Source organism: Actinomadura sp. NPDC000600 (assembly GCF_040492135.1).
In the GTDB taxonomy this organism is placed as follows: domain Bacteria; phylum Actinomycetota; class Actinomycetes; order Streptosporangiales; family Streptosporangiaceae; genus Spirillospora.
In genome coordinates this window covers 106,902-164,572 of record NZ_JBEUPD010000003.1, presented here as the reverse complement: position 1 = coordinate 164,572, position 57,671 = coordinate 106,902, and the positions used below count along the sequence as shown (strand labels likewise).

The 57,671-nt window shown below is 67.9% G+C and carries 49 protein-coding genes (2 of these 49 cut by a window edge); 20 read left to right on the top strand and 29 right to left on the bottom strand.

Annotation, left to right across the window (positions count from 1 at the left end):
- The 12 genes from dpdJ to ABWI07_RS05890 form a co-directional block, all read right to left on the bottom strand.
- A protein-coding gene (dpdJ, locus tag ABWI07_RS05945; RefSeq protein ID WP_353817862.1) for a protein DpdJ crosses the window boundary here: on the bottom strand, nucleotides 1–1,863 show its start. The gene continues 2,616 nt to the left of window position 1, outside the view; only the first 1,863 of its 4,479 coding nucleotides appear in the window; its start codon is at nucleotides 1,861–1,863; the stop codon falls past the left edge of the window.
- A 6-nt stretch (nucleotides 1,864–1,869) separates the two neighbouring features.
- Nucleotides 1,870–2,553 (bottom strand): hypothetical protein, encoded by a 684-nt coding sequence (locus tag ABWI07_RS05940; protein ID WP_353817860.1) that lies wholly within the window; start codon nucleotides 2,551–2,553, stop codon nucleotides 1,870–1,872.
- Nucleotides 2,550–5,609 carry a protein DpdH gene (gene dpdH / locus ABWI07_RS05935; protein WP_353817859.1) on the bottom strand — a complete coding sequence of 1,020 codons (3,060 nt, stop codon included), beginning with the start codon at nucleotides 5,607–5,609 and terminating at the stop codon, nucleotides 2,550–2,552. The genes ABWI07_RS05940 and dpdH overlap by 4 nt, the downstream gene beginning before the upstream one ends.
- A complete protein-coding gene (gene dpdG, locus ABWI07_RS05930; RefSeq protein ID WP_353817858.1) occupies nucleotides 5,602–6,468 on the bottom strand; it encodes a protein DpdG in 867 nt (288 codons plus the stop codon). Before dpdG ends, dpdH begins: the two co-directional genes overlap by 8 nt.
- Nucleotides 6,468–9,062 carry a protein DpdF gene (gene dpdF, locus ABWI07_RS05925; RefSeq protein ID WP_353817857.1) on the bottom strand — a complete coding sequence of 865 codons (2,595 nt, stop codon included), beginning with the start codon at nucleotides 9,060–9,062 and terminating at the stop codon, nucleotides 6,468–6,470. The genes dpdG and dpdF overlap by 1 nt, the downstream gene beginning before the upstream one ends.
- A complete protein-coding gene (gene dpdE, locus ABWI07_RS05920) occupies nucleotides 9,062–12,400 on the bottom strand; it encodes a protein DpdE (protein WP_353817856.1) in 3,339 nt (1,112 codons plus the stop codon). Before dpdE ends, dpdF begins: the two co-directional genes overlap by 1 nt.
- Before the next feature lie 395 nt (nucleotides 12,401–12,795).
- Entirely contained in the window at nucleotides 12,796–12,936 is a 141-nt protein-coding gene (locus ABWI07_RS05915) for a hypothetical protein (RefSeq protein ID WP_353817855.1), read from the bottom strand.
- A gap of 199 nt (nucleotides 12,937–13,135) precedes the next feature.
- On the bottom strand, nucleotides 13,136–13,342 hold the full coding sequence (locus tag ABWI07_RS05910) for a helix-turn-helix domain-containing protein (protein WP_353817854.1): 207 nt from the start codon (nucleotides 13,340–13,342) through the stop codon (nucleotides 13,136–13,138).
- Nucleotides 13,339–13,911: a hypothetical protein gene (locus tag ABWI07_RS05905; RefSeq protein ID WP_353817853.1), complete on the bottom strand. Its 573-nt coding sequence runs from the start codon at nucleotides 13,909–13,911 to the stop codon at nucleotides 13,339–13,341. The genes ABWI07_RS05910 and ABWI07_RS05905 overlap by 4 nt, the downstream gene beginning before the upstream one ends.
- A gap of 197 nt (nucleotides 13,912–14,108) precedes the next feature.
- On the bottom strand, nucleotides 14,109–15,680 hold the full coding sequence (locus tag ABWI07_RS05900) for a relaxase family protein (RefSeq protein WP_353817852.1): 1,572 nt from the start codon (nucleotides 15,678–15,680) through the stop codon (nucleotides 14,109–14,111).
- Complete coding sequence (locus tag ABWI07_RS05895) at nucleotides 15,677–16,057, bottom strand: MobC family plasmid mobilization relaxosome protein (RefSeq protein ID WP_422389409.1); 381 nt, start codon at nucleotides 16,055–16,057, stop codon at nucleotides 15,677–15,679. Before ABWI07_RS05895 ends, ABWI07_RS05900 begins: the two co-directional genes overlap by 4 nt.
- Nucleotides 16,058–16,918: 861 nt before the next feature.
- Nucleotides 16,919–17,305: an ATP-binding protein gene (locus ABWI07_RS05890; RefSeq protein ID WP_353817850.1), complete on the bottom strand. Its 387-nt coding sequence runs from the start codon at nucleotides 17,303–17,305 to the stop codon at nucleotides 16,919–16,921.
- Nucleotides 17,306–17,701: 396 nt separating this feature from the next.
- Between ABWI07_RS05890 and ABWI07_RS05885 the strand changes: the two genes are divergently transcribed.
- From ABWI07_RS05885 to ABWI07_RS05875, 3 genes are all read left to right on the top strand, one after another.
- A complete protein-coding gene (locus tag ABWI07_RS05885) occupies nucleotides 17,702–18,511 on the top strand; it encodes a helix-turn-helix domain-containing protein (RefSeq protein ID WP_353817849.1) in 810 nt (269 codons plus the stop codon).
- Nucleotides 18,508–18,714, top strand: coding sequence for a DUF397 domain-containing protein (locus tag ABWI07_RS05880; protein WP_353817848.1), 207 nt, complete (start codon nucleotides 18,508–18,510; stop codon nucleotides 18,712–18,714). The genes ABWI07_RS05885 and ABWI07_RS05880 overlap by 4 nt, the downstream gene beginning before the upstream one ends.
- A gap of 325 nt (nucleotides 18,715–19,039) precedes the next feature.
- Complete coding sequence (locus ABWI07_RS05875) at nucleotides 19,040–22,537, top strand: phosphotransferase (protein WP_353817847.1); 3,498 nt, start codon at nucleotides 19,040–19,042, stop codon at nucleotides 22,535–22,537.
- Here the strand turns inward: ABWI07_RS05875 and ABWI07_RS05870 are convergent.
- The 3 genes from ABWI07_RS05870 to ABWI07_RS05860 form a co-directional block, all read right to left on the bottom strand.
- Nucleotides 22,534–23,292 (bottom strand): FkbM family methyltransferase, encoded by a 759-nt coding sequence (locus ABWI07_RS05870; protein ID WP_353817846.1) that lies wholly within the window; start codon nucleotides 23,290–23,292, stop codon nucleotides 22,534–22,536. The genes ABWI07_RS05875 and ABWI07_RS05870 overlap by 4 nt on opposite strands.
- Before the next feature lie 190 nt (nucleotides 23,293–23,482).
- Entirely contained in the window at nucleotides 23,483–24,076 is a 594-nt protein-coding gene (locus ABWI07_RS05865) for a DUF6879 family protein (protein ID WP_353817845.1), read from the bottom strand.
- Nucleotides 24,076–24,534, bottom strand: coding sequence for an NUDIX domain-containing protein (locus tag ABWI07_RS05860; protein ID WP_353817844.1), 459 nt, complete (start codon nucleotides 24,532–24,534; stop codon nucleotides 24,076–24,078). The genes ABWI07_RS05865 and ABWI07_RS05860 overlap by 1 nt, the downstream gene beginning before the upstream one ends.
- Before the next feature lie 642 nt (nucleotides 24,535–25,176).
- Between ABWI07_RS05860 and ABWI07_RS05855 the strand changes: the two genes are divergently transcribed.
- Complete coding sequence (locus ABWI07_RS05855; protein ID WP_353817843.1) at nucleotides 25,177–25,758, top strand: hypothetical protein; 582 nt, start codon at nucleotides 25,177–25,179, stop codon at nucleotides 25,756–25,758.
- 554 nt (nucleotides 25,759–26,312) lie between these two features.
- On the opposite strand, the gene ABWI07_RS05850 is transcribed toward ABWI07_RS05855, so the two are convergent.
- On the bottom strand, nucleotides 26,313–27,614 hold the full coding sequence (locus tag ABWI07_RS05850) for a hypothetical protein (RefSeq protein WP_353817842.1): 1,302 nt from the start codon (nucleotides 27,612–27,614) through the stop codon (nucleotides 26,313–26,315).
- A gap of 513 nt (nucleotides 27,615–28,127) precedes the next feature.
- Complete coding sequence (locus ABWI07_RS05845) at nucleotides 28,128–29,471, bottom strand: tyrosine-type recombinase/integrase (protein ID WP_353817841.1); 1,344 nt, start codon at nucleotides 29,469–29,471, stop codon at nucleotides 28,128–28,130.
- Between the two features lie 1,353 nt (nucleotides 29,472–30,824).
- On the opposite strand from ABWI07_RS05845, the gene ABWI07_RS05840 reads away from it, so the two are divergent.
- Nucleotides 30,825–31,958, top strand: a complete 1,134-nt coding sequence (locus tag ABWI07_RS05840; RefSeq protein WP_353817840.1) for an FAD-dependent oxidoreductase — start codon at nucleotides 30,825–30,827, stop codon at nucleotides 31,956–31,958.
- Between the two features lie 85 nt (nucleotides 31,959–32,043).
- On the opposite strand, the gene ABWI07_RS05835 is transcribed toward ABWI07_RS05840, so the two are convergent.
- From ABWI07_RS05835 to ABWI07_RS05815, 5 genes are all read right to left on the bottom strand, one after another.
- On the bottom strand, nucleotides 32,044–32,862 hold the full coding sequence (locus tag ABWI07_RS05835) for a hypothetical protein (RefSeq protein WP_353817839.1): 819 nt from the start codon (nucleotides 32,860–32,862) through the stop codon (nucleotides 32,044–32,046).
- Nucleotides 32,855–33,349, bottom strand: a complete 495-nt coding sequence (locus tag ABWI07_RS05830; RefSeq protein WP_149265092.1) for an RNA polymerase sigma factor — start codon at nucleotides 33,347–33,349, stop codon at nucleotides 32,855–32,857. The genes ABWI07_RS05835 and ABWI07_RS05830 overlap by 8 nt, the downstream gene beginning before the upstream one ends.
- Before the next feature lie 356 nt (nucleotides 33,350–33,705).
- Nucleotides 33,706–34,284 carry a dienelactone hydrolase family protein gene (locus tag ABWI07_RS05825; protein ID WP_353817838.1) on the bottom strand — a complete coding sequence of 193 codons (579 nt, stop codon included), beginning with the start codon at nucleotides 34,282–34,284 and terminating at the stop codon, nucleotides 33,706–33,708.
- Nucleotides 34,277–34,534 (bottom strand): tyrosine-type recombinase/integrase, encoded by a 258-nt coding sequence (locus tag ABWI07_RS05820; RefSeq protein WP_235037212.1) that lies wholly within the window; start codon nucleotides 34,532–34,534, stop codon nucleotides 34,277–34,279. The genes ABWI07_RS05825 and ABWI07_RS05820 overlap by 8 nt, the downstream gene beginning before the upstream one ends.
- 255 nt (nucleotides 34,535–34,789) lie before the next feature.
- On the bottom strand, nucleotides 34,790–35,623 hold the full coding sequence (locus ABWI07_RS05815; RefSeq protein WP_353817837.1) for a leucine-rich repeat domain-containing protein: 834 nt from the start codon (nucleotides 35,621–35,623) through the stop codon (nucleotides 34,790–34,792).
- 135 nt (nucleotides 35,624–35,758) lie between these two features.
- Here ABWI07_RS05815 and ABWI07_RS05810 point away from each other — a divergent pair, with 135 nt between their 5' ends.
- A complete protein-coding gene (locus tag ABWI07_RS05810; RefSeq protein WP_353817836.1) occupies nucleotides 35,759–36,631 on the top strand; it encodes a phosphorothioated DNA-binding restriction endonuclease in 873 nt (290 codons plus the stop codon).
- A gap of 112 nt (nucleotides 36,632–36,743) precedes the next feature.
- Nucleotides 36,744–36,986, top strand: coding sequence for a DUF6411 family protein (locus ABWI07_RS05805; protein WP_149262908.1), 243 nt, complete (start codon nucleotides 36,744–36,746; stop codon nucleotides 36,984–36,986).
- 82 nt (nucleotides 36,987–37,068) lie between these two features.
- On the opposite strand, the gene ABWI07_RS05800 is transcribed toward ABWI07_RS05805, so the two are convergent.
- Nucleotides 37,069–37,824 carry an SDR family oxidoreductase gene (locus ABWI07_RS05800; RefSeq protein ID WP_353817835.1) on the bottom strand — a complete coding sequence of 252 codons (756 nt, stop codon included), beginning with the start codon at nucleotides 37,822–37,824 and terminating at the stop codon, nucleotides 37,069–37,071.
- Nucleotides 37,825–38,076: 252 nt separating this feature from the next.
- On the opposite strand from ABWI07_RS05800, the gene ABWI07_RS05795 reads away from it, so the two are divergent.
- From ABWI07_RS05795 to ABWI07_RS05775, 5 genes are all read left to right on the top strand, one after another.
- Nucleotides 38,077–40,827, top strand: a complete 2,751-nt coding sequence (locus tag ABWI07_RS05795; protein WP_353817834.1) for an ATP-binding protein — start codon at nucleotides 38,077–38,079, stop codon at nucleotides 40,825–40,827.
- Between the two features lie 119 nt (nucleotides 40,828–40,946).
- A complete protein-coding gene (locus ABWI07_RS05790; protein ID WP_353817833.1) occupies nucleotides 40,947–43,091 on the top strand; it encodes an MMPL family transporter in 2,145 nt (714 codons plus the stop codon).
- A gap of 117 nt (nucleotides 43,092–43,208) precedes the next feature.
- Nucleotides 43,209–43,880 carry an esterase/lipase family protein gene (locus ABWI07_RS05785; RefSeq protein WP_149262905.1) on the top strand — a complete coding sequence of 224 codons (672 nt, stop codon included), beginning with the start codon at nucleotides 43,209–43,211 and terminating at the stop codon, nucleotides 43,878–43,880.
- 114 nt (nucleotides 43,881–43,994) lie between these two features.
- A complete protein-coding gene (locus tag ABWI07_RS05780) occupies nucleotides 43,995–44,783 on the top strand; it encodes an N-acetylmuramoyl-L-alanine amidase (RefSeq protein WP_353817832.1) in 789 nt (262 codons plus the stop codon).
- Between the two features lie 82 nt (nucleotides 44,784–44,865).
- Nucleotides 44,866–44,997 (top strand): hypothetical protein, encoded by a 132-nt coding sequence (locus ABWI07_RS05775; RefSeq protein ID WP_353817831.1) that lies wholly within the window; start codon nucleotides 44,866–44,868, stop codon nucleotides 44,995–44,997.
- 75 nt (nucleotides 44,998–45,072) lie between these two features.
- Here ABWI07_RS05775 and ABWI07_RS05770 read toward each other — a convergent pair whose 3' ends face one another.
- The gene (locus tag ABWI07_RS05770) at nucleotides 45,073–45,936 is read right to left on the bottom strand and encodes an alpha/beta fold hydrolase (RefSeq protein ID WP_149262903.1); all 864 of its coding nucleotides are present in this window, start codon (nucleotides 45,934–45,936) and stop codon (nucleotides 45,073–45,075) included.
- 57 nt (nucleotides 45,937–45,993) lie between these two features.
- Between ABWI07_RS05770 and ABWI07_RS05765 the strand changes: the two genes are divergently transcribed.
- Together ABWI07_RS05765 and ABWI07_RS05760 are read left to right on the top strand one after the other, a co-directional pair.
- Complete coding sequence (locus ABWI07_RS05765) at nucleotides 45,994–47,943, top strand: AfsR/SARP family transcriptional regulator (RefSeq protein ID WP_353817830.1); 1,950 nt, start codon at nucleotides 45,994–45,996, stop codon at nucleotides 47,941–47,943.
- Between the two features lie 100 nt (nucleotides 47,944–48,043).
- Complete coding sequence (locus tag ABWI07_RS05760; protein WP_353817829.1) at nucleotides 48,044–49,702, top strand: catalase; 1,659 nt, start codon at nucleotides 48,044–48,046, stop codon at nucleotides 49,700–49,702.
- Here ABWI07_RS05760 and ABWI07_RS05755 read toward each other — a convergent pair whose 3' ends face one another.
- Nucleotides 49,703–50,665, bottom strand: a complete 963-nt coding sequence (locus ABWI07_RS05755; protein WP_149262901.1) for a quinone oxidoreductase family protein — start codon at nucleotides 50,663–50,665, stop codon at nucleotides 49,703–49,705. It abuts the gene before it with no gap.
- On the bottom strand, nucleotides 50,662–51,588 hold the full coding sequence (locus tag ABWI07_RS05750) for a Gfo/Idh/MocA family protein (protein ID WP_353817828.1): 927 nt from the start codon (nucleotides 51,586–51,588) through the stop codon (nucleotides 50,662–50,664). The genes ABWI07_RS05755 and ABWI07_RS05750 overlap by 4 nt, the downstream gene beginning before the upstream one ends.
- Before the next feature lie 83 nt (nucleotides 51,589–51,671).
- Here ABWI07_RS05750 and ABWI07_RS05745 point away from each other — a divergent pair, with 83 nt between their 5' ends.
- A complete protein-coding gene (locus tag ABWI07_RS05745; RefSeq protein WP_353817827.1) occupies nucleotides 51,672–52,622 on the top strand; it encodes a LysR family transcriptional regulator in 951 nt (316 codons plus the stop codon).
- Between the two features lie 71 nt (nucleotides 52,623–52,693).
- On the opposite strand, the gene ABWI07_RS05740 is transcribed toward ABWI07_RS05745, so the two are convergent.
- Both ABWI07_RS05740 and ABWI07_RS05735 read right to left on the bottom strand, forming a co-directional pair.
- Nucleotides 52,694–53,146: an RsbRD N-terminal domain-containing protein gene (locus ABWI07_RS05740; RefSeq protein ID WP_149262898.1), complete on the bottom strand. Its 453-nt coding sequence runs from the start codon at nucleotides 53,144–53,146 to the stop codon at nucleotides 52,694–52,696.
- 136 nt (nucleotides 53,147–53,282) lie between these two features.
- On the bottom strand, nucleotides 53,283–54,401 hold the full coding sequence (locus ABWI07_RS05735) for a pyridoxal-phosphate dependent enzyme (RefSeq protein WP_353817826.1): 1,119 nt from the start codon (nucleotides 54,399–54,401) through the stop codon (nucleotides 53,283–53,285).
- An 87-nt stretch (nucleotides 54,402–54,488) separates the two neighbouring features.
- On the opposite strand from ABWI07_RS05735, the gene ABWI07_RS05730 reads away from it, so the two are divergent.
- From ABWI07_RS05730 to ABWI07_RS05720, 3 genes are all read left to right on the top strand, one after another.
- Entirely contained in the window at nucleotides 54,489–55,379 is an 891-nt protein-coding gene (locus ABWI07_RS05730) for a LysR family transcriptional regulator (protein ID WP_149262896.1), read from the top strand.
- Nucleotides 55,380–55,537: 158 nt separating this feature from the next.
- A complete protein-coding gene (locus ABWI07_RS05725; protein WP_353817824.1) occupies nucleotides 55,538–55,810 on the top strand; it encodes a hypothetical protein in 273 nt (90 codons plus the stop codon).
- A gap of 14 nt (nucleotides 55,811–55,824) precedes the next feature.
- Complete coding sequence (locus ABWI07_RS05720) at nucleotides 55,825–55,968, top strand: hypothetical protein (RefSeq protein WP_160161104.1); 144 nt, start codon at nucleotides 55,825–55,827, stop codon at nucleotides 55,966–55,968.
- 15 nt (nucleotides 55,969–55,983) lie between these two features.
- On the opposite strand, the gene ABWI07_RS05715 is transcribed toward ABWI07_RS05720, so the two are convergent.
- A complete protein-coding gene (locus ABWI07_RS05715; protein ID WP_149262894.1) occupies nucleotides 55,984–56,226 on the bottom strand; it encodes a hypothetical protein in 243 nt (80 codons plus the stop codon).
- A 125-nt stretch (nucleotides 56,227–56,351) separates the two neighbouring features.
- Between ABWI07_RS05715 and ABWI07_RS05710 the strand changes: the two genes are divergently transcribed.
- Complete coding sequence (locus ABWI07_RS05710) at nucleotides 56,352–57,125, top strand: MerR family transcriptional regulator (protein WP_235037210.1); 774 nt, start codon at nucleotides 56,352–56,354, stop codon at nucleotides 57,123–57,125.
- 68 nt (nucleotides 57,126–57,193) lie between these two features.
- A protein-coding gene (locus tag ABWI07_RS05705) for a serine hydrolase (RefSeq protein WP_353817823.1) crosses the window boundary here: on the top strand, nucleotides 57,194–57,671 show its 5' portion. Its footprint extends 404 nt past the window's final position; only the first 478 of its 882 coding nucleotides appear in the window; its start codon is at nucleotides 57,194–57,196; its stop codon lies beyond the right edge, outside the window.

Sequence of the window (57,671 nt, the reverse complement as noted above, 5' to 3'; positions counted from 1 at the left end):
GGAAGCTGGATCGCGAGGTGCCTTGTGCTGGACTATCAGCCCGACGTCGGGATCGTTAAAACCAACTTCGAGAGAGGCCGTCGCAACGACCAGGTTGGCGTCCCCGTCGACGCCTGCGTCCTGGGAGGTGGTTCGGCCGATCGTCAAAGGACGCTGACTCAGATCAGAACTGAGGTTGTGCCCGATCAACTCCGGAAGGTTCCAGGACTGGCCCGCGAGGAAACGCTCCTCTTCCGCCGGCAGGTCTATGGAACGCAGAGCCGCAAGGACCGCGGCGCCCTGCTTCCTACGGCTTTTCCCGTACTGCCCACCCTCCGCGTCTCGCAAGTCGTCATACAGGCGGTTGGTGACGTCCAGGTCGTCGGTAAAGAGGAATCCCTTGGTGCCGTGCAACGTCGTGCCTGGCGGACGATTTCTGTCGAGCAGACGTCCGTGGAGCATCGCCGTCTGGATTGTGGTGGACAGAAGGCTCGTGCCCGACAAAGGATCACCGCGCAGCGCGAGGTGATACTCGCGGCCCTCCGATTCCATGTCCCTGCTGTGTGGCTCGATGAGTGTGACGCTTTCCGCCGGTAGTCCGACGAGTTCCGCCATGAAGCGGTCGGCCCGGCGCAGGGTGGCGCTGAGCCCGACAAAGGCGACGGGGCCACGGCGTGCGTGACGCCAACGGCGCAGCAGCAGGGCTGTTTGGGCACCTGTGGAATCAGAGTATGTGTGCACCTCGTCAAGCAGGACGACGCGGGGGCCGTACCCCGTCCAGCCGAGAGTCTTGCTCAACTTCGCCCCAGCACTGTTACGGTTGAGCATCTCCGTTGTGGTGAAAAGCAGCTCGGGCGGAGCCTTCTTGATCGACTCTCGGGTGAGAGCCATGACGTCGCGAGGTATCTCCCTCTGACACACGGAGCACCGCAGCGTCTCAACGTTGCGGACCCTGTCGCTGTCGGACCAGAGCATGGCGCCGCCGTCCCCTGTCGGACAGGTCAGATAGGGACAGACACGGGCCCCTCCCTGTGCGGCGGCCCACTCATAGGTTCCATGTGTTACATCACTGCCTCGGTACGGTGTACGTCCGTAAAGCACCCCGATTCGGGGACTGGGCAGACCTCGCCGCCGTAGTTCAAGGGCGTTCTTGATCGCTTCACGCAACTGGTCGCGCAGCAGTTCGATGCGCGGATACAGCGCGAGAGTATGTACCCCCGAGCCTTTGTGGTTGGCCATTGCAGCAAAAGCCGGAAGGTAGAACGCGAGGGTCTTGCCGCTACCCGTACCGGCACCGACCACAACGCCACGCGAACCCCCGTTAGCCAAGGAATTCGTGACTGCCTTGGTGGCGTCGACCTGGAAGCGTGAGAGTGCGTATGAACCGATCAGCACGCCGGCCACCGTGGAATGCTTCTCAGTCCATCCCGGTGTCGCTTCCATCTCGGCAATCGCCTGTGCGGCTGAGATGTTACGCGTCGGATAGCGGCGCTCGGACACGTGCAGACGGTAGTCGGCGACCAGATGCCTGCCTTTCTCCCACCAGTCGGCCTGCAGTGCCGTCCCAGGCCAAGGGGCGAAGATCTGTCGCAGAGAGGCAGTCAGACGAACCCCCTCGGCGAACCTCGTCCGGTATCGTCCGGGTCCACCGAAGGGAACGTAGAAGAGAAGTTGCTGGTTGAGCAGTACCTCCTTCAACTGGTCGGCGTCAGAGAACAAAGACGCCGCGTCCTCGTCATCGAGTACCGACCACAGAGCGTCAGCCACTTCTTCTTCGGAGAGTGCACCGTCGGTGACGCCCCACTCAAGAAGGGGCAACTCCCGCTCCTCCAAGGCATTAAGTGCCTTACCCAAAATAGCGCGCTGCGGTGTTGTTGGTGCCACAGGTAGTCAGTTCGCCTTCCGAGTGATGGTGTACCAATTATCCTGGTCGTACGCTCGCAGCAGCGCGATGTCCGCCTCCGTGAGTTCTCGGAGAGTGACTCCGCCTGCATCAAGCCGGTTGATGAGTTCGAGGAGACCTTCTGGCGTATCGGTCGGCGCATGCTGAAGTAGGGCCAAAAGCGTTTCGCGATCCTTGCAGAATGCCAGGATGCTGGCGCTGTCGACCTTGGGGCGGTTTACCTTGGCCTTCATCGAGTCATAGATTCCACTCGCCTCCCGCCGCTCATCGGGGCTGAGGGTGGCGAAGCGAGCAGGGGATACCTCATGAATGCGTGCGGTGGCCCACGACTTCCAAAGCTGCCTGAGGGAGGTACCCAACTCGCTGGTGAACGCCTCCAAGGCGCGCCTGGCATCAACGAAAGCCCGGTCTCCGGGCAGACCGCCGCGCGACTTCGATGCAAGTTTGGCTCGTGCAGTGTTGAACCCGGACACATCCAGAGTTAGGCCGGTGCGCTCGTGTAGCAGCACCGCGGTCCGCTGCTGCACCAGAGCTGCCTGCAACGCTGTCCGCACCTCATCGATACGGCGGAGGACCCGTTCCTGGTCGTCTCGCTCCTTCTGGCTTTCGGCAATGCTGCGGACCGTGTTCTGCAACTCCTGGGCCTTTTCCAGAACCGTCACGTTGCTCATATGCCTGCCTCCATCCGGGATGTGGAGTCATCTACGGCCTGTTGCCACTCCACGAGCAGTCCTGCCAACTGGTCCGCAGCATCGCTGACCGCGTTCTGGTTTTGCATCCGCGCTGCCGCGAGGGCCGTGTCAAGCAAGGCGTTGGCGGTCTTCAGGTAGTTGAGCATCTCCCGCAGATACGGTGACCGTGGTGGGGCAACCACAGCCAGAAGGTTCTCGGTCGACTGGTCTTGGAGGTTGTCGGTGACGCGGGACAGTTCTTTCTCCAGCACGGACACCGAATTCCAGTCGGCTTCTTCGACGGCTGCAGCCCGCATCTCCAACTCAGGCCCCTGTGGTCCTGTGAGGCCTTGAGCGTTGGCCATCTGCAGAGCCGTGGACACCTGTAGGACAAGACGGTCACCGGGACCGTTCGACTTGGGGAAGTGTTCTCGGATCTCGTGGATGAGAGCGGTCAACTCCTGCAGTTGACCACGTACCGCGGAATCCAATCCGGAGCGAAACGGAAGTGCGGCCTCCTTGGCCCACATAGGCAGATCAACGCTCGACAGGTCCCACTCTTGCGCGGCCTCCCTCACGAGGGCAACGGCACGTGCGGCGTCAAGGACGTGGACGGCACCCGCGCCCTGGCCCAGCCCCAGAGAACTCAGCAGAGCCTCGACAAGCCCTGCGCGATGTTGCAAGTGCGCCTCAAGCCGCTTCACCCATGTCTCGGTGCGCGAAGAGTTATCCGGACGCGCCCACGCCCGCCCCATGTCGAAGGCGGCGATATAAAGGGCCTCGATCGGCATACCTGGGACAACCTGCCCGGCAAAGGCAGCCCCGAGGAGAGATACGCGTAGTCCAGCTACCAGGTCCTTATCGGAATGTTCAGCGTTGAGCGCGACCCGTTCACGCAAGTCCGCTCGGTGCGTCTCGGCCATGCTGGCGAGTCTGACCACGTCTTGGGGTCGCATCCCGTCGACATCCTGCGCGTTAACCCGGATCAGGCTCTTGAAGAACTCACCGTTTGAGGGATTTCGCTTCAGAATAATCGCTGCGCCCTTGTTGAGCTTCTCGGCGCTGGCGTCGTCGATCGAGACTGTGTTGGCCTTGTTGGTCCATCCAGCCCCCTCCGCATCGCTGACTCCAATCGGCTTGATGGGAGGCGTAAGCCAGTCCTCCCTGTAAAGAACCGATCGGGAGACCATGGTGCGGACGATGCTTGCCACCTCGGTGATGAGGCGGGAACCACTAGCCGCCCAGTCTTCCACCACTTGAAGTTTACGCTGGAGAGCGGGGGCAACTGTCGGAGTCTTTGGTGAATTGATAAGGGCGATCGCAGGCTTGGACGCCTCTCCTGCGGTCAAGGAGTCGACGGGGTCGGCGCCTTGACCGTCTAGGTCCAACTCCGGCAAAGCGAATGCCTCACCAATGCCCTGCGGCAGATTAACGAGCTGGTCTGGGGCATCAGCCCAGAACTCCAGTGCTTTGCGTCGGCGCTTGGCGTCCAGGTGGTCGCGTGCATCGACCTCTTCACTGACGCTGTTGGGCAGTGCCTTGTCGACGCCCCTGACGGACTTGTAGTTCTCCTGGAAAAATGTGCTCGGGAATTCGCCCTTCCCGATCGACCTGTAGGCGTCGTTAAGGATCGGAATGACTCCGTTGCCCAGAACGGCGCGCGGGACGAATGCGTTGGGGTTTTCCTGTGGAGCCACACTGTGAACGACACGGGTCAGAGCCGCACGATTGAAAGGATAGAGGCCGAACCCGTCGGCGGATGCACCGAAAGAACTGTGACACAAGGTTCTTACGGTGCAGTCTTCGCACCTATTAGGGGTTACATCACCGCCGGCACGCTCCAGCGCTTCACGCCCCACCCGGGCAGCGTTGAGGTACTTCGCGACGAAAGTGGTGATCTCCTCTGTTCCCGTCTTGCCTTCTCCCAGGACAATGTCCAGGTTGTAGACGAATCCTCCGGTTGACGTGCTTATCCTGGTCGCTGCGGTTTCTGGAAGGTCATGGAAGTATCCGCTCGTGATCGCCATGAGGGTCCGCATGGGCGCGAGGACCGTCTTCCCGTAGCGCTCTGAAGTTTCTGTGATCGCGTCAAGCAGGTCGCCCTGGACACCTTGAATGAGGGCGAAATCCTCTACCAGGAGCACGATTTCCTTGCCATCGCGAGCGTAGATCTCGCGTACTTTCTTCATCGCTCCCAGAAGACGGCCGCCTCCCAGTGACGACAGTTCCTGAACAGCCTTGTCCCAGTGTGCATTGAGCAACTCAACAGCCAGCACCTGGAGTTCAGGTCTGGACATCAGCATGCCGAAGATTTGTCGCGTAGGAGCTGCCATGTCGCCGGTGATGGCATCTGGGCTCAAGGGAAGGTCGTCCAGAGAGAACCGTGGAGGGCGCTCCTCGCCGGACTCTCGGTCACTGAGGAAATGCTCGGCGAACTGGGGGATAAAGTTGCCGGGCTCCAGCATCTGCTCCTGCAGAAGCGGATCCTGCAGGAGCAGGGAGATTCCTCTCGGTCCGACGAGTTGCCTTTTCTTCCCAGGGACCGAGTCCTTGCCGAGGTCAGCAAGAGTTACACTCAACTGGCTAATGAGACGGCGCGCCAACGAGGCAGTGGTGAAAGTCCCGGTGACCTGCCGGATATCCCTGCGGATCTGTTCGATCTCTTCGTCATCAACTCCCTCAAGGAGGGATTCGATAACATGTCGCAGACTTGTCTTAGACTTCTCGAGGTAGATGATTTTTCGGTTATTAGAGGGCTCGATCTTCTCTTTGACCCAGCGCACCAGATGGGACTTTCCGGATCCAGATTCACCGACCACCGGCAGCAGCAACGTCCCGGTGTTCGTGCGCCGGTTTAGGAAGTCGTCCCGGATATCCTCTTCAGTGACGCTCTCACCCGTGCTGCTGAACGACCGACCGTTGATCCGGCAACGCTGGATGCCCAGCCGCGTGTGCGTGGAGAGGAAGACGGCAGGCGAGGCGACAACCGCTTCCGTCTGGATCGTGGAAAGCACGTTTTCCACGTCCCAGCAGACGTAGCGATGGAAGTCAGACATGGGCCGCCTCCTGTCGGGCGATGGAGGAGCAAAGGCGCATGGACGACTGCTCGGGGTCTTGCACCCTGATCGGTTGCTGCGCGTCCGAGTCACTACTCAAGACGAGCCACTTCTCGTACTTGCCTCGCATCAGAGCGAAGGAGACTGCCGCGCCAGCAGTCCGTTCGTCCGCAAGACCATAGCCCAGATTGTTGGAGATGCCTCCCCCCGGAAGGACGGGAAGGTGTTCCCGCAACAGACGCAGGACGCCCAGGGCATCAGCAGGAACCCCTGGCGGAAGATGCTCTTCCAATACCTGTTGCACGGCCCGCGTGCAGTCCGGGATGTAGCGTTGGGCGATGTGCGGTGCCGGGGCTCCCAACCCGAGGGAGGTCGCCCAGGCCATGAATGGTGGCCACCGAGTGTCGTTCACAAAGACCAACTCTCCGTCAGGCGCGTCCCTTTGGTGCCGACTGTCCACCACGGCCCAATTGAAGGACTCCGAGAACGGATCGCGGGTCAGGCTCCATACCAGAGCCCGCCGCAGGTCGTCGGCAGTCTCGGCCGGTACGTGCCCGCGCAACCCCAGCACGGCGGACCGCAGTGCGCGTTGGAAGGCGGCATAGTCGTCCCAAGAGAGCGCCGCAAGGTCACCCGCCAGGACCCAGCCTTGACCGTCACCGCTCTCCTCGGCGAGCCCAAGTGACCGCAGGGCGGCAAGGGCGTAGTGAACTGTGGTGGGCTTCTTCGACTCGCGGTTGTGCGGCTTGAGGAAGGTACGGAGCGTGTCGAAGTCCACCGACCCGGACTGCGAGGCCAGGAAGCGCACGACGGCCCAGATTTCGCCGGGATACGGTACGGGCGTGTTGAGCAATGCCATTACCTGAACTCGCTTCTCACGTGCTGGATGTTCAACGACGGATGAGTGGTCACAAAGGGGACCCCTGCCCTGGTCGGGTCCTCCACCTGCCGAGGGATCAGGAGGTAGACAGGATCCCCGTCCTCAAGCCGATACCAAAGTTCTTCTTCGAGGAGCGATGTCGCTTCATCGGCAACCCAGGCGACGGTGGCCGGCGTGCCACCGCTCACCAGGCTGCTGTCGTAATCGACGAGCACCGGATTTCCTGGTGCCTGTTCCTGTATCTGCCGGGCCAGTTCCGTGCTAAGGCCGGGTCCGGCGAAATGAGAGACGCCCGCCCGAGCCAGTTTCACCAGCACAGGTAGCAAGTGCTCTGCGCGCTGCGCAGGGTCCTGCCAATAGATGCTGAGGTGCGAGGTCTGAGGATGCAGGTGGGCCAGAGGGCTGTCGTACAGGGCCCACTCGACAGCGGCCGGATCCGGCGAGAACGGCTTGCGATAGTGAGACGACGCTCCTTCAGGCGGAAGTCCTTGACGCCTACACGCAGGACAGCCACGACAGGCTGCCATGGTGTAGTGGCGCCCACCGTTGTTTCCCGCGATCGAATAATACTCGGCCAGCGTGTCAGCAATGCACCGCTCGTGATCCAAGACCGTCAACATCACGCGCAGAGAGTTGCGCTGGGCATTCTTGACACTCGAGCGGATGCGCTCGTAGGCGACGCGGAAGTGCTCTGGATTGTTGGTCTGTCCCTCCACCAATTCGATCTCGATCCGGTCCCGGGCGGTTTCGTAGAACTCTTTGATCCGCGCCTGCCAGTCCACAGCATCTTCGGCGGGCTCGTGCATCGGGGGTGTTGGTGGGAAGATCCGGATCAGCCCGATGCGATCCATCATGTTGAGTAGGCGAACGTTCCAGTCCTTGTGCGTGGCGTACCCCACGGACATCCGCGGTGGCCGCACGGTCAAGTCGAGCGAGTAGCGGTTCCCGTGCAGGTGATGCCCCTTGGTGAACATCGCCCGCCACCGTCCCCACGCAGTGTCCGCCATGAGGATCTTCTGCTCGTTCAGGGACTGAGCTGTGAATCGGTCGCCCGGGGCGGACGCCAGGTAGGCCATCGAGGGACTGCCGTCGCGGCCGCCGCGTCCGACCTCCTGGTAGTAGCGGTCCACCGTCTCGGGTACGCAGGCGTGCACGACACTGCGGACGTCGTCGAGGTCAACGCCCAACCCGAAGGCAGAGGTACCAACCACAACGTCGTACTCGGTCGCGACAGGGCCATGGCTCGTGCGGCCCGACCAGCCCTCAAGCGCACGACGACGCCCGGCATCGTTGATGTCTCCGTGCACCACGGCGACACGCTGCATCCCTGCAGCGCGCAGAGTGTTAACCCACTCGGCGGCGCTCTGCTTCTGGGTCACATAAAGCACCATCGGTTTCGGAAGGCGTGCAACAGCCCGGAGCACTGCTTGGGAACGCGCCTCTTCCGATTCGAAGGCATCCAAGAAGTAGGCGGGTTCGCTGCGCAACTCGGAAGACCAAACCACCTGGGTGCCTTCGCCGGAACCAAACAGGTCACGCAGCGTTGTCACCTGTTGCTCGGTGAGCGTGGCACTCATCGCGACTGTCCTTGGGGTACGCCCCGGGGGTGCGACCCTGCGCCAAGCCCGATGCGGGGCGGCGAGACTCTGAAACCCTGAACGGAACTCGTTGCCCCACTGCTCGACGAGGTGTGCCTCGTCCAGGATGACGTAGTTCAGGTGCCCGTCCTGGGCAGCGTCGCGCAGGGCTTTACTCAGGCCGGCGACCACGGCTTCCGGCGAAGCGATCACCAGTGCCTGCCGTCCAACTGAGATGTCCGATCGCATTTGCTCCTTTTCGGCCTCGCCCAACTCCCCGAAGTAGGCGTACCGCTTGTGCAGAGCACCAGGATCACGTCTGCTCAGCAACTCACGGACACGCCGCTCCATGTCGATAGCCAGGACCACGGTGGGCACAACCATCACGGACACGCCGCTGCGTCGGCTGGCCAGCATGGCCCCGGCGAGCGCTACCGGTGTCTTGCCGTGGCCAGTGGGCAGGCAGACGAGAAGGGTTTCACCCGGCGGCATCAGAGCTACCGCGCGGGCTGCTTGACGCTGCCCCTTGGAAAGGTAGTACTCGTAGTCGAGAGCGTCCGTCCAAAATGGATCGGCCGGCGCAGCTTGCAGATCTCGGGTCAGACTGGAGTCCTCGCCCAGGATCGCCTCACGGACCTGCGCAAGACCTGCCTCGTGCGCAAGTTCGTCACCTTCGCCCGGGGCCCACTCCTGGCCCCGCACCAGCACCCGGCTCCCGTGGACCACCACGTCGCAACCGCCTGCTCGCCACTGATCGACGGTGGGTAGCCCCTCTCGCAACGGCACCGACAACCGGCCTGTCCGTCCCAGTGCCTGGTGGTGCAACAACAGTTGCCGAGTCAGCGAGACGATGTCCAGCCAGCCTGTGCCTCCGTTGGCCGTCCCAGCCAGGGCATCTCCCAGACGGCGCAGAGCACCTTTGGCCAGTATGTCCTGTTTCACCTCGGGCCATTGGTTGAGTAGGTGCTGAGCGCTCACCCATGCGTCGTCAGACATCAGTAGGCCAGTTCCAACCCGCGCCGGATCAGGCAGGCAGCCGCCACGACCCCGACAACCGGCTGCGACAGCCCCTCGGCGAGAGAAGTCAGGACCTTCGCATCGGTGACCAGGCTTTCAGTGTCGCGCAGCAGTCGGCCAGCCGCCTGCCGAGCCTGGGCCTGCGAGTGCAAAACGGCTGAAACTTCCAGCGCCTTCTGCTGGGCGTCCTGGCAAACTGCTGCGAGATCCGTGTGTTGATGCAAAAACCTCAGGGCTGCCCGCTGTGCGTCACGGACGTAAGTGGCCGCATGCTCCTGACCTCCGAACACCTCAAACAACTCCGAGACGCGCTGACTGTTGTAGTTGCGGTCACCCTTGCTCTTGTCGTAGCGGCGATTCAAAAAGGCCAACTGGCCCTCGATGGTCACGGGCGCGTTCGTGCCGGCCTCGATCCAGACGCGCCTGATTACAGGTGGGAAGATCCGATCCGCCTGGCGACGCAGAGCCCTTGCTGCGTCCGCGCTGTCTTGGACATGCTTCAGCGCGGCAGAGGTGTCTGCCTGGATGAGGAAATCGAACCCGAAGTACGGCTGCGGTTCGTGCCCCGGCGGCATGTCCGGGTCGATCCGCCGGAAGGCGGCACTCTGCCCCAGACTGTCGTTGAGGACGGCATCAGACAGCATGTCCACCAGGGGATTGCCGATGCGGAACAGCCGTGCGTCCCGACTGCGCAGCGCTCGCGACCGGTTGAACATCGCATGAGCGATCTCATCGTTCGGGATACGGTTCTTGATCCGTTCCCAGTGGCGGGGAGCGAGAAGCGGACGGCTTGACCCGTTGTTGATCAGATAACGCCGCGCCGGGGATCCCTCGATGGTGCGAACGAGGGAATGCAGTTTGATCCCCCCTCCTTCGGCGTCTGTGTACGCAAGGAGTGCCTCTTCTGTCTCGGACCAGTCACGCTCGACATCAGTCAGCGCGGCCGGAACGCTGCGCAGACGCTGCGACGACACGTGGATGGACTCCAAGAGATCCATCTTGCGGATCTCGTCGCGTTCCTTGCCAAGTTGGGCAAGCACGTCCTGCTTCTGCGCTGTCAGCCCTTCCGGCCCTTCCTCAACTGCCCCGGTCCATACACTCGTGAGCGACTGGGCTATAGCGTTCTGGAGGGTGGAGACGGAACCGTCGAAGACCTTGTAGGCCTCCCCGAGCAGAGTGGCCCATGCCTCAGTAAAGGAACCGTCGGGGCCCTGTTCCTCAGCCAGCCGGATCTGGGGCGCGGGACCGGCGGCTCCGAGCAAAGCCGGGCCCGGGTAACGGTCAACGCGGCCTAGACGCTGTTCCAGTTGGTTGGGCGACCAGGGAAGCCTCAGATGGACGACGCAGTCGGCTGGCTGCAAGTTCAGGCCATCTTCGGCTGTGTCGTCGGCTAGGAGCACCGCCTGCGCGGGCGTGGGGGCGGCCCACCGAGAGATCTCGCTTGCCGCTTTGGCCGCGCCCAGCGTACGCGTGTGCTGAGCGGTCACTACCTTCGGGAAGTCACGGCGCAACCTGCCTGCGAGCGCGTCAGCCAGTCGGCCGGGGCCACAGAAGACGACGGCGCGCTTTGCCTTGCGCAGCACGGGAAGAAGTGCTCGGATGACGTGCTTCAGGTTCTCCTCGCTCGGCTCGGCGCCCGCAGGCCAGTCTTTCTCCGCTTCAGCCAGCACGGCCTTCTCACACGCAACTACTGGCACGCCGAGGAGTAGTTCCCTCTCCTGCGGTGAGAGCCCCGCACGTTCGCCAGCATAGGCGTCGCCCTGCACTCGCCACCGGAGCGCATCGATAGTGTCGTAGGGAAGCGCGGGTGCCCGGGATGTGAGAATCGCCAAGGGCATGGCGAACTGCGAGAGTTGATTGCTCATCCTCTCGTTCTCCAGGTGCTCGCGCACCGCGCTCCACCAGCGCATCACGAATGCATCCCCGGCCTCTGCAACCGCCGATGGCGAGTGGATGAGTTCAGGTTGCCGGCGGCCGCGCACCTCATAGGGAAGTGCCTCGGCGTCCGGGCCGCTGCCCTCTCGTAGCACCGCCTCACGCCGGTTTCGAATCACTCGGCGGTGGATCCGGTACGTCTCACTGATGTGAGCACGCAACTCAATGACCCGACGGGCGAACTCATCTTGCGCATCGGGGTTGATCAGCTCGTCCTCCTCATCGAGCATGCTGAGGACCTCGTCCGCGAGTTTGGCCAGACGGACATCACTGGCGGGAACTTGTGCTCGGATGTCCTCAATGGAGTCCCGGATGACGTACGTGTACTCAGGGTTCAGGGAGTAGACCGAGTCCGCCAGAGCCTCGCGCATGCGGTGGCGGTCCTCGAAGTCCTGGCGCCGCTCCCACGAGTAGAGTTCTTTGTCGAGCAGATGAAGTAGCCCGAGGTTCGTCAGGTATCCGGACGTCACAGGGGTGGCGGACAGCAGCAGCAGCCGATGGGCCGAGTGCGCGAGTTCGCGCAACTCCTTGTAAGGCGTCTCATCTGGGCCTACCTGCACCAGGGCGTGAGCCTCATCCACGACGACGAGGTCAGCCTGCCTGTAGCTAGCCCACTTCTCGGGATTTTCATGACTGCTGACGACGATCGTTGCATCAGGGAAGTCCTCGGTGTGGAACTTGTCCTTGAGTTCGGACACCCACTGCCGGCGAAGAGCAGCCGGAGAGATCACCACCACGCACGCTTCGGGCTTGTCGATGAGGATCTGGCGCACGACATACCCGGCCTCGATCGTCTTCCCGAGGCCGACCTCATCGGCCAGGAGGTACCGCTGGACCGGGTCAGAGAGGACCGTGAGCGCGGCGTTCACCTGGTGCGGAAAAATCTCCACCGTCGACGACAGGAACGCGCTCATGCCGGCGCAAGCGCCACGCTGCCGGACGAGGTTTCTAAGGATCGGGAGCCTTGCGTCCCGGTACGGCGTCGTACTGCCGCCGCGGACTGTCAGATCCGCTGCGGGGTCCAACACAGGACGATCCCACCGCACGTGGAGATCTTCCTCAGGAACAGGTAGGTCGTAGGCCACATTGGGGAATCGCACGAAGTAAGAACGCTGGGCAGGCTCTGCTTGTATTACTCGACCTGCGTTCCATTGACCATCCGGGCTTTTCCACCAGATGCGCTCCTCGCGCTTCAGAAGGACCCGTTGGACCAGGTGGTCCGCCACCCAATGCGACTGTGCGATCATCGCGGCTGGCGACTCGAAGTAGTCAACGCGGACGCGTCCCGCATCCACCTCCCCGACCTTGCCGATCCCCGGCCCCCCCGGTACCGAGGCAAAGGCGCCAACCTGCCTTACGCTGCTCGCGTGGCCCTGCTTCACGATCTTGCCCCCACCTGTTGTGCAGGTCGCCCTCCCCAGGGCGCAGCGCCGCCCCGGCGCCACAGCAGCACATCCTCTACCATTTGACCACAAGTTCTCTAGGTCGTTGAACTCTTGAGGATGCGCTGTCCGTAAAGAGCGGACACAGTGGCGCCCCAGGGTGTGTCGAGTTAACGCCCCTGTCGCTCTTTCGGTTGGTGAGCCGTACCGGTTTGGTGAAGTCCGAATTAACCGGGGCGGCAGCTGGCGCTGGGGGTTCATCGGACCGTAGTGGGTGGGTTCGTATTCGGCAGGTGGTACGTCGCCGATAGCAGAGTGCAGACGGTGGCGGGTACCAACACATCCATTCGACGAGTATTCGACCTGGTCACGGGTGCGCCATGTCTGTCGGCGGATCAGCGCGGCTTGAAGCCGCCGCTCAAGGCTCCGGCCATGGCGTCGTCATAGGTGCCGACCACCGAACCGACGGATGCCATGACGCCCGACGTCGGCTTGCCGGGCGAGGTACCGGAAACTGGTGCATCGGGCTGGCTCAAAACCGGTTCGTCGCAACACCCTGATCGCTGGGGTGTGCGCGGGTGGGCCGAAAGACTGGGCGACGAGGATGAGGGGGCGCACGGGGATGCGTTTACCAGTGAGCGCTGTACAGGGACTGCCCGCAACTAGGGCAGCCCCTGTCGCGTCAACACCAAATTGTCGGGCTTGCTCGGTCTCTCGACCGTACAGTCCCGCTGGCTATCCCTCGGTGACGGTTAGCAAGCGGTGTAGGTCGGCGGTGACTACTCGGTAGGTGGTGCCGATGCGGATGACCTTGCAGGGAAAGCGATCCTCACGAGCGAGTTGGTAGGCGCGGGTTCGGCCGAGGCCGAGGGCTCGGGCGGCCGTGTCGATGGTGGTTGTGGTCGGAAGGGCGGCGAGTTCCTCGTGGGTCATGGGCTTCATGCGCAGCCCTCCGGAGTGTTTGAGCGACGAATGCGGACGAAGCGGTCTGGTTCGCCGGCAGGAGGCGGCGCGAGTAGCGTCGGATCGGTAATCGGTCTGGGAAAGTCGTTAGCTGCCGCCGCTACGCCGGCATCGTCCCCGTGTGCTTTCCCTTCGACGGTTGGGGGCGCTTCGCATCCGCGGGTTACGCGGAGATGGACGGCGTTGATGGCTGATTGGGCATCGCTGAGGGCCGCGCAGAGCACTCGGGTGTGCTGTCTGGCCTCGCCTAGAGCTTGGCCGTGGCGGCTCAGCACGTCGGCGAGGTCTCCGGCCTGGTCGTGGCCGAGACGGTCCGCTTGCAGCTCCCTGAGGAAGAAGCGATTGATCTGGTCGAGGACCTGATCGAGGCCGTAGGTTGCTGCGCTGAGGTTGCCGAGGATGGTGTACGCAGTACCAGGGAGAGTGAGGCTCGGCGGGCCGGCTGTGGCGTAGTTGAGTTGGCGGACGTGTTCGTACAGGTTGGCCGCGAGGCGCGCGGTCTGTTCGTCGTTACGGGCGGTCGGGGGAGCTTTCGTTTCGTAGGTCATGTGGGTCACTCCCTGTGACATTGGGGCACGTGCGGGGGCTGTAATCGGTCATGGCTTCGCCTTCGCCTTCCTTGTGCGGGGGGATGAGGGTGAGCAGGCTCGTCATCTCGGACGCCGCCCTGGCGTACATCTGCGTATCGTTACGCTTGTTTACGCTCCGTTAGTATGCGGTGGCGTCGGTCGTTACGCCACGACCGCTATCGGTGTGGCGCCGACTTCTCTGGTCGTTGCTGCGATAGGCGGCGAGGGGAGGTGCGCGCCGGTGGTGTGGGCGCAGGCCTGGTAGATCGGTGGGAACGGTCTGCCTCCAGGTTGGGGAAGGGCCGAGGGAAGCCGGCGGCAGCGAGTCGCGCAGCGTTGTGCTCGGGTGTGTCGTTGGCCTGCGCCCGGAACAACGTCGGGTTTGTCGGCCGTGGGGCCGGTTGGCGGAGTCGGGTGAGCTGGGCAGCAGCCTTACGGGCTGCAGTTGCTTGGGCGAAGCGTTGCTGCGATTGCCGGTGCTCCGCGATCGCTTCGATAAGGGCAGCGAGCTGCACGATCAGGTGAGAGAGGACGCCTGCGAGGCTCGGGCGATGACTGTGCGCCCTTCCGATCTGGGACAGAGCCAGAACCCGCGCAACCGTACGGAGGTTCGTACCATAGGGCGTGCCGGGGGACTGGCGCCCGTAGGGTTCGCGAGCTGCTCGGTCATAAAAGTCGGCCGCGTGGGCGAGTTCCCGGTTGCCGGTGATGGCCGCGGTTACGTGTAAGACGTCGGAGGCCGCGGCTGCTAGGTCGGCGCGAACGGCGGGGTCATGGATGTGGCGCATCTGCCAAGTAGCTGTCGCGGCGGCTCTTGCGGCCTGTTGGTAGGCGGCATCTCGCTCCTGGTGAGTCAGCTTCGCTTGGCTGAAAGAGCGCTGGCCGAAGTGCCTGCCTTCCTCGGGAGCCGACCAGCGGCAGCGGAGTTTGGGAAGAGTGAGGTCGGCGGCGAGCTTGCCGCCGGAGAACCAGACCGGCTGGCCCTCTTGGTTGGCGTGGCCGGGAAGCGCGACCGCGTAGCCCGTGATCTCCCCGGGAGTGCGGACGCTCTCGCGGACCTTGACCAGCACTCCGGCCTGCTCAAGGGCAACGAAGAAGTCGTCCTCGGTCTCAGCTCCGGCAGCAGCGGTGGCTACCTGCCGGCGGAGGGTACTGCGGGGTGGTTCCGACCAGTTCTTTCGGTGAGCGAGTTCCGTCTCGGCTCGGGTTGGTCGGGGCGCTGCTGTGCGGTCGGCGGGTGCGGTTGGGGTCAGACCGTAGCGGTCTTCGACGATGTGGCAGGCATGGGCGACCTTGAAGTAGTCGCGACGTAGGTTCGGGTTGCGTCCGTCCTCGCGGGCCAGGACGGCAACGAGATGGATGTGGTCCTCGGCGTGGCGGACCGCGATCCAGCGGCATGCCTTGTCATCGCCTCGCGGCGCGAACCCGGTTTGGTGCATGACCTCCTCAGCAATGTCGGCCCATTCGTCGTCCGACAGGCGTCGGTCCGCCGGCGCTGCCCGGATCGAGCACTGCCAGATCGGCAACGCAGGCGGCGTGTGGCGAAGGGTGTCGAGCGGAGAGGTCAGGACTCCGACTAGATGCCGGTAGTCGCGGTCGCCTCTGGTGTCCGCGCCGGGCTCCAGAGCTATGGGCAGGCGGAACCCTGCAACGAGGTGGGGATCGACATGCTCGTTACGTTTCCCTGGTCCGTAGAGGTACGACAGCAGTCGGGCGAGGCCTTGGCCGCGTGTCACTTTCCCGATCAACGCAGCAGCCGACCTATCTCAACAGACGAGGCGTCCACTCTCCGGAGAACCTTCTCCAGGTACGCTAACGAAGCAGATAGCTCCTGAGGAGCCTGGCCCGTTGCGTTCGCTATTCGGGCCAGTTGGTTGATGTTCACACCAATACGGTTCAGCTGTCGCGCAATACTGCGCAGTTCCTCACATAGCGTCAGGGTCGGGTGCTGTCCGAGCCTGTGCTGGCGAGTGGCTGCCTGAACGGTGTGGACGATAAATGTTCCGTAGGCAGCGCCCGCTCGATGGGCTGCCTCGCAGATCTCCTTGTACTCCTCTTCACTTACTCGGAACCTCATCTCTCGATCTCGTCGACGCCCTCCTGTGAGCTGCGAACGTCGTTGCAGCTTGCTCTGCCTGCTGACCTGCTCCTCGTCCGTGTTCCACCTCCTGCCGTACTCGTCGGACCGCGCCCGGTCGACTCAGCAAAGGGACGCGGTATGGATCATCCTGGGTCCATACCGTGTCGCGACACGGCCCTACCTTGCAGCCCTCTATTAGGTCTTCCCTTCGACTCTGCTGACTGAGGATATTCCCAGTCAGCAGAGTCGAAGCCGTGCTGAAGGATGTCGTCCAGTGCCATGAAATTCATGGTTTTCAGAGAACAGGAGATACGTTATCTGCCCTCGCGGATGAGTGGGCTCTGCGACACTTGACTCCCGTAATTTTTCGCGGGAGTCTCCGCGCGAGCACCCATAGCCGACCGGCAAGCGGTGCAGAGTCGCGGCGACATTCGGAACGGCAGCTGTTCGCTTCCGGCAGCCGCCGATGCCGGCTCCGCTGTCAGTCTCGAGACGGAAGCCTCGATGTGGCCCTAACGCCGTCCGCGCCCGTCCACTCGTCCGCCGCGCGGCGGACGAGCCGTCCGCCGCTGCTTCGCAGCCGCCGTCCAAGCGGACGGAGCCGTCCACACCGGCGGACGGGCGCGGCGGGCCGTTGGTAGGGCGCTCGGGGCCAGCACGCACGGCCGAGGCAAGTCGTGCCTATCGCTTCCTCGCTCGAGGAGGCTCAGGAGCAAGCTGGGATCGAGGCGCGGCCTCGCCAGCCAAGCGTGGCGGCGGGCTCGCTGGACAAATCCGCGAAGAGACTCCCAGCGTGCTGGTCAACATGCGTGCACCGCAGGCGTAGCTCGCCACTCGGCCCAGCTGACCAACCCGCAGAGCGGGAGTAGCAGGGGCCGGTGGCGCAGCCTCAGCGCGAGCGAGCCGTCAGGCGAGTTCGAACCAGGTGTGCAAGCGACCGGCAGTGTCGGTGTCGTAGCCGAAGCGGGCGGCAAGGGATTCGATGAGGACGATGCCGTGGCCGTGGTCGCGGGGTTCGGAGCCTTGGTGGCGGGTCGGGATGGTCGCGGCGCCCGCATCGATGACCTCGCAGCGTAGGGAGTTCCCGCAGTCATACAGCGTGAGAGTGAACGAACCGCCATGACGGGAGTCGGAGTGCCTGACGCTGTTGGTGCAGGCCTCGGAGATCAGCAGTTGTGCCGTGGCGGTGCGGTCGCTGCCGTCCAGTACCGCGGCGGCGAACCGGCGGGCCTCACCGACGCTCTTGGGGGTGGCCGGGAGGGTTACGCGACCGAGAATGATCCACGTTGTCATGAGCACATCGCCTTCGCGATGGCCGGGACGGCGCGAGGGTCAGTGACCAGCGCCCAGTCGCGCGACCACACCCAGGCCCACGTCCCTGCCTGAGGGGCTGGGACGCAGGCGATAAAACGGACCTTGTTGGTCCGACGGCTCGTGACGCGAAGGACGGCTCTCTCGCCGGCGCCAAGGACCTCGGGGTGTACGTGGTGATGCGGCAACTGGCCAGCCAGCCACGCCAGAAGATGACAGCGCTGCCTTGGATGCAGTTCTTGTTCTGCTTTGTCCGACATAATCGAATTCCCGTCCGCTGCTCTGACCTGCAGTTTCCGGGACAAGCGTGCTCCGCGAGAGTTACCGTGTCGCCATTCCTAGGATCACCTGGAAATTCGTCCGATGGACGGAGACACGATGCACATCAACGAGTCCCCCGACCCGCGATCGTCGATGTGGGCGTGGATGGCCCACCACCTGCGCTTCCAGCGCATGCAGCACGGCATGTCAGGACACGCCCTTGCCGAGCTCCTCAACTGTGCGCGTTCCTCGATTTCCAGACTGGAGAACTGCGAAGCGAAGCTGACCGACGCTCAGGCGGTCGTCCTCGACGAGCGGTGGAACACCGGCGGGACGTTCACGATCATGCTCTGGTACGCGCGGCTCGGACACGACCCCAACTGGTTCAAAAACTTCACGGAGTCTGAGGGACGCGCGTCCGTGCTGCGGATCTACAGCGGCCAGCTGATTCCTGCCCTGCTGCAGACGCCTGCCTACGCACGCGCCCTCCTGGTTGAGGGGCGCGAGCCAGGGGTAGACGCGATGGTGGAAGCGCGGATGGCACGGCAGCAGATCCTGACCAAGGAAAGCCCGGCCGATCTGTGGGTTCTCCTGGCGGAGACAGCCATGGCCTGCCTGGTGGGTGGCAGGACGGTCATGCGGGAGCAGCTCGCCAAGCTGCTTGAGGTGTCTGAGCTGCCGAACGTGATGCTGCGGATCGTCCCGAACACGGCGGGCGCAAATGCCGGGCTCGACGGGCCGTTCAAGGTCATCAAGGTCAGGGAGGGACAGGTCGGCTACGTCGAGGCCCCCACCGGCGGAAGGCTCGTCCCAGAGGCCGCCGAGGTCGACGGACTGCTCGACAGGTTCGACCGCATAGGGGCGGTCGCCCTCCCCGTAGACTCCAGTCGGAGCCTGATCAAGCATCTGATGGAGGCCTTGACGTGACTTCCCCCCAGTGGCGCAAAAGTAGCCGATCCAGCGATGGGACGAGCGGCCAGTGCGTGGAGGTCGCCCAGCTCGACGACGCCATCGGCCTACGAGACAGCAAGGCCCCGAGCAGCGGGCACCTCTCGCTTTCCATCGGCAGCTTTGCCGGCCTTGTCGCCAGGGCGAAGAGGAACGAGCTCGGCTTCAACGCTCAGCGGTAGGCAAGAGCGACCTTGAAATGCAGGAGGGCCAGACGTCCGGCCCTCCTGCATTGGTTCGCTCGCGTAACAAGAGCGTGCGTAGCTTCCTCTCCTTGGTGGCATGCGAGAGCGCGACCAACGCCGAGTGCGCGGCTGTGCGCGACTCCAGGGATCTGGACGGGCTCAAGCTCGTCCTTGAAGGCCAGGGATGCCGCTCTCGGCCGGAGGTACTCCAGCACACGAGGCCAGCCCACAGCCCTCAACCGCTTGGCTCACGACACCCCTGGCACAGGGCACGCTGCGGACGGCGTTGTCATCGAGCGGTCCCATGTGGTCGGCTGTTCGGGTGAGCATCGACCAGTTCTTCGGCTACGGGCCTGAGGCTCCGTTCGCCACCAACGAGGTGTTCACCAACAGGGAGGAGCAGATCGATCGGTGTCATCGCTGGCTGATCGAACACTCCGCACGTGAATGGCCCGTCCCGGCGCTCATGGACTTCCAGCGGCCTGCGGTCAACATCCTCGCGGTGGCCGGAGAGGGCGGCATCGGCAAATCCACTCTGACGCGGCACGTCGCTGACCTCGCGGTTCGGGGAGAGTTGGACGGGCTTCCCAAGAATCGGGCGTGCGCCGTGCTGGACTTCGCAGACCCCGACAGCTCCAGCTTCGAGTCGTTGCTACTGCGCGTCCGGGCTGGGCTGGGAGGTCTGGCGCGTTCCTGGCCGGCTTTCGACGTCGCGCTGGCCCTCTACTGGGAGCGCAAGCATCCGGGTGAGTCGCTGGCCGCCTTTCTCGGCAAGGGATCGGTGGACGGACGGCGAGCAGCGGATCAGGTGAGCGGGACCGTCGACCAGTTCCTCGGCGGGTTCGGCGCGATCAGCGTCACCTACCAGGTCTTGGACAAGCTCGGACGCACCGTCGCGCATAAGGCCAAGCTGAAGTCTCTGCGCAATGAGTTGCCCGCGCTCGACCCCATCCTCGATGAGCCCGACCCCGACCGGATGCTCGGTTACATGCCCGTCCTGCTGTCGGCCGACCTGGAACGCGCCCGAGCCAAGAGGCCCGTACTCGCGGTGTGTGTACTCGACACACTGGAGATCGTCCAAGGGCTGCCGTCCGAGCGCGGCGGCCTGGAGGACCTGGTGTCGCGGTTGGTCTACCTGATGCCGAACGTGGCGTTCCTGGCGGCCAGCCGCTTGCCGCTGGGCTGGCACGACCCGGTCCGTGCCCTTGGGCTGACCTACGGCGGCGCGCATCGCTGGCCTGATCTCGCCGGACCGGTCCAGCTCAGGCTGGACGGCTTCGACCCGGTGTCCGCGAACGAGTACCTGACGACGCGGCTGACCGTGGACGACCGCCCCGCCATTGACGAGGCGGTGCGGAACCGGATGATCTCCGGATCCGGCGGGTCACCGTTGTATCTGGACCTGTCGGCGAGCCTGTATGGGCAGTACCTCGCGCGCGGCCAGGCGCCGCCCCCGGAGGTGTTCGGACTCGGGTTCCCCGAGCCGGTGCTGCGGACGATGAGGGACCTGTCGGAGACCGATCGTGACCTCCTGCGTGCCGCCGCGCTGCTCGAAGCGTTCGATGCCGACCTGCTGCAAGCGATGCTCCCGGGCATCCGCCGCCGGCGGATCGAGGCCTTCACCTCCCGCCCGTTCGTCCGGCGCGAGGAGTCGGTGTGGCCCGCCTACCGGCTGCACGACAACCTGCGACGCAGTGTCCTGGACTGTGACGCCCACACACCCGATGGATGGACCCTCAGTGAACGTCGCGAACACCTGCAGCGCGCCATCAACCACCTCGCGAAGGTCGCGTTGTCGATCTGGGACGAGGAAGAGTCGTCCTCGCTGGCTGAGCGGAGCCGCCGGACTGTCGCCGCGTTCTTACTGCTGTTGCGTGCCGCGATCGAGCACGGCGTACTGCCGCCGGTGCTGGCCGACCTCGCCTACAGCCTGAGCGTCGCCGGCCACTGGCAGGTCCTGGCGTCCCTCCCCGCACCGGACGCAGCACCCGAGCTAACGCGGCTGTCCGCCGTCGCCCGGCTGACCACCCGCGGCGACCTCAACGCCGAGGACCGCTACCAGGCGATGCAGAGGCTCGTCAGCAGGCACGCAACCCCCGAGTCCACCGACCCATTCGCCGACTACTACCGCTGGGAGCTGGGCACCCGCGCACACGTCGCGGGACACTTGGACGAAGCGATCGGTCACCTGTCGGCGATCACACCCGACGGCTCGCTGATCGGCGCGAGCGCTCTGTTCGGCTTGGCCGACAACGCCCTTCGCCGCGGTGACTACCGGCAGGTCGCCGAGCTGATGAACAAGGCCACCGACGAAGGCCTCGACCGCATCCGTGTCGCCGACATGCTCGGCCACACCTACATCCACAACGCCCGTTTCGCCGACGCCGTCCGCCTCTTCGAGACCACGCTGGAAGCCGCCCAGGCCGCGGGAACGCCGTTGTGGGAAGCCCGCGCCCTGCGCCACCTGGCCCTCGCACTGATGTGGTATGACCCCGACCGCACCCTCGCTCTCGTCCCCCGAGCCCGCGACCTCAACTCCGCCGTCGGGGAACTGATCGGTGTGGCCCAATGCGACCTGGCCGCCTCCATGGCTCACGCCCTACGCGGCGAGCATGCGCAGGCCGCAGACCTCTTGGAAAGCGCAGCCCGCCAGTACGAAGAGCTCGGCGCCACCGGGGAACTCACCCCCGCGGAAGCCATCCGGGTACTGCAGTACGCCGCCGACGGACGCATCGACCAAGCCACGGCCATCGCCATGCGACTCGCCGCGTCCTCCCAAGGCCCGCAACCCGAGTGCCTACCCGTCTGGGTCCACGTGACCAGCTTGTGGACCAGCGTCCCTGCCCCAGGGGATGCGGCCTTGCGATGGCTGGACAGCACCGAAACCGCCCTACAGCGTTGGAAGGAGCCACTAGACCGGCTTTGGCGCCAGCACCGTAGTGTGTGCGCACCGCTCGACGTGGCTGACCGACAGGCGTTCATCCCCACCAACCGGCTACCCGGCGATGTCCTCGATCGCACCGTGCGGTCAGCGTCCGCCTCTCCGGCATTCGATGGGCCACCCATCCAGCAAGCCGACGACGGGATCATCAACGGGGAACGCACCGTCATCAAACTCCAGCGCCGCGCCCACGAGCGCCTGGAGACCGCCCTGCACTTGGAGCGCCTCGGCACCGCGACCGGCATCCCGGCCCCACGACTCCTCGACTACGGCACTGTTCCTGGCGGCGCCTGGTGGGCCGTCCTCGAACGGCTCCCTGGAACACACAGCGACCACCCGACTCCCGGGCAGCAGCGCGCGCTGGGACGCATGCTGCGCTCGTGGCACTCGCACAGCCCGGCCGCCGGCCTGCGGCTGGACGACCCTGGCGCGCTCGGCGTCCTGCTCGGCTGGGCACGCCGTGCCGCCCCTCGCGCCTACCCTGCTCTCGCCCAACGCTTCAGTGACGCCTGCGAAGCCGTGCAAATGACGCCGATCCACGGGGATGTTGCCGTCGGCCATAACGCGCTGTTCGACGGCGACACCCTCACCGGCGTCCTGGACCCCGGCGCCGTCGAACAGGGCCCGCCGATGCTCGACCTGGCCTGGGCGCTTGCCGTGGACCTTCCACACGGCGGGTCGACCGAGCCACTCCTGGAAGGCTACGGCGAAGTCGATCAGGCGGCCCTGGACGCACTGCTGCCGCTCATGCTCTTGCGACGCTTCATCGACACCGTCGCGCTGGGACTATCCGACACAGACGGCCAGTGGATAGCCCGTCATCTGCGCGACAACCATCCGGACCTACTGGCGCTAGTGGAAGACGAGCTGAGCTTCTAAACCGCCAGGCCCAGCCGCACCGCCCATCGATACGGGATGTAGTTGTCCAGCACGTTGGCCGGCACCGACAACCGCTCACGGAGCTCAGGCTCGTCGTCGCGCGCATAGAAGCGGTTCAGCCCGTCGAACAGCGCCAACTCATACCCCGCCGCCAGCACGCCGGGCTCCCACTCATGATGGCTGGGATGCGAGCTCAAGGGCACCGTCGCCTCGATCACGATCGCCCGCGGCCGCCACGCCGCCAGATCCGCCGATGCCAATACGGACGCCTCAGCCCCCTCGACATCCACCTTCAACAGATCGAACCCTGGCTGCGCGTAATCCGACAGCACCGTCTCCAACCGCGTCACCTCGACGCGCAACTCCTCACAACGCCATCCATCGGCAAGGTGCAGCGCCAGCACATCCCGCTCCAGAGTGCTGAGGCCACCGCCACCGGTCTTCCCCGGCCCCGGAACGATCCGGAAGAAACTCGCCAGACCAGGCTGCTCCCCGATCGCCACGTCCAGCGTCACATCACCCGGCCGGGCAGCCCGCAAGCTCTCGAAGCGCTCGGGCAGCGGCTCAATGTTGACTCCGCGCCATCCGAGCCGGTCCACCAAGTTCTTGGTGAGCGACCCCTGGACCGGGTTCCCAGCCCCAACATCCACGAAGAACCCGCCATGCCGGTCACCGAAGGCCCGCATCAGCACAACGTCCTCGGCGTTCCCGCCATACGCGACCACATCGCACCCAGCGGGCAGGTTCGACCCCATACCGCCAACCGTAACCGCGTCGAGCTCGTCTGCCTCACGCCACCGGATCGCTGATGTGCGGGGCCCGTTCTTCACGGGGCCCCTCTGCAGCACCAGCCGAGACTCGGGAACTCGACTGCAGGGAGCCCCGCGGTGATCGCAAGACTGATGAGCCGGAACACCTCATTCCGCCTGACATGGCACCGCCAGATTAGGCGCGAGGGCGGTCCCGGCTGCCTCCTAGCGGCCACGCCCGCTCACCGTGAGTGCGCAGGTCGGCGGCGATGTCGGCCAGGGAATTCAGCGCCTTCCGGGCGTGGGTGAGCCAGCCACCGATCTGATAGCCGACGGGCCCGGACCCGTAGTCATGGATGAGGGCGGTATGGGAGTCGAACAGCAGGAAGTCAAAGTAACTATGGACGGGAGACGGTGGCAGGAAGAACTCGATGCGCTCTCCCAGCCGGCTCCGCACCTCATAATTGATCATTTCGTAGCGCAGGTAGTCGCTGAGGGGATAGGAGAGCAGCCGCACCCGAGTGAACTCCAGGTTCCGCGCCCTCACCTCGTCACGAAGAGGCTGGTCCTCCATCGCCTCTACCTCCAGCAGACGGCGCGCGCGCGTGCTGTCACCCGCCTGGAATGCCTCCTGCGATCGGACACCGTCGGCCTCGCGGTATGACTGCCAGCATTCCAACTTGAGGAAGCGGCGCTCGGTACGTGCCCAAGCTTCCCCGAACGCCCCCAGGAAGCCCTCCAGGGTGAGCCGTTCGCCGCCGTCCAGCGCCCATGCAGGCGGTTGATGCATTATCCGACCCAGTCCCGGATCGCTTGAGCGGTCTCGGCAGTGACGTCGGAGTCGTCCAGGTCAGCAGGGTCGAGCCATCGGTAGGCGGTGTGCTCGCTGCTCAGGACGATGGGCCGACCTTGGTGAGGCACGCCGAACGTGTATTGACGGGCTCTGCGGCCAGATCCGGAGATGTAGTCGAAATGAGTGACAAAGCCGGGATCGAGGGGGAGTTCGTCGGCCCAGTCGATTTCTTCGGCGAGTTCGCGCTCCAGCGCAGTGAGCAGGTTCTCGCCAGGCTCGACACCACCTGATGGGAGTTCTTCGATGCCGGCCATGAAGGTGTCCTTGGCAGAGCGGCGCAGGATGAGCACCTGGCCCTCGGTGTGGACGATGGCGCCGATCACGAGTTTGGCGATGCCGTCACGGTTGGCGTCGACATACAGCTGCTGGATGTCGAGCCCCGATGTGGTGGTCACGTTGGCAGGGTAGTCCGGCAGAGGAGGGGAGCAAGGATTCTTCGTAGAGGTGTTGACCGCAGTATCGATGCCTGCACGAGCGCGGGCGGGGCGCTACTGCGGTCCGGTCAGCTCCGCATACGGCGGCAGCGCCCCGCTCCACGGCTGTTGCCAAGCACGCGTCGTCGCATCGCCCCAGCCGCAGGAAAGTTGGCGGGGCCGGAACTGGAAGCGGGCCTCTTGAGCGGCCGTCGAGAAGCCTCGGATGCGCCCGCTCCTCGATCGCCGCAGGGGTGATCGTCGCGTATGCAAGCACGTTGCCGCGCAGATGATGGAGTGGGCCTCCGAATCGGCCATCTGGGTAGCCATCCTCCGACCCACGGCATCGTGAAGATCGCAGCTCACATAGAGCAATCTCCGACCCCAAACCACAAGGGCGCCCTCATGCCACAAGCACACCGCACGTAGCCCCCAAAACAGCAGCATTAGGACAGGGTCAGTGAACTAACTCTAACGATAGTAGGAACTCAACGCGGATATTCGCATCGTTACCTCATGGCTCATTACTGCGGGGTGGAGACACAGAAGGGCAGCGGTTGCCGACGCCGAGTAAAGGCCGCGACCTGCAGCGATCACGTGAACGGGCCCGTACCACGAAAAAATGTGGGAGGAAGCTGGCCGTCCGGCGGGTCACCCAATCACCTCTTTGAGACACTGCCCCACCAGCCGGTGCCTGCAGAAAAATCGCCAACCGAGATGACTCCTCTCACCCTTTCGGATGCCATCGTCATCGTTCAGAAGATTCCTGTCGACTGGCGAGGAAGGATCGCAGAACAATCGGTACGGCAGATCGGCGGAAAACTATGGGCCGAACTCCTGCAACATCGAAGTATCGGTCTCTGCCACCCTCTCGCCCAGACAGCCCGCGAACTTCTCGCCATCAAAGCCGAGATCAGCCAGCTTCCTGGCGAGGCAGCTGCAGCCGCCGCTCGTAGCGCTGGCGCACCCCTCGTTGTCCAGAAGATAGCCAAGCGCCTTGCTTCTGACCTGGGAATCACGACTACGATCGAGCAAAAGCTCGCCGCGACCGCCCATTCTGTTCGGATTCTCGGCGTCTTCGTCTGCGAGATCGCGGGCGTCGTTCCCAGCTGCGAATGTCTCAAGGATCTCGTAGCAGAGAGAGTTTCCCGAGAGGAGTTCGAGAAAAAGTTGTGGTATCTCGTTGAGCCCAGCATGTCGGTTTAACTACCGGTTTACCCCGAACGGATTCAGCGCGGCACCGATGGTACACCCAGGTAGCCAAGCCTCCGGAACGCCGCAAGCCCAAGGCGTCGTTCATGGATGGGGCGAAGCAGGTTCCCTGGCCAGCACGCTCAAGCAGGAACGGACGACCATGTCAGTTGGCGTGACAACTAGCATGGTCGTGAGCAAGAGCGGAGTCCAAGCCAGGTTTTAATGTAAGGGGTATATTCCCTTTGACGTCGGCTGCCCGGCGGCGAAATCTCGTCTTACCAGGTCGGAGACCACGCTTGAGCTGCCGACCAGGTGGTGACCGGTGCGACGCATCGGCACGGGCCCCCAGTTCACATCAACTGCCCCAACAACTCCGGGGAGAGAGCTCCTCCCCGAGTGCTCCAGTGTTTCGATTATCTAGAGGTCTGCGCCACCGTAGGAGAGCCAGGAGGCACGGGCGCGGCGTAGGTCGCGCATGGTGGACTGCAGCCGAAGCCAGCTGCGGCGATGGCTGGTGCACGATTCTCCCGGGCGTTACACGTCGGTCCCCCTGGATCCCCATTTCCCTACGCGGGCAGCGCAGGGAACACGGCCACCGAGCCGTCCTTGTCGCGGGCGATCTCGATCGCCACGTCCGTCGCGCGGCTGTCGAATGTGACGCCGTCGCCCAGCTTGCGAATCCTGTGCGCCGTGCGCATCAGGCGCTCGACCTCACTGGTCGTGAAGACGGGCCGCAAACTGGACGGGCGTGCCAGTTCCAACGCTGACAGGCGTAGGAGGACGCTGGCGATGCCCGACTCCAGGTTGTCGAGGCGCTGCTGGTGATCCTTGAGTTGGCGGATGAAGTTTTCGAACGGGTTGCCGGGGTCGCTCTGGGCATGCTCGACGGCCTGGAGGACGATGACCCGCCGCTCCAGCGCGATCGCCAGGGCGGCAAGCTCGAGATGGGCGCGGAACATCCCGCCACGGTCGTCCGCGAGGCCGGGGAACGACTTGGTCAGCGTGCCGATCTCGACGGGCGCGCCGTCGGGCAACGCGTCGAGCGCGCTCCGCCACTTGGCGAGGCGCCGCTCGGCGGCGACCAACGCCGTGCTGATCGCGTACGACGCGGAGTCCAATCCCAGCGAGACACCGAGCTTGCCTTGGTCAAGCAGGATAGCGGTGGCTTTGTCAATAGCGTCGCGGCAGCCGTCGAGCTGGTTGCGCTCGTCCTCGAGCTTGTCTTCGTGTAGTTGCTCCAGCAGTTCTGTGATGTGCTCGATGGCCTGCTGGCGTTTGTAGTCCGCGTGCGCGCTCACCCCCACCGCTACGGCCATGAGTACGAGCGGCGCGGCCACGGTAAGCGCCGCGCTGCCCCCGACCACGACGCCAGCCGTGGTGCCGGCTCCACCGGCTGCGCCCGCTGCTGCCGCTTTACCTACTGGGACGAACGTCGCGCTGCCGACGATGCCCGTTGAGTTCACGAGTGGACCATGGATTCCGCCGGCCACCGTCTTCGATGCCATCGGGCGAACGATGCCCTGCCCGAACTCGGCGGCGCACTTCGCCGGGACCACCAGGCGATACAGGCCCTCGCCGGAGGCGGTTGCCGCGGAGGAACGCTGCGCTGATTGTGTGATGAGCTGCGACAGGTGCTGCGCCAAGGGACTCGCTGCATCCAACGGCAGGCCCGGGCCGCGGTCGAGCTTCTCGGGCAGCGGATGCACCTCGAGTGTGGCGATTGGCGCGTCGGCCAGGACAGCCAGCGCGCTGCGCAGTTCAACCAGGCGCTCAGCCGTCATCGGCTCGTCCCCGGTCAGAGTCGGGACCCCGACGTCAGCAGTCGCCAGCGTCCACACCGGAACTATTGCCGTGCGGTCATCAGTCATCGTCTCCCCTTGTTCTCCACCGAGAGCCTAATGCCTGCTCCGCCCGCTTTCAGGCGAGCAGCCTATCCGGGGGATGCCTGGCACAAACAGGCCAGGCGGCACCCCTGGGGCGCTGAACAACCTTGGACCTCCAGGCCGTTCGTTGGCCTTGCTGCAATCAGCAGGGCGTCCGCTACTCCAGGAGGTTCATGGGCCATGCCCACACCACAAAACCAAGCCCCTGACAAAAGCGAGGAGTGACTGCATCTGGTCTGGCTTTGGTCGTTGTTATCAGCGAATGGTGGCATACCCACTCGTCCACAGATTCTCTTCTCACCATTTCAGAGCAGATGGAAAAATGTTCCTTCTCGTTAACGAGGTTGAGGTATTACCTTCCTCTCCTGGCATCGCCCACCCACGAGCGGCAGGCTCGGCTTCACACCGACATGGCCCGAGCCTTTACCAACCGTGGCTGTCTCGACTCCGCGATCGGCCAACTCCTGGACGTCCACCAGCGTGGCGCCTGCTTCGGTTCTACTGGTTCGTAGAACGGCCTCGGGTTCTGGCGAGGGCTTCGAGGGCTGTTTCGTCGGCGTCGGGGAGGGTGTGTAGGTAGCGCTCTGTGGTGGCGATGGAGGCGTGGCCTAGGCGTTCTTTGACTATCTGTAGGTCGGCGCCGCCGTTGAGGAGCCAGGAGGCGTGGGCGTGGCGTAGGTCGCGCATGGTCGGCCTGAAGTCGAGGCCGGCGGCGGCGATGGCTGGGTTCCAGATGTTGCGGCGGAACCAGTCGTTGGGGATGTGGCCGTCCGTCATACGCGTGCGGAGGGGGCGCGGGTTGTCTTTGCCGTTGGCGCGGCGGGCGGCTCGGTAGAGGGAGAAGGCGCCTCGGCAGTAGTCGCAGCGGCAGCGGCCGGCGGTGTAGCCGCTGAGCGTGCCATGGTTGTAGGTGCGGCCCTTCTCGTTGGGTTCGGTTCGGCCGAGGGTCTCCGGGTCTGGGATCTCGGTGATGCGGGCTCGGGGCTTGTCCTGGGGCGGCATGTGGAAGAAGAGGTCGTCTCGGGTGAGGCGCGCCGCTCTGATGTGCTCTTCGAGCTTCTCGGTCATCTGAGCGCTGAGCTTGAAGCGGCGGTACTCCTTGTCCTTCGGGTAGTCCTTGACGAGGAAGTGGCCGCCTTCTGGGTGGAACTTCGGGTTGAGCTCCACGACCGTGCGGCTGACCGTGAGGATGCGCGTCTTGAGGTTGAGGTCCTTGGGACGCAGCTCGCTGAGCTCGCCCCAGCGGAGGCCGCTCTCGATCTCGGTCTCGGCCAGGAGGCGGAAGGTGCCTTCGGGGAGGGCGTTGTAGACGTCGTCGAACTGCTCGGGGGTGACGATCTGGAGAGGCTTGCGCGCGATGGGCGGCGACTTCACCCCACGGCAGGGGTGTAGGTAGGTGACCTGGTCGTCCAGTGCCGTGGTGAAGATGGCACTGGGGATGATCTTGTTGCACTGGATGGTCACGGGCTTCATGCCCTGGTTCTTGAGCTTGGCGATCCAGGCTCGGACGTGCTCGGGGAGGATGTCGACCATCCGCATACCGCCGAACTCCGGCATGAGGTGCTTGTAGATGGCGTAGGTGTAGCCCTCCCGGGTGCTCGCTTCCATCTCATGGTTCGGGAGCCAGGTGTTCTCGACGTAGTCTCTGAATCGCTGCCTTCCGCGGGCAGGTTCTCCGGTTCTCCCTTCCGAGACTTTCACTTCGGCGCGCTGCCATGCTTTGTCCGCTTCTTTCTTGCTCGCAAAGGTTCCAGCAGACCTTCGCTGGCCGCGAATGTCGTCGTAGTAGGCCGTGTAACGTGGCTTGCCGTCCTTACCCACTCTCTTGCGTGTCTGCCCCATGGACTTCCCGCCTCCCAGGCTTGATCATCTGACCCTCGTTTGACCCCGGACTGCGAGTGATGGCGTGACCCTGAAGATCACGCACTGGCAGCCGAACAGGCCATCTACCTGGGATTTTATCGAGATCCAGCGTTTTCTGCGAGCCGCAGAAAACGTACAATATGCCCTTCGGGATGAAGAGGTCGTGGGTTCAAATCCGGCCGCCCGGGACGCGAAATGCCAGATCAGAGATCGGTTCTCCAACAAGGAGCCGACCTCGAAATCTTTTTGCCGTCTTTCATCCACGGACGTTGATTCCACTTCGTCTGGCGTGGCGGCCCGATGCGGTGGTCACGAGGGTGGCGTGGTGTGGCCAGGCGATGAGACGAGGGCGCGCAGGTCCTGGTCGATGCTGTTTCTTTGAGAAAGTCGAAGGCGCGGAACGGCACGCTGTCAGGCCATTGTGACGGCCAAGAGCACCTGGATCACTCCTGCGGCTGTTCCGATTAGCGTCAGGGCGGTCATGAGCGTTTGCTTCCGCTCGATGGTCGGCTGTCCGGGCGCAGGTTCGCTGTAGTGGGGAGCCGACTCGGCACCGGGGCGAGGTGCTGGCGCGGTCACCTGCCGGGGGCTGCGGCGAAATCCCAGAATTCTGAGGAGAGCATCGGTCTTGTAGACCGCATGGGAGGGCTGGTGCGTACAAGCCATTAGCCGCCCGCTCGCGGGATTCCTGCAGGGAAAGCCTCTGCTCGTCTCGACGCCGCAGAGTGTGGGCACGGCACACAACCCATGTCAGTAGCGGCAGGATCCACAACTCTGGACGGCCGGACTTCCAAGCCGATATCGCGAGTACGATGACCGCGCCCCACCAAATCAAGATCGCGTTACGTCGCTTTTCGGCTTTGGTCAGGCGTCGCGCCATTGCTCTCCCCGTCTCGCCTTGTCGTTGCTCGACGGGGGTAGCGTAAGACTAAGCACTTCATCCGTGTATGCATTTTGGCAACTCGAGATTATCCAGTTATTCACCTCTCAACGATCTCCTAATTCCGTTTCGCTCTGGCGGTGGAATCGCCTCGTAGGCGAATCCTTCGAAAGCTGCGGACTGTCAGAAGATGCGATCTATCGCCTCAAGGAGGACGGAATCCGCCCCGACTGAGGGGGCTGACCCGCCCCCGGGATGAGCGCCTGCCCAGCACCGGCGAGACGAACTCATCGACGACTGCTCCTCCTCGGTCACCGCTTTCGCCCCGACCCCTGCCCGACGGGCGGGCAGGGGTCGGGGTGCTGACGCCGCGTCCAATGTTGGGTCTTGCAGGGGCCCGATCGTTACTCTACAAAACGTAGTACTACGCCGTGTCGTGGATAGGGGCCGGGATGCGGATTCTCATTGTGGGGGCAGGGATCAGTGGGCTCGCGGCCGCGCGGGGTCTTCTGTCCGCCGGGCACCGGGTCACGGTGCTGGAGCGGGCGGACGGTCTCCGGGACGCGGGCGGCGCGATCATGGTGTGGCCCAACGGCACGACCGTGCTGCGCGACCTCGGCGTGGACGTCGCCGGGCTCGGCACGCGGCTGTCCGGTTTCGCGATGCTCAGCGCACGCGGACGGCAGGTCATGACCATGCCCGGGGAGAAGCTGGAAGCCCGGCTCGGCGCCCCCTGTCTGTGCGTCCCGAGGGGCGACCTGCTGACCCGGCTTCACCAGGGGCTTTCCTCGGGGACGGTGCAGTTCGGGGAACGCTTCGCGCGGTACCGGCAGCAGGGCCGAACCGTGCGGAACGAGACCGAATCCGGGGCCGTCCATACCGCGGATCTCCTGATCGGCGCGGACGGCATGTGGTCCCGCGTCCGTACGGCGCTGTTCGGCGCCGGTGGCCCGAAGCCGACCGGTACGGCAACCTGGCAAGGGCTCACCCGCTCCACGCTGGATCTCGGCGGACGCTCACTTCTGCTCGCGGGCCGGGAGGGCAAGGCGGGCCTCGGGCCGGCGGGCAATGGCCGCGTGTGGTGGTTCTTCGACGTCCCGTGGACGCCCGGAGACCCCGCCGGAAGCCCCCTCGACCGACTTCGCCGGCGCTTCGGCGGCTGGACCTGGCCGGTCCCCGACCTGCTGAGCGAACTCACCGACGACGACGTGCAGATCTTCCCGAACCACCGGCACGCCATCCCACGCCACTGGGGCAAGGGACGCGGCGTACTGATCGGAGACGCCATACACGGGATGCCCCCATTCATGGCCCAGGGGGCCAATCAGGCGCTGGAGGACGTGTCCCTCCTCCTGAGCCTGCTGGCCCAGGGAGAGGGACGGCTCACGCATTACGGCCCGCAGCGTCACCACCGCGCCCGCCTCGCCTCATCGATCGCGGCCTCCGGCCGATTCGCCGACGGCCCGCTGAGCATGCTGCAATCCGAACCCGTCCTCCGCGGCATGTCAGCGGCACCCGACGCGCAGACGACGAAGGCCCTGACGACCTTCCTGCGAGCCACCAGCAACCGCCTCCGAGCAGCATGACCACTGCTGGCTGACGCCGAGCGTGGCGGATCTCAACCGCTCGGAGCCTTTGGTCCCGGAGAGCCGTTCGGTGACGGCCGACCGGTCAACTCTCATACCCGAGACGGCGCAGGCGGTCGGCCATCATGCGCGCGTCCCGTTGGTGGTCGCTGACCGAGGTGAGCTTCGGGCCGCTGTTCCGCATGTCCCAGTAGACGGCGATGACACTGCCCTGGCGGACCACGACGGCGTTCTCCGTCGACGTGACCGGCGGGCTGGCCTGGTGCCGGACGACCGTCGCGCGGGTGGCCTCGTCGCCGATCGCCAGGCGTGCGAAGGACGCGCCCTGCCCGTGGCACGTCTGCTCGTACTGGATGATGGCGGCCATCTTGCGCGCGGCGGCGCCCGGATCCGAGAAGGCGATCAGCTGTTCGCCGCGGCTGGAGGAGGTGGCCTCGTCGCCGGGCTGCGGATTGCCGTTGTAGCTGACGTCCAGGACCTTGACCACGCCGTCCATGCCGGGAGCGCCCGTGTCCAACTGGCCGCGGCAGCCGGGGACGGGGATCGGGGCGGTGTCGTCGGCGGGCGCTATGGTCCATCGGTCGCGCAGATTCCTGTAGTCGCCCTTGTCGGGATGCCGCTGCGCGGTCGTGCCGTAGATGAGGTCGCCGAGGCGCAGCGTGCGGGGATGGGCCTTCGCGGACGCGGTCGTGGAAGGCGGGGTGAGCGTCCTCTGGTCGCCGCCCGCGCCGTCGATCGCGAACACGGGAACCGCGATCGCGGCGGCCGCCGCGATCGCCGCGGCCGCCAGCCGGTTCCTGCTGCGCCGTCGGGCGCGGCGCACGATCTCGCGCGGCTCGGGTCCGGTGACGTGTGCGGTGACCTCCCGGCGCAGCCGGTCGAAGGCGTTGTCGACGTCAGGCATGCGGGATCTCCTCCTTGTCGTCCAGAAGCTCGGCGAGGCGCTGCCGCCCGCGTGAGAGGCGCGCCTTGATCGTGCCTTCCGCCACACCCTCGGACCGCGCTATCTCGGCCACCGGATGGCCGGCCATGTGATGAAGCACGAGCGCGCGCCGCTGCTCCGCCGGGATCCGCCGCAGCGCCGCGACCAGGGCGACCGACGCCTCGCTCGGCGGCGGCCCGTCGGGCGGAGGAGTGTGGCGGCGCAGCATCGCGACGGAATCGCGTGCCCTGCGCCACCGGCTCACCGCCAGGCGGTAGCCGACCCTCGCGACCCAGGCGCGCGGCTGGTCGTAGGACTGCAGCCGGCCCCACCGGGACCAGGCGCGGGTGAACGCCTCCTGCACGACGTCCTGTGCCTCGGCCATGCCGCCGGTGAAGGCGTACAGCTCGGCGACGAGCCCGGGATAGGTCGCGCGGTAGAACTCGGCGAAGGCCGTTTCGTCCGCCACGTGCTCCCCTCTCAGCCATCTTCGTTTTGAGATACACGCGGCCGGCCCCCGGCTGGTTGCAGGCAAGAACCGGGTAATCGTGCGGCACCGCCTCGGACGCGGCTCAGGCGGTCCCCTCGGCGCGCCGGGCGGTGAAGCCGGTCGCCTCGGCGTTGCTGTTCGGACGACTCGTCGGGACTTGTGGACGATCGGTCGCGCGAGCTGACGGTCCTGTACGCCGCGGCGTGCACGGCGGCGCCGCCGATGCCAGACGGTTGGCCGCTTGGCTGGTGAAGACGGCTGGACGGCGCGTCCGCCGGGACAGAGGATGAGTCGGGCGGGCTGCCTTTGGGCTTGGTCCTCGGCGAAATGGCGGGCTATTTGATGCGATCGAGGAAGGCCAGCACTCGATCGGCGGCCTGCGTTGCGGCGTGGTCGTCGTGCGACGGCAGGCTGCTGTCGGTGAACAGGTGCCTGTCGCCGGGGTAGAGGAACAGTTCGGCATTCGCCGCCGCATCGACGAGCGCCCGGGCCGCCTCCAGGTCGCCCTCCCCCGCGAAGAACGGATCCGCGTCCATGCCGTGGATCTGGACCGGAACGTCGTCGGGCCAGGCGCCGCCGAACTCCGCCACAGGGAGGCATGCTTCCAGGAGCAGCGCGCCCTTCGCGCCGGGGCGGGTCTGGGCCAGCTTCTGCGCCGGCAGGACACCGAGAGAGAACCCGAGGTAGACGAGTTCCGCGGGCAACCGCTCGGCAGCGGCGGTTCCGCGCGCGATGAGCGTGCCGAATCCGGTGGCCTCGGCGTAGCCCATGCCCTCCTCGAGGCTGTCGAACACCTGTCCCTCGAACAGGTCCGGGACGTGGACGGTGTGTCCGGCCCGTCGCAGCTGCTCGGCGAACTCAAGGACGCCGACCGTCAGTCCTTGTCCGTGGTGGAAAACCAGCACCTCAGCCATGTCGCTCCCTCGTGCTTCGGTGCCCGGACGGCGCCGCAGCATGATTATGGCCTGCGTCGACAAGTCGATACGGGGGACGGGTCGCAGGTCGGTTGAGCGGTTGCGGGTTCTGGCGAACGCTCCCAGGGCCGCTCTGTGGGTAGTGCGCGGTTGTGGCGATGGAGGCGTGGCCTAGGCGTTCCTTCACCACTTGGAGGTCGGCGCCGCCGTTCAGGAGCCAGGAGGCGTGGGCGGGGTGTGGGTCGCGCATGGTGGGCTGAAGTTGCGGTCGGCGGCGGCCAGGGCCGAGTGCCAGATCTCTTGCCCCCATCGCTTCCTCGGGAAGTGGCTGAAGCCTCACGGTGGCGCTCTACGGCATCCTCACCCACGACTTCGGTGACGAGCGCGACCCCCCCGCAGCGCCAGGTTCTCGGCCGAGCCTGTGCTGCTCCACCGGTCGGGATGACCCCTTGAAATGGTCGGGAGGTGGTTCACCTCCTACGGCGCCCTCCCCGGTTCAGGTGACCTAGCGAGATGACTCTCCGGGCATCGGGAAGCCTGGCTCGCAATCGAAGTAGCCGTACATTCCCCGGAACTTCAGCTCGGTCAGGGCGGGCAGTTCGTCCACCCACTCGGGCAGGTCATCGAGGGGGTTGTCCAGGAGGTTCAGGTCGGTGAGGGCGGTGAGGGCGCTGAGCCGGTCCGGCAGTGCCGTCAGCCGGTTCGAACTCACCGTCAGGTGGGTGAGACCGGTGAGGTTCCCCAGCCATTCGGGCAACTCGGTGAGGTGGTTGCCTCCAAGGTCGAGGTGGGTCAGTGCACTGAGGCCGGCCACCCATTCGGGGACCGCGGTCAACCGGCAGTCGCTGAGATTCAGGTAGGTGAGGGCGGTGAGATCGCCCAGCCGGTCCGGCAGGACGGTCAGGCGGTTGCAACTCAAGCTCAGGCGTCTGAGGGCGGTGAGGTTCCCCAGCGTCTCCGGCAGTCGGGTCAGTTGGTTCTCGTGGAGGTACAGGTGGGTGAGAGCGGTGAGATCGCCCAGGTTCTCCGGGAGGGCGGTCAACCGATTCCGACCAAGGTGCAATTGGTTGAGGCTGGTGAGGTTGTTCAACGTCTCCGGGAGGGTGCTCAAGCTGTTGCCGGTGAGGTCCAGATGGCGGAGAGCGGTGAGGTATCCGAGCCACTCCGGTAGCGAGGTCAGCCTGTTGGACGCGAGGTTCAGGCGCCTGACGGACGCCAGATCGCCCAATGGCCCCGCGACGGTCTCCAAGCCGAGTCCGGTCAGGTCCAATACGGCCGGATGGCGCTCGGCGGCTTCCTGGACGCGTTGATGCACTCCATGGAAATCCTGAAACGGCACTCCTGCCCCCTCCGTGCGCGGTCGTCGGTTGAGCGGACGTGGCCAGAGAGTCATCCACCCGTTCTATGCCGCCGACCGTAGAACGAGTTTCGCGGCCTTGTCTTCTCTGGCGGTCCGGGCCGTAGGGTGCCGGGCGTGGACTGGGTTGAACGGGTCACGCGCGTCCGGCGGTGGTCGCGGGGTGGAGAGCGGGCGCCGCACAAGCCTCTGCTCTTGCTGTACGCGCTGGGTTGCTTCCAGCGGTGCGGTGATGCCCCGATCTTCTACAGCGAGGTCGAGGAGCATCTTGCCGGTCTGCTGCGGGAGTTCGGTCCGCCTCGGGCCACCAGTCCCGCTTACCCGTTCCATCATCTGACCAGCGACGGCCTGTGGGAGGTGGAGACCGCCGATGGAGGAGCCAGTCCGGGCCCTCGGGTCGGCGCCCTGCGCGCTCAGGCCGCGCGGGGCCGGTTGACCGGTGAGCTGGCGGCCGATCTGCGCCGTGATCCGCGACTGCTGCCGCAGTTGTGCCGCGCCATCCTGGACGTCAATTTCGAGCCCTCCCTCCACGAGGACATCTGCGCGGCCGCCGGGATCGACCTCGAGACGATCGAGGCCGCGGTGCCGCGGCGCCGCGACCGGGCCTTCCGCGAACAGGTCATGGTCGCCTACGAGTACCAGTGCGCGTTCTGCGGCTATGACGGGTGGCTGAACGGGACCGCGGTCGGGTTGGACGCCGCGCATGTCCGGTGGTGGGCGTTCGACGGGCCCGACGACATCAGCAATGGCATCTGCCTGTGCGCGCTGCACCACAAGCTCTTCGACAAAGGCGCTCTCGGCATAGCGGACGACCGGCGGGTGACCGTGTCGGCGCACTTCGTCGGACGCGGGCCGGCCGCGCGCGACCAGGTCCACGCCCTGGTCGGACGTCCCATCACCGCGCCGCAGAACGCCTTCCCCGACGTGGACGAGCAGCACATCGCCTGGCACGCCCGCGAGGTGTTCCGTTCACCCGCCCGGGCGGCATGAGACCGGTTCCGACGCCAGGGAGCTCAGCACGGCTTTGCATTGGTGGCTGCATGTCCGGGTCTAGTGCGGGTAAAGCGGCTCCGACCGGTAAGCAGCTGAAAGGGCGGAGTTCATGGTTATCGTCGCGATCGTAGGGGTCTGTGCGGTTCTGCTGGTTCTGGCGTTCCTGCTGCCGAGGCTCTCCCGGCATCCGCAGCGGGGCACCCAACGCGCGCTGGGCGTGGGATCACGTGCGGGCTCTTCGGCCCCTGGCGGCCTCGGGCGGCTGCTGAGCAAGCCGTTCCGCAGCTCCTCGCGTGCCGTGGGACGCAGCGGCGAGGCCGGACGGCGCGCCCGCAGCCGCTCCCCGTTCTAACCCCGAGCCCGTAGAGCCATGACGTCCTTCGCCGCCCGCCCTGCCCCCAGGCGGGCGGCGACGCTTCGCTGGGAGGGTGCGGTTACTTCGGGGACTGAAGGCGGCCGGGCCAGGTGTTGTAGTGGTGCTTGCCCAGGGTGGCTTCGCCCAGGGGGACGAGGCTGTGCTCCTCCAGGGGAGCGCCGAAGTAGTGGGCGTTCGGGTCGGTGACGACTTCGCGGGGGTCGTTCCACGCGGTCAGGGCCTCGCGGAAGAAGTCGTCCATGCGGTAGCGGTCGGGGCCGGCGATCTCGACGCGGCCGTTCACGGGGGAGCCGGTCGCGACGCGGGCGACCTGTTCGGCGACGTCGTCGCCTGCCATGGGCTGGTAGAAGACCGGGGCCATGCGGACCTTGCCGTCGGCGGTGGCCTCGTCGGCGATGGCCCTGGTGAACTCGAAGAACTGCGTCGCGTGGACGATCGAGTACGGGATCGGCGACTTCTCGATCAGGCTCTCCTGGGCGGTCTTCGCGGTGAAGTAGCCGCGTGCCGGCGGACGCTCCGCGCCCACGATCGACAGGGCGACGTGGTGGCCGACGCCCGCCTTCTCCTCGGCGGCGAGCAGGTTTCCGGTCGAGGTCTCGAAGAAATTCAGGACGGCCTCGTCCTCGAAGGACGGGGAGTTCGACACGTCGACCACGACCGAGGCGCCGGTGAGGACGTCCGCGAGGCCCTCGCCGGTGAGGGTGTTGACGCCGGTGTTCGGCGCGGCGGGGACGGCCTCGTGGCCCTGCGCGGTCAGGTTCGCGATCAGCTTCGACCCGATCAGGCCGGTGCCGCCGATGACGACGATCTTCATGAGGGAGCCCTTCTCGTTGAGCGGCCGCACGGTCAGGCGGCCGGGGCGTGCAGTGCGTGTCCGCTTTTCGCCTTCACCTCTACTGTCACCGGACTAGCCCCGGAGGGAACCAGGGTGTGACCCTGGCCTGGTCACTGGGGGATCCCCGGGAACGGCGGAACGGGGCCCCAGGGGATCGGAACGTCCTCGCACTCCCGTAATGCGGTCCGACCAGGTATTACAGATAGGGACGAACCGATCGGGTGGGTGCCGGTGCTACGAGGTCGACGCGGGGAGTGCGCGGAGCTGGACGCGCTCCTGAACGGGGTCCGCGGTGGTGAGAGCCGGGCCCTGGTGCTCCACGGCGAACCCGGAATCGGGAAGACGGCGCTGCTGGAGTACCTGTCCGAGCGGGCGCCCGGAATGCGGACGGTGCGGGTCACGGGTGTGCCGTCCGAGACGGAGCTGGCCTTCGCGGGCCTGCACCGGCTCTGCGCCCCCCTTTCCGACGGGCTCGCAGCGCTCCCCGCTCCCCAGCAGGAGGCACTGCACGCCGCGCTCGGGCTGAGCTCCGGGCGCGCGCCCGACCGCTTCCTGGTGGGCCTGGCCATCCTGGGTCTTCTCGCCGAGGCCGCCCATAAACGTCCCCTCCTCTGCCTGGTGGACGACGTCCACTGGCTCGACCGGGCGTCGGTGCAGGCGCTGGCGTTCGCGGCCCGGAGGCTGCACACGGAGTCGGTCGGGGTGGTCTTCGCGGCGAGGCAGCCCGAGGACGATCTCGCCGGACTGCCCGAGATGGCGGTCACGGGGCTGCCGCACGAGGACGCGCGGGAACTGGTCCGCTCCTCCATGCCGGGCACGATGGACGAGCAGGTGCTCGACCGGTTCGTGGCCGAGACGCGGGGCAATCCGCTGGCCCTCCTTGAGCTGCCTAAGGAAGCGACCCTGAAGCATCTCGCGGGCGGATACGGGGTACCGGACATCGGGGCGCTCGCAAGCCTCCTCCAGGTCTCCTACCAGCGGCGGCTGGAGGAGCTGCCGGAGCCGACGCGGCGGCTGCTGCTGGTCGCGGCGGCGGAGCCGGGCGGGCGGCCGGTCCTGCTGTGGCGGGCCGCCGACCGGCTCGGGATCGGGCTCGAGGCGGCGTCGCCGGCCGTCGAGGCGCGGCTCGTCGAGATCGACGACCGGGTGCGGTTCCGGCATCCGCTGGTGCGCTCCGCCGTGTACTGGGCGGCGTCGCCGGAGGACCGGCGCGCCACGCATCGCGTATTGGCCGAGGTCACCGATCCGGAGCACGAGCCCGAGCGCCGCGTGTGGCATGCGGCGCAGGGCGCGGAGGCCCCGGACGAGGAGGTCGCGGCGGAGCTGGAGCGTTCCGCCGGCCGGGCGCAGGCGCGCGGTGGGCTGGCCGCGGCGGCGGCGTTCCTCGCGCGGGCGGTGGAGCTGACGCCCGACCACGTCCGGCGGCAGCAGCGCGCGCTGGCCGCCGCGCGGGTGACGCACCAGGCCGGGTCTCCGGAGACGGCGCTCAGGCTCCTGTCGGTCGCGGAGGCCGTCCCCCTCGATCAGGCCCGGCGCGGCCAGGTCGAGCTGCTGCGGGCGCAGATCGCCTTCACGATGGACCGGGGCCGTGAGGCTCCGCGCATGCTGCTCGACGCGGCCCGGCGGCTCGCTCCGCAGGACCCAGCGACGGCGCGCGAGACGTACCTGGAGGCGATCAACGCGGCGCTGTTCGCCGGGCCGCCGCCGGACGGGGCCGCCGGGGAGGTCGAGGCGGCGGCCGCGCGGTCCGCTCCGCCGCCGCCCGAGCCGCCGCGGCCGGCCGATCTCCTGCTGGACGGCTTGGCGCTGCGGATCACCGAGGGCCTCGCCGCCGGGGCGCCGGCCCTGGCGGCCGCGATGCGGATCTTCCGCGGCCCCGGCCTGTCGGAGGAGGACGGGCTGCGCTGGCTCTGGCCGGCGGGGATCATGGCCGCGGCGCTGTGGGATCTGGAGACGTGGGACGTGCTCGCCGCCCGGCACGTCCGGCTCGCCAGGGAGTCCGGGCAGACCACGGCGCTGCCTCTCGCGCTGACCCAGCGGATCGCCGTGGACGTGTTCGCGGGCGACCTGGCCGCCGCCGAGGGACTGGTCGAGGAGGTCACGGCGCTCTCCGAGGCGATCGGGAGCCCCGCGCCGCCGTACGGCGCGCTGCTGGTGTCGGCCTGGCGGGGCCGCGAGGCCGAGGGCGCGGCGCTGCGGCGGGCCGTCGCGGCGGAGGCGGCGCGCCGGGGCGAGGGGAACGGGCTCACGGTCGGCGCGTGGGCCGAGGCCCTGCTGGCCAACGGCCTCGGCCGGTACGAGGAGGCGCTGGCCGCCGTCCCCGAGGCCGGGGAGGACCGTCCGGCGGACGTGGGGAGCGCACCTTGGGCGCTGGTGGAGTACATCGAGGCGGCGGCCGGGAGCGGTGAGCCCGAACGCGCCGCCGCGGCCCTCCGGCGGCTCACCGAGGTGACGGTCCCGGCCGGGACGGACTGGGCGCTGGGCGTCCACGCGCGCTCGCGGGCCCTCCTCAGCACCGGCACGGCGGCGGAGGACCAGCACCGCGAGGCGATCGACCTGCTAGGGCGGACTGGTGTGCGCGGCGAACTGGCCCGCGCCCACCTCCTGTACGGCGAGTGGCTGCGCCGCGAAGGCCGCAAGGGGGACGCGCGCGAGCAGCTCAGGATCGCCCACGAGTCGTTCACCGTGATGGGGATGGACGCCTTCGCCAAGCGGGCGGCCCGCGAGCTGCAGGCCACGGGGGAGAACGTCCGCAAACGGGCCGGCGAGGCGGCGAGCGAGCTCACGCCGCAGGAGGCGCAGATCGTCCGGCTCGTCCGGGAGGGCCTGACGAATCCGGAGATCGGGGCCCGGCTGTTCATCAGCCCGCGCACCGTGGAATGGCACCTGCGCAAGACGTTCGGCAAGCTCGGGATCACCTCGCGCAAGCAGCTCCAGCGCGGCGGCGCCCCCGCGAGCCTTCTGGTCGATGGTGAGCGCTGACCGGCACCCCGGCGAGGTCATGGGACGTGCAGCGATCGTCCAAGAACGCGCCGGTCGCGACTAGGGCGCAAGGGGGGCGGCATGACTGCGGGTAGGTCTGTCGGCTTTCTGGGGGTCCTGTGGCTTCGGCTGCGCCGCTCGGCTCTGCGATGGCCCGCATCGGGGCGTTCTGCGCGCGCCGCCCGGTCTGGGTGCTCGTGGCCTGGCTCGTGCTGCTGGGCGCGGCGCTGGGCGGGCAGAGGGCCGTCAACGCCACCTACGACGACGAGGTCAGCCTGCCGGAGACGCCGTCGGCCGTCGGGGCGGAACTGCTCAGGACCACCGACCCCGCGGCCGCGTGGCCTACCGGCAAGGTCGTGTTCCATGTCGGCTCCGGCACGATCGCCGACCGCGGGCGGGCGGTCGGGCAGACCATCGCCGCCCTGAAGACGCTGCCCCACGCCATCACCGCGTCCGGCCTGGTGACCAGCGCGGACGGCCGCACGGCCTACACGGTCGTGTCCTTCGACGTGGACCTGATGACCCTCGGCTACCCCTACACCCGCCGGCTCGACCAGGCCACCGAGCCCGCTCGCGCGGACGGCGTCGGGGTCGCGTACGGCGGGGGCCTGGACCAGGTCGTCCGCCCGCCTCCCGTCCAGCCCTTCGGCGAGGCGGTCGCTCTCGGCGCCGCCCTGCTGGTCCTGCTCTTCGCGTTCGGCAGCGTCCTGGCCGCGCTGCTGCCGATCGGCACCGCGCTGGTCGGGGTCGGGACGGGCATCGGCATCCTGGGCATGATCGCGGGCGTGCTGACGTTCGGCACCTCGGCGACGGGGCTGGCGATCATGATCGGGCTGGGCGTCGGGGTCGACTACGCGCTCTTCCTGATCACGCGGTTCCGGCAGGACCTGATGGACGGCGGGCGCCCCCGGGAGGCGGCCGTGCGGGCCACCGCGACCGCCGGGCACGCGGTGCTGATCGCCGCGATCACCGTGGCGGTGGCCCTGCTCAGCCTGTACGCGGGCGGGCTGGCCTTCGTCGGCAAGCTCGGCTTCGCCGGGGCCGTCGGGGTCGCCGTCGCGTCCGCCGCGGCCCTGACGCTGACGCCGGCCGCGCTGGCGCTGCTCGGGCACCGCATCGACCGGTTCCGCGTGCGCCGTCCCGTCGCCGAGTCCTCGGGCAAGCGGGACCGCTGGCTCCGCTACGCCCGGCTGGTCTCGCGGCGGCCGTGGCCGTTCCTGATCGCGGGGGCCGGGCTGCTGGCGCTGATGTCGGTGCCGCTCTTCTGGATGCGGCTGGGGCACGTCGACGAGGGGGCCGATCCCGTCGGCAGCACGACCCGCACGGCCTACGACTGGATCGCGGGCGCGAGCGGGCCGGGGTTCGGGCCCGGGGCCAACGGCACCTTCTCCCTCGTGGTCGACGGGCGCCGCGCCACCGCGTCCGCCGACCAGATCACCGGTGGCCTCGACCGCGAACTCCGGGACACGCCGGGGATCGCCTCCTTCACCCGGCCCGCGCCGGGCCTGGAGAAGAAGATCCTGGTCACGACGGTGACGCCGGCCACCGGTCCGCAGACGGCGGCGACCGGCGAGCTGTTCGCCGCGCTGACCGAGCGCACGCTGCCGGACGCCCTCGCCGGCACGGGGGCCAAGGGGTACGTCACCGGCGCCGTCGCGGGCGGGTTCGACTTCCGCGACACCGTCGAGGCGCGGCTGCCGATCATCATCGGGATCGTGCTGGTCGCGGCGTTCCTGCTGCTGATGGTCGTGTTCCGGAGCCTGCTGGTGCCGCTCAAGGCCGTCGTCCTCAACCTGCTCACGACCGCGGCGTCCTACGGCGCGCTGGTCGCGGCCTTCCAGTGGGGCTGGGGGGACGGGCTGCTCGGCCTGCCCGGCCCGGTGCCGATCGAGTCCTACGTGCCGATGATGATGTTCGCGATCGTCTTCGGGCTGTCCATGGACTACGAGATCTTCCTGCTCTCCCGGATCGCGGAGGCGTGGCGGGTCTCCCGCGACAACACCGAGTCCGTGGGCACCGGCCTCGCCATCACCGGACGCGTCATCTCCAGCGCCGCGCTGATCATGACGCTGGTGTTCCTGGGCTTCACCGTGACGCCCACCGTGGCCATCAAGATGCTCGCCGTGGGGCTCGCGTTCAGCGTCATCCTGGACGCGACGGTCGTGCGGCTCGTGCTCGTCCCGTCGCTGATGGTGCTGGTGGGCGAGGCCAACTGGTGGCTCCCCCGCCGCCTGGCGCGGATCCTGCCGAACCTGGGCGCGTGACCCGAACCGAGAGGCCGCCCGCCGCGGCGTCCGCGAAGGCCGGTGATTTCGCCGATGCCCGCGGGCGCGGAGGCGATCAGACTCCGGGCGTTGGCTCGTCCCACCCCTGGAGGTTCCATGAGAAGGCTTCTCGGCTCCCTCGCCGCGTTGATCGCGGCGCTGGCGGCGTTCGGAGTCGGTCTCGCGCCGGCGCAGGCCGCCGGACCGCGGCCGGTCGTGTTCGTGCACGGGTACACCGGCAGCGCGTCCAACTGGATCACCGCCATGTCAGTGTTCCGCGCCGCGGGCTACAGCAGCGACCAGCTGTTCGCGTACGAGTACAACTCCTACGGGGACAACAAGCAGAACGCGGCGGGGCTCGCGTCGTACGTGAGCCAGGTGAAGTCGCGGACCGGCGCGTCCCAGGTCGACATCGTCAACCACTCCATGGGCGGCCTGGTCAGCCAGTACTACCTGAAGGTGCTGAACGGGAACCCGAACGTGGCGCACCTGGCGTCGATCGCGGGCGCCAACCACGGGACGACCTACGCGAGCGCCTGCACGATCTTCGAGACGTGCCGGCAGATGCTCCCCGGGTCGACGTTCATCCAGCAGATCAGCGCGGGGGACGAGACGCCCGGCAGCACCCAGTACGCCACCTGGTACTCGCCCTGCGACGGCATCATCATCCCCTACACCAGCACCCGTCTGGACGGCGCGAACAACCACTACGTGCCCTGCCAGACCCACCTCGGCTACCTGACCGACGCGGTGGTGCTCGGCGCCATCGCGCAGTTCACGAAGAGCTGAGTCCAGGAAACGCAACGGGCGGGAGGGGCGACCTCCCGCCCGTTCCGTTTAGCGTCGGGGAGGCAGGTGCAGAAATCCGGGGTGGAAGGCCGCAGTCGAGGGAGAGGCAGTCCTGTGGAAAAGCGTCCGTGGAAGCTCGTGGGCGCCGGACTGCTCTGCCTGGGATTGGTCGCCTGCCACGGCCCGGCCGTCGCGGGGAGCAAGCCGGCACCGTCCTCGAAGGGCGGTTCAGAACTCCGCGGAAAGGTCATCGTGCTCGATCCCGGGCACAACGGCGGGAACGCCGCCCATCCCGAAGTGATCAACAAGAAGGTCTGGGTGGGGAACGGCTACAAGGCCTGCAACACGACCGGCACCGCCACCGCGAACGGCTACGCCGAGCACGCCTTCACCTGGGACGTGTCGAACCGGCTGGCGAAGGTGCTGCGGGCCAAGGGCGCCACGGTGAGGTTGACGCGCGACAGCGACACCGGGGTCGGGCCCTGCGTCACGGAGCGGGCGGCGATCGGGAACCGCGCGCACGCCGACGCGGCGCTGTCGATCCACGGCGACGGGGTCCCGGCGGGCAAGCACGGGTTCCACGTCATCCTGCCGCTGCCCGTGGGCGGGAACAAAGGGATCGTGGCCCCGTCCGCCCGGCTGGGGAAGGCGGTCCGGCTGGGGAAGGCGGTCCGCGACGCCTACCGAGCCGGGACGGACGTGCCCTACGCCAACTATGTCGGGAAGAACGGACTCGACCGGCGGGACGACCTCGGCGGGCTGAACATGTCCACCGTCCCGGTCGTGTTCATCGAATGCGGGAACATGCAAGACCCGGGTGACGCCGCGAAGATGTCGAATGCCGCGTTCCGGCAGCGGATGGCCGAGTCGCTGGCGAAGGGCTTCGAGCACTATCTGCGGTGAGTTTGCCTTTTACGGGGATTCACCGGGACGCATCCGGCTAGGTCCGTCTCATAGAGCACACCGGACGAACGGACGGATCGCCATGAGCCGTAGGCGTGGACGGAGCGAGTCGCCGCCCAACTGGGAACTCCTGCTGGGGCTTGTCGCGACCGGCTTCATCATCTACGTGTGGGTGTGGGCGGCGACGCAGGGCGGCCCGCCCTGGTCCGGGTAGGCGCAAGGCCTTGATCAGGCAGGGCCCTGATCAGGCAGGGGCTTCGCACAGCCGGGCCGCCCCGCACGTCCCGCCCTATCGGGCCAGGAGCGCCCTGAGGTGCTTGGCCACCTGCGCGGGCGCCTCCTCGGCCATGAAGTGGCCGCAGGTGACCGTCTCGTGCTGGAGGTCGGCCGCCCAGGCGCCCCACAGCGCGACGGCGTCGTATCCGAGGGCTGCGCCCCAGTCCTGCTGCAGGACGGTGACCGGCATCCGCAGACGGTTGCCGGCGTCGCGGTCGGCCTGGTCGTGGTCGACGTCGACGCCCGCGGAGGCGCGGTAGTCCGCGACGATCGAGGGGATCGCGGCGCGGCAGGCGTCCAGGTACGCGGCGCGGACGTCGGGCGGGATCGCGGCCGGGTCGTTCGTCCACACGTCGAGGAAGTGGCCGAAGAACGCGTCCGACGCCCCCGCGATCAGCTGCTCGGGCAGGCCGGGCGGCTGCGCCATCAGGTACAGGTGGAAGCCCACGGCGGCCGAGGCGCCGTGCATGACGTCCCACATGTCCAGGGTCGGCAGGACGTCCAGGCAGGCCAGATGGGTGATCGTGTCGGGATGGTCGAGGCCGGCGCGGAAGGCGACGAGCGCGCCGCGGTCGTGGCCGGCGAGGGCGAAGCGGTCGTGGCCGAGGGCGCGGGCGAGGGCGGCGATGTCGGCGGCCATGGTCCGCTTGGAGTAGCCGTCGGACGGTTTGTCGCTCTCGCCGTACCCGCGCAGGTCGGGGACGATGACCGTGTGGTCGGCGGCGAGGTCGCGGGCGACGTGCCGCCACATCAGGTGGGTCTGCGGGAAGCCGTGCAGCAGCACGATCGGGGAGCCCGATCCGCCGACCGCCGCGTTGAGGGACACGCCCTCGGCGACGGGGACGCGCTGGTAGTCGAAATCGCTGATCGTTGGCATGCCGTCCAGGCTGCCGGGCGCGGATGAGCATCCGATGAGCGCTATACCGTGGTGGGCGTGGAGGTCCTGTTCGGGGTGCTCGGGCCGGTGACCGCCTGGGACGGGGCCGGGAACGCGATCGCCCTCAAGGGGCCGCGGCACCGCGCCGTCCTGGCCCGGCTGCTCATCGCGCGCGGGCGCGTGGTCCCGGTGTCCCGGATCGTGGACGATCTGTGGATCGACCCGCCGTCGGACGCGGTGGGGGCCGTCCGCACCTTCGTGGCGGCCCTGCGGCGCGTCCTCGAACCCGGCCGCCCGCCGCGCACGCCGCCCCGGCTGCTGGTCACCGAGGGGCCGGGATACGCGCTGCGCGCCGCCCCGGACGCCGTGGACGCCTGGCGGTTCGAGCGGGTCGTGGCCTCCGACCGTCCACCCGCGGAGCTGGCAGAGGCGCTGGACGAGGCGCTCGGCTGGTGGCGCGGCCCCGCCTACGCCGAGTTCGCCGACGAGCCGTGGGCGCGGGCGGAGCACTCCCGGCTGGCCGAATTGCGGCTGCGCGCCATCGAGCGGAGGGCAGAAGCGCGGCTCGCGCAAGGTATGGCCGCCGAGGCCGTACCGGACCTGGACGCGCACGTCGCCGAGCATCCCTGGCGCGAGGACGCCTGGCGCCTACTGGCGCTCGCCCTGTACCGCACGGGCCGCCAAGGTGATGCGCTGGCCGTGCTCCATAGGGCCCGTACGCTTCTGGTCGAGCAACTGGGGTTGGACCCCAGCCCAGCCTTGCGCCGCCTAGAGGAGGACATCCTCCGCCAGGCCGACCACCTGCAACCCTCCCGGGACGCGGCGTCGCGCGTGTGGGCGCAGGCGGCGGAGGCGTATGACCGCACGGTCGCGTCCGGGTCGCGCGCCCGGCTGGAGTCGACGGTCGGGCTCCTGCGGAACCTCGCGGTGACCGGCGCCGGGGGCCTGGAGGCGGCCCGCGAGCAGCGCCTCGCGGCGATCACGGCCGCCGAGGAACTGGGCGACGCGGAGCTGACCGCCCGGGTGATCGGCGCCTTCGACGTCCCGGCGATCTGGACGAGGTCGGACGATCCGCGCCAGGCGGCCGGGGTGGTCGCGGCGGCGGAGCGCGCCCTCGCCAGGCTGCCGCGCGGGCACGAGGCCGCGCGGGCCCGGCTCCTGGCCACGATCGCGCTGGAGTCGCGCGGCGCCCGCGGCGACCGGGGGCGCGAGGCGGCGCGGGAGGCGGAGCGGATCGCCCGCGACCTGGACGATCCGGCCCTCCTGGCGTTCGCGCTGAACGGCGCGTTCATGCAGGCGTTCGACCGGGCGGGGCTGGCGCCGCGCCGGGACGGGATCGGCGCCGAGCTCGTGGACCTGGCGGAGCGAGGCGGCCTGTCGAGCTACGAGGTGCTCGGGCATCTCGTCCGGCTCCAGGCCCGCGGCGCGCTCGGGGACTTCGGCGGGGCGGACCGGCACGCGGCCGCCGCCGACCGCCTGGCCGAGCGGCACGAGCGCCCGCTGGTCGGCGTGTTCACGACCTGGTACCGGGCTCTGCGGCTCGCCGCGTCCGGTGAGGCCTCGTTCGAGGAGGCGGAGGACGCCTACCGTGGCGCCGCCGAGAACATGCGGGGCTGCGGGATGCCTGGGCTTGAGGGCGGTCTGCTGCCGCTCGCCCTCCTGTGCCTGCGCGTCCAGCACCGGCGTCCCGCACAGACCGAGCCGGCCGACTGGGGACCTTACCTGTCCTGGGCGCGCCCCCTGGTGCTGCTGGCGCGCGGCCGTCCCGGCGAGGCCGCCGCGGCGCTGCGGGACGTCCCCGACCCGCCCCGGGACCTGATGTTCGAGGCCCTGTGGTGCCTCACCGCACAGGCCGCCATCGCCGTCGGCGACCATGCGGCGATGCGGCGCGCGCATGGCGAGCTCGCCCCGGCCGCGGGCGAGCTGGCGGGCGCGCAGAGCGGGCTGCTCACCCTCGGCCCGGTCTCCCGCCACCTGGACGACCTCGCCGCCGCCCTCGGCGAATGACCCGGTCCCCGGCCTCTTCGCAGGGTTTACCTGGCGCAGACCTTCGCCGTTCCCCCGCCGGGTAGGGCGCCAGCGAGAACTGCGAGAGGAGACAGGCGTCGTGACGGACGTTGCGAGCATGGGGCCACAGCCGGGGGACGACCGTCCGGTGCTGACCAACCGGCAGGGCCACCCGGTCTACGACAACCAGAACCAGCGCACGGTCGGCTCCCGGGGCCCGGCCACCCTGGAGAACTATCAGTTCCTTGAGAAGATCAGCCACTTCGACCGCGAGCGCATCCCGGAGCGGGTCGTCCACGCGCGCGGCGTGACGGCGTATGGGTTCTTCGAGTCGTACGGGAAGTGGGGCGACGAGCCGGTCACGAACTTCACCCGCGCCGCCCTTTTCCAGGGAGAGGGCAAGCGCACGCCGATCGCGCTGCGGTTCTCCACGGTCATCGGCGGGCGCGACTCGGCGGAGACGGCCCGCGACCCGCGCGGGTTCGCCATCAAGTTCTACACCGAGGACGGCAACTGGGACCTCGTCGGCAACAACCTGGCGGTCTTCTTCATCCGGGACGCCATCAAGTTCCCCGACGTCATCCACGCGCTCAAGCCCGACCCGGTGACGTTCCGCCAGGAGCCCGCGCGCATCTTCGACTTCATGTCGCAGACGCCGGAGTCGATGCACATGCTCGTCAACCTGTTCAGCCCGCGCGGCATCCCGGCCGACTACCGGCACATGCAGGGGTTCGGCGTGAACACCTACAAGTGGGTGAACCAGGCGGGCGAGACCAAGCTCGTGAAGTACCACTGGATGCCGAAGCAGGGCGTGCGCAGCATGACGGCCGAGGACGCGGCCGCGGTGCAGGCCGACGACCTCGGGCACGCGACAAGGGATCTGAAGGACGCCATCGAACGCGGGGAGTTCCCGGAGTGGGAGCTGGTCGTCCAGATGATGGACGACCACGAGCATCCGGAGCTGGACTTCGATCCCCTCGACGACACGAAGGTGTGGCCGGAGAACGACTTCCCGCCGAAGCCGGTCGGGCGGATCGTCCTCGACCGCAACGTGGAGGACACCTTCGCCGAGAACGAGCAGATCTCGTTCGGTACGGGCGTCCTGGTCGACGGGCTCGACTTCTCCGACGACAAGATGCTCGTCGGACGGACGTTCTCCTACAGCGACACCCAGCGCCACCGGGTCGGCCCGAACTACCTGCAACTGCCCGTCAACCGCGCCAAGGGCGCCCATGTGCGAACGAACCAGCGCGACGGGCAGATGACGTACCACGTGGACGCCGGCGGCTCGAACCCCCACGTGAACTACGAGCCGTCCATCACCGGCGGCCTGCGCGAGGACGAGTACCCGACGCACGACGAGCAGGGCCCGGAGATCACGGGGCGGCTCACCCGCAAGCGCATCGCCCGCGCGAACGACTACAAGCAGGCGGGGCAGCGCTACCTGCTGATGGAGGAGTGGGAGCGCGACGACCTGGTGCGCAACCTCGTCGAGCAGATCTCGCAGTGCGCGCGTCCCGTCCAGGAGCGGATGGTGTGGCACTTCCTCCTCGTCGAGGACGATCTGGGATTGCGCGTCGGCGAGGGGCTCGGCATCTCCTCCGACGACGTCCGGCACCTCGGCCCGCTGCCCGGGCAGGACCTCACCGACGAGGACCAGCAGCGGTTGAAGAACCTCGGCCAGAACGGCTCGCGGGACGTCAACGGCCTGAAGATGACGCACTGCGTCCCCAACGAGAGAGCCGTCCGACGGCGCTAGTCAGAGGGCGAGCAGGAGCTTGCCGATGGTGGCACGGTCCGCGAGGTCGCGGTGGGCCCGGGCGGCCTCGGCCAGCGGGTAGGAGGCGTGGAGGCGCGGGCGGAGCCGGCCGGCGGCGACCTGGCGGAGGAGGTAGGCGAACCGGTCCTCCAGTTCCGCCCGGCTGACGACGAAGTCGGCGAGCGTGGGCCGGGCCAGCAGGACCGAACCCGCCCGGGCCAGCCGCTGCGGCTCCACCGGCGGCACCTGGCCGCTGGAGGCACCGAAGAGCACCAGCGTCCCCCGCCGCCGCAGCGCCTCCAGTGAATCGTCGAAAGTGCTCGCGCCGACTCCGTCGTAGACCGCGTGGGCTCCGGCACCGTCCGTGAGCCGCCGTACTTCCGCGGCGAATCCGTCGTAGCCGAGCACGTGGTCAGCGCCCGCGTCTCGGGAGGCCGCCGCCTTGGCGGCGGAGGAGACGGTGGTCAGGACGGTGGCCCCGAGGGCCTTGGCGAGCTGGGTGAGCAGCAGCCCCACCCCGCCGGCGCCGGCGTGGACCAGCACGGTGTCCCCGGGGGCGATGCGGTAGGAGGCGGTCGCCAGGTATTGCGCGGTCATTCCCTGCAAGGGGAGGGCGGAGGCCACCTCGTCGGCGACGGTGTCCGGTATCGGGAGCGCCTTGGCCGCGGGAACGGCGACGTACTCGGCGTATGACCCGGGCACGCCCTCCCAGGCCACCCGGTCCCCGGGCCGTATTCCCGCCACGTCGGCGCCCACGGCCACCACCTGCCCCGCGCCCTCGCCTCCGGGCACGAACGGCACCGGACGGGGATACACGCCTGAGCGCTGGTAGACGTCGATGTAGTTGACCCCGGCATAGGCGACTCGGACCAGCACCTGGTCGCGGGTCGGCCCGGGTTCCTCCACTTCGCTGAACTTCAGGGCCGATGGACCGCCCGGCGAAGAGACGACGATCGCCTTCACCGGTGGAAGCCCTCGATGAGCCGCTGTACCCGCAGGCCGGCGGAGAAGTCGGCCAACGTGGTCGGCTCACCCCGGACCGCTCTGGCGAACTCGGTCAACCGGGTCCGTTCATCACCCCGCGGACCGTCCGGCGTGACCTCCCGCCAGCCGGCCCCGTCGCCTTTGAGAAGCCGCCCCCATTCGGTGATCCGGTAGGAGGCCTTGGATCCGTACAGCGTCCACTCGTAAGTCTCCGGCCCGGCGGCCACCTGCCCGGACACCCGTACCGGCACCCCGTCGGCCGCCGCCAGGAGCCCGCTCGCCGTCGTCTCGGCGGCGGGCCCGTAGTCGATCCGGGTGTGCGACCGGGTCAGCGGGCCCAGCAGGCGGTCGGTAAGGAACAGGTAGTGCGAGGCGACCTCGCGCAAGAAGCCGCCCTGCTCCCGACCGGCCACCCAGGCGGCTTCTCGCTGGAAGGCGCGCGGCCATTCCGGGAACAGCAACCGAACGTCCACGCCCAGCACCGTGCCGACTTCGCCGGCGCGCAGCGCCCGACCGACCTCGACCGAGGCGGCGCGGTCGGAGAGCACGAAGTTGAGCGCGTTCACCGCCTCGAGTTCCGCGGCGACCGAGACCATCTCGGCGCCCTCGTCGAGGTCGACGGCGAGCGGTTTCTCGCAGAAGACGGCCTTGCCCGCCTTCATCGCCTGGACGGCGTAGCCGGCATGGGTCGAGGGCGGCGAGGCGATGTAGACCGCGTCGATGTCCGGATGGTCGATCACACGTTGGGCGTCCCGTGTATGCGCGATGCCACCGGGCGCCGACCGGGCCGGGTCGGCGGCCAGCACCACCTCGTACTCGGGATGGTCGATCGCGATGCCGAGCATCTCAGAGCCCATGGCGCCCAAGCCGATGACGCCCAGGCCGATTACCTGCCGATTCATGCGCATCAGGCTGCCGCCCAAGAAAGCATCAGCACAAGCGATGATTTGTTAACGACGATGAAGTCTCACTGTATTGTCGGCTCATGCTCGACGTTCACCGGCTGATGGTGCTGCGCTCCGTCGTGGAGACCGGCTCGATCCAGGCCGCCGCCGCGCACCTGGGCTACTCGCCCTCGGCGATCAGCCAGCACCTGGCCGCTCTCCAGCGTGAAACCGGCACGGTGCTGATGGAGCGGATCGGCCGGGGCGTCCGGCCGACCGCGGCGGGACGGCTGCTGGCCACCCACGCCGAGCGGATCCAGAACCAGATCTCCGAGGCCGAGACCGCCCTCGCCGACCTTCGCGCAGGCAAGACCCGGCGCCTGGTGATCCGCTACTTCGCCACGGCGGGAGCGACGCTCATACCGCCGGTCATGGTCGACTTCAGCCGCCGCTTCCCGGACGTGCGGGTGGATCTGCGGCTCGGCAAGGGCCTCGGCAACGAGGGCGCCGACGCCGAGATCCTGGTGCTGCCCGGCACCGCCGGGGTGCCGGCCGGGTTCCGCGCGATCCACCTGCTCGACGACCCCTATGGAGTGGTGCTCCCGCCCGGCCATCCGCTCGCCGGGGAGGAGAAGGTGGAGTTGGCCCGGCTCAGCCGTGAGCCGTGGATCGACAACGAGACGCCCAGCACGCTCTGCCGGGAGATCGTCCTCGACGCCTGCGGTGCGGCCGGGTTCAGCCCGCATTTCGCCGTGGAAGCCCACGACTACTCCTCGGCCGTCGCCTTCGTCGCCGCCGGGCTGGGCGTGACCGTCCTCCCCCGACTCGCCCTGAGCGCCACCGCCACCAGCGATCTGACCTGGCGCCCGGTCGTCCGTCCGATCCCGCAGCGCGAGATCTACGTCGTGGTCAAGGAGCACGCCGCGGGCCATCCGGCGCTGGCCGCCTTCGTCGCCCTGCTCCAAGCCGAGGCCGCACAAAGGAGCGCCTCGATCACCGCCGCGGCGGGAAGCCGTAGGGAGCGGAAACTGTCGAAGGACGATGAGCGCTGACCATCGGTCCCCGAACGAGAGAGCCGTCCGGCGGCGTTAATAACGCGCGCCGTTCGCCGGGGCGTGCGGGGTCAGTTCTCGGAGACGAGGGTGTAGAGGCGGCACACGCCGTCGCGGCGGCCGGCGCGGTGGTGGCCCTCGACGGCGGCCTGGACGATCCGGCCCTCGGCGCTGAACGCCTGCTCCATGACGTCGACGTACTCGGCCGTGGGCGGGTAGAGGCGGGCGGCGGCGCCGGCCGTGCGGCGGATGAGGACGCGGGCGCCGGTGCGCAGCGCGGACTCGAAGTGGCGGACGTCGTGCCCGGCGCGGGCCTCGCTGGCGCCGAGGGCGCGGAAGGCGTCGAGCACGGCGCCGGTCTCGCGGGCGCCGGTGTAGGCGGCGAGGGCGTCCCGGACGAGGAAGAGGATCTCGCGCGGCCGCAGGTGCGTGTAGGCGGGGACGCGCTCGGCGATCTCCCCGGCGACCTCGGCGGTGATCTCGTCGAGGTGGTCGGTGAGGAACTGGTCCAGAGTGGGCTGCATGGCGCGTCCCCTCTCGTTGCTCGTCCCCGGTCGCGACCGGGAGCGTTGGCCGAGAGCACACCGATCCGGGCGGATGCGGTGAGGTTATGTTACCGACGCGTAGGTCGAATTCGCTGCCCTATTCGGCGAAATATCGCTAAGCGGGATTAGCGGCTCGTCCTTCGGTGACCAATAGGACGATCGTCTCCCCGTGGCCGGACGCTAGGAGCGGGCGACGGTCCGGTGTCAGAGCTGCGCGGGCGCCGGCGAGGGAGGCGGCACCGCAGGGCCCCGCCGGAACCCCGAGAGCGGCCAGGTCGCGCGCCGCGCGGGCTGTGGACGCGTCGGTGACCGCTACCGCGGCGTCCAGGCCGGAGTGTAGGACGGGCCAGGCGAGGGTCGACGGAGTTGCGCAGTTCAGGCCCGCCATTGTGGTCGATCCCGTCTCGACGGTCAGCGGCCTGTCCTGATGGAGGCTCGCCAATACGCAGGGCGCCGCATCGGGTTCGACGGAGAGCAACGTAGGGGCAGACCGTCCGGAGCGGTAGTGAGTCACAGCCGCCTGGGCCAACGACCCAACTCCCACTGGAATGGCCACAAGACCTGCTGGGGCAGCCCCAGCGTCAGCGAGTTGTTCGTCTATCTCGGTGAAGAGCGTGGAGTAGCCCTCGACGATCCACTGCGGCACTCGTTCGTAGCCGGGCCAGGCCGTGTCCTGGACGAGCAGCGCCGACGGATCGGACGCCGCGGTGTCGGCGGCCGTCCGCACGGCCTCGTCGTAGGGGACCGGTACCTCGGTGACGGCCGCGCCCTCCGCCTTGATCGCGGCCACGGCCTCGGGGTGGACGCCGTACGGGACGAAGACGTCCGCCGGAAGCCCCAGCAGCCGGGCCATCGCCGCGACCGCGCGCCCGTGGTTGCCGTCCGTCGCCGTGACGAGCCGGACATCCGGCCGCATGGACCGCAGGGCCGCGAGGGAGGTGTCCGCAGGCGCGAGGCCCAGGCGGTCGCAGAGCCCGCGGTGGACGCCCCACGAGGCGCCGAGGATCTTGAAGGCGGGCAGCCCGAGGCGCGCCGACTCGTCCTTGACGAACAGCCGTCGCGTGCCGAGTTCTGCCGCCAGGGACGGCAGTTCCACGAGCGGCGTCGGGGCGTGGCCGGGCAGCGTCCGATGGAAGGCGGCGACGTCGCGCGGCGCGGGCGGGCATGTCCAGTCGCGCGCCGCCGGGCGGGCGTACCAGGACGAACGGGCAAGCGAGGCGGGAGCCGTGGCCATGGCGACCACGGTGCCGTACGGCATCCGATCGGTCCAGCGAATGTTTCCGAGCGATAATCGTCATTCATACCGATGAATGGAGCGTTCATGCTGGACCTGCACCGGCTCCGGCTCCTGCGCGAGCTGAAGCACCGGGGGACGCTCGCCGCCGTCGCCGAGGCCCTGTCCTACAGCCCGTCCTCGATCTCGCAGCAGCTGTCCGTGCTGGAGAGGGAGGCGGGGGTGCCGCTGCTGGAGCCGGTGGGGCGCCGCGTCCGGCTGACCGCGCAGGCCGAGATCCTCGTCGCGCACACCGAGGCGGTGCTGGAGCGCCTCGAACGGGCGGAGGCCGACCTCGCCGCGTCCCTGCACGGCATCACCGGGGTCCTGCGGGTCGCCGCGTTCCAGACGGCCGCGCTGGCGCTCGTCCCCGACGCGCTCAGCGTCCTCCGCGACGCCCATCCGCGGCTCCGGATCGAGGTCACCCAGCGGGAGCCCGAGAGCGCCCTGCCCGCCCTGCCGGCCCGCGACTTCGACCTGGTGATCACCGAGGAGTACCCGGGCGACCCGAGCCCCCGCCCCGCCGGCGTCGACCACGAGGAGTTCGGGACGGACGAGATCCGCCTCGCCCTCCCGCCGCGGACGCCGGACGCGGCCCTGCGCGACCTGGCGGAAAGCCCGTGGGTGATGGAGCCGGAGGGCACGGCGTCGCGGCGGTGGGCGACGCGGCTGTGCCGGGAGGCCGGGTTCGAGCCGGATGTACGGTTCGAGTCGACGGACCTGCTGCTGCACCTGCGGCTGGTCGAGCGCGGCCACGCCGCCGCGCTGCTGCCGGGCCTGGTGTGGCAGGGCCGCCCGCCCGCCGTGCCGGTCGTCCGGCTGCCGGAGGAGCACCGGACGCGGCGCCTGTTCACCGCGTCCCGCCGCGGAGGCGGATCGCACCCGGCCGTGCGCGCCTTCCGCGAAGCGCTCGCGGCCGGATTCTCGGCCCGACCCTGAGATCCGCCCAGGTCAGGAGCATTCCCGACGTCCTCCTAAGGATCGGCCGGGGTAGAGAATCGGGGTTTTCCCCTATGGCGGTGAATCCGCGCGGCATGCAGAGTCGTACTCAGAGAGAAGGGTGACGAGGAAGTCTCCTGCAGCAGGAAGGCAGTTCGATGTCGACCACGCCGAGCACCATGCCGATGACCGCGTCCGACCTCGCCGAGATCCTGTTCACCTCCCCGCTGCAGGCGTCCGACCACCCCTCCGCCGAGCAGGTCCGCACGGCGATCGACGACCGGTTCGGGGCCTGCGGCGGGGACAGCTCCGCGTGGGTCGCCGCCGTCGCCCAGGAGGCGGGCGACCACCCCGAGACCTTCACGGCCCGGATGCGCTGGGCCCTCACCACCGTGTACGAGGCCTATCCCGACCTGACCACCGCCGCCTGACCCCGGGAGGGACCATGCGCTCACCGTTCGCCGACCGCCGCGAGGACATCCTCCCGCGCTCGCTCGCCGACCTGCTCGCCGCCGACGCGCCCCGCGCGGCCGACGAGACGCCCCGGCGCCGGCAGCGCCGCACCAGGACCGTGCGGCGCGTCACGTAGCCGGCGCCCAGGGGGTCAGTGGCGCGACTTGGTCTTCTTGCTCGTCTTGCTCGTCTTGTGCTTCGTCGAGTGCTTCTTCTTGTGGCCGCCGCCGTCCGACTCCCACTCGTACCCGGGGGTGTTGTTCTTGCAGAAGCGGTCGCTGACCTTCGTGTCGGTCGCGTCGTGCTCGCACCAGCGGTCCTGACCGCAGGCCGTCAGCCCGAACGCGGCGACCAGGCCGACGAGCGCGAGGGCCGCGGAACGGGTTCTCAACATCTTTCGCCTCTCTGTCAGGGGTCGTCGATGACGACGGGGGATCTGACGTGCGCGAACGCGCACGCGTTCCCTCGCCGTGCGAGACGGGACGTGGCCGGGTCCGGCCGCGAACTATGCTGGCCGCCGTGACCGAAGAGCCGACGGAGGAACAGGGCGGCCATGCCGGCGCCGGCGCCCGCGAGTACCGCATCGGCGAACTCGCCAAGGCCGCGGGGGTCCCGGTCCGGACCCTGCGCTACTACCAGGAGCGCAAGCTGCTGCCCCCGCCCCGGCGCGAGGGACGCATCGGCCTGTACTCCGAGGACCACCTCGCCCGCCTCCGCATGATCGGGAACCTGCTGGACCGCGGGCACACCCTGGAGGGCATCCGCGAGCTGCTCGCGGCGTGGGAGCAGGGCCGCGACATCGGCGCCGTCCTCGGCGTCGAGAAGGCGGTCACGACCCCGTGGTCGAACGAGGTCCCGGTGACGATGACGCTGGACGAGCTGGCCGCGCTCTTCCCCGGCGAGGTCGGCCCGGAGTCCGTCGCGCGGGCCGTCGAGCTCGGCCACATCGAGGTGGACGGCGACCGCGTCACCCACTGGAGCCGCCGCCAGCTCGACGCGACCGTGACGCTCGTCCGCGCCGGGGTTCCGCTGGACGCCGTGCTGTCGGCGGGCCAGGAGCTCCAGCGCAGCATGGACGACCTCGCCGCGATGTTCGTCCGGCTGATCACGACGCATGTCGTCGGGCGCCTGGACGAGGCCGTCGACGACCGGCACCTCGGGGCCCTCACCGACACCATCGCCCGGCTGCGCCCGGGGGCCCAGGTCACGGTCGAGGCCGGGTTCGCGCGGGCCATGGACCGGCAGGTCCGCGCCGCGATCGACGAGCTGCTCGGCCGGCTGACCACTCCCTGATCCGATCTTTACCGGACCCCGGCCGGCGGACGCCGCGGCCCCGCGCCCCTGATCCTTAGCGTGGCCGTGTGTCACGTTCCATCGCCGCGCTCGCACTCGCGGCCGCCCTGATGCCGGTCGCCGCGCCCGCTCGGGCCGCGGCCCCGGACGGGCCCTGCTCGTCGTCCCGGTCCCCGAAGGCCGCCGACCGGCTCGGCACCCGGATCAGGCAGGCGCTGCGCGGCCGCGCCGGCATCGAGTCGGTCGCCGTGTACGACCGGGTGCGCGGCATCCGCTGCGCGGTCGCGGCCGGACGGCACTACGACTCGGCGAGCGTCGTCAAGGTCACGATCCTGGGCGCGCTGCTGCGCCAGGCCGTCGACGAGGAACGGCCGCTGACGGCGGACGAGAAGTCGCAGGCCCGCAGGATGATCACTCGCTCGGACAACGGCGCGGCCTCCGCCCTGTGGCGCTCGGTGGGACACGCCCGGATGGCCCGCTTCCTCGACCGCGCCGAAATGACGCAGACCGAGCCGGACCCCGGCGGCCGCTGGGGCCTCACCCAGA

Bases quoted from the DNA above. Each gene is read 5' to 3' on its own strand.
- ABWI07_RS05940 (WP_353817860.1), bottom strand. From the start codon at position 2,553: ATGAGCAACGTGACGGTTCTGGAAAAGGCCCAGGAGTTGCAGAACACG.
- dpdH (WP_353817859.1), bottom strand. From the start codon at position 5,609: ATGTCTGACTTCCATCGCTACGTCTGCTGGGACGTGGAAAACGTGCTT.
- dpdG (WP_353817858.1), bottom strand. From the start codon at position 6,468: ATGGCATTGCTCAACACGCCCGTACCGTATCCCGGCGAAATCTGGGCC.
- dpdF (WP_353817857.1), bottom strand. From the start codon at position 9,062: ATGTCTGACGACGCATGGGTGAGCGCTCAGCACCTACTCAACCAATGG.
- ABWI07_RS05910 (WP_353817854.1), bottom strand. From the start codon at position 13,342: ATGAAGCCCATGACCCACGAGGAACTCGCCGCCCTTCCGACCACAACC.
- ABWI07_RS05905 (WP_353817853.1), bottom strand. From the start codon at position 13,911: ATGACCTACGAAACGAAAGCTCCCCCGACCGCCCGTAACGACGAACAG.
- ABWI07_RS05890 (WP_353817850.1), bottom strand. From the start codon at position 17,305: ATGACAACGTGGATCATTCTCGGTCGCGTAACCCTCCCGGCCACCCCC.
- ABWI07_RS05885 (WP_353817849.1), top strand. From the start codon at position 17,702: ATGCACATCAACGAGTCCCCCGACCCGCGATCGTCGATGTGGGCGTGG.
- ABWI07_RS05870 (WP_353817846.1), bottom strand. From the start codon at position 23,292: ATGGGGTCGAACCTGCCCGCTGGGTGCGATGTGGTCGCGTATGGCGGG.
- ABWI07_RS05865 (WP_353817845.1), bottom strand. From the start codon at position 24,076: ATGCATCAACCGCCTGCATGGGCGCTGGACGGCGGCGAACGGCTCACC.
- ABWI07_RS05850 (WP_353817842.1), bottom strand. From the start codon at position 27,614: ATGACTGATGACCGCACGGCAATAGTTCCGGTGTGGACGCTGGCGACT.
- ABWI07_RS05845 (WP_353817841.1), bottom strand. From the start codon at position 29,471: ATGGGGCAGACACGCAAGAGAGTGGGTAAGGACGGCAAGCCACGTTAC.
- ABWI07_RS05840 (WP_353817840.1), top strand. From the start codon at position 30,825: ATGCGGATTCTCATTGTGGGGGCAGGGATCAGTGGGCTCGCGGCCGCG.
- ABWI07_RS05835 (WP_353817839.1), bottom strand. From the start codon at position 32,862: ATGCCTGACGTCGACAACGCCTTCGACCGGCTGCGCCGGGAGGTCACC.
- ABWI07_RS05825 (WP_353817838.1), bottom strand. From the start codon at position 34,284: ATGGCTGAGGTGCTGGTTTTCCACCACGGACAAGGACTGACGGTCGGC.
- ABWI07_RS05820 (WP_235037212.1), bottom strand. From the start codon at position 34,534: ATGCGCGACCCACACCCCGCCCACGCCTCCTGGCTCCTGAACGGCGGC.
- ABWI07_RS05805 (WP_149262908.1), top strand. From the start codon at position 36,744: ATGGTTATCGTCGCGATCGTAGGGGTCTGTGCGGTTCTGCTGGTTCTG.
- ABWI07_RS05800 (WP_353817835.1), bottom strand. From the start codon at position 37,824: ATGAAGATCGTCGTCATCGGCGGCACCGGCCTGATCGGGTCGAAGCTG.
- ABWI07_RS05785 (WP_149262905.1), top strand. From the start codon at position 43,209: ATGAGAAGGCTTCTCGGCTCCCTCGCCGCGTTGATCGCGGCGCTGGCG.
- ABWI07_RS05775 (WP_353817831.1), top strand. From the start codon at position 44,866: ATGAGCCGTAGGCGTGGACGGAGCGAGTCGCCGCCCAACTGGGAACTC.
- ABWI07_RS05770 (WP_149262903.1), bottom strand. From the start codon at position 45,936: ATGCCAACGATCAGCGATTTCGACTACCAGCGCGTCCCCGTCGCCGAG.
- ABWI07_RS05750 (WP_353817828.1), bottom strand. From the start codon at position 51,588: ATGAATCGGCAGGTAATCGGCCTGGGCGTCATCGGCTTGGGCGCCATG.
- ABWI07_RS05745 (WP_353817827.1), top strand. From the start codon at position 51,672: ATGCTCGACGTTCACCGGCTGATGGTGCTGCGCTCCGTCGTGGAGACC.
- ABWI07_RS05740 (WP_149262898.1), bottom strand. From the start codon at position 53,146: ATGCAGCCCACTCTGGACCAGTTCCTCACCGACCACCTCGACGAGATC.
- ABWI07_RS05735 (WP_353817826.1), bottom strand. From the start codon at position 54,401: ATGGCCACGGCTCCCGCCTCGCTTGCCCGTTCGTCCTGGTACGCCCGC.
- ABWI07_RS05730 (WP_149262896.1), top strand. From the start codon at position 54,489: ATGCTGGACCTGCACCGGCTCCGGCTCCTGCGCGAGCTGAAGCACCGG.
- ABWI07_RS05725 (WP_353817824.1), top strand. From the start codon at position 55,538: ATGTCGACCACGCCGAGCACCATGCCGATGACCGCGTCCGACCTCGCC.
- ABWI07_RS05720 (WP_160161104.1), top strand. From the start codon at position 55,825: ATGCGCTCACCGTTCGCCGACCGCCGCGAGGACATCCTCCCGCGCTCG.
- ABWI07_RS05715 (WP_149262894.1), bottom strand. From the start codon at position 56,226: ATGTTGAGAACCCGTTCCGCGGCCCTCGCGCTCGTCGGCCTGGTCGCC.